Source organism: Streptomyces sp. NPDC088553, from assembly GCF_044752965.1.
Classification (GTDB): Bacteria; Actinomycetota; Actinomycetes; order Streptomycetales; family Streptomycetaceae; genus Streptomyces.
In genome coordinates this window covers 663,301-719,081 of the sequence record NZ_JBIVMG010000005.1, presented here as the reverse complement: position 1 = coordinate 719,081, position 55,781 = coordinate 663,301, and the positions used below count along the sequence as shown (strand labels likewise).

The 55,781-nt window shown below is 72.2% G+C and carries 54 protein-coding genes (1 of these 54 running past the window's edge); 26 read left to right on the top strand and 28 right to left on the bottom strand.

The window, feature by feature from the left end; all coding sequences use genetic code 11:
- Nucleotides 1–76: 76 nt before the first annotated feature.
- Entirely contained in the window at nucleotides 77–1,129 is a 1,053-nt protein-coding gene (locus ACIP8Z_RS20170) for an NAD(P)-dependent alcohol dehydrogenase (RefSeq protein WP_402085126.1), read from the bottom strand.
- 128 nt (nucleotides 1,130–1,257) lie between these two features.
- On the opposite strand from ACIP8Z_RS20170, the gene ACIP8Z_RS20165 reads away from it, so the two are divergent.
- Nucleotides 1,258–2,127: a helix-turn-helix transcriptional regulator gene (locus ACIP8Z_RS20165; protein WP_319310330.1), complete on the top strand. Its 870-nt coding sequence runs from the start codon at nucleotides 1,258–1,260 to the stop codon at nucleotides 2,125–2,127.
- A gap of 68 nt (nucleotides 2,128–2,195) precedes the next feature.
- Here ACIP8Z_RS20165 and ACIP8Z_RS20160 read toward each other — a convergent pair whose 3' ends face one another.
- Together ACIP8Z_RS20160 and ACIP8Z_RS20155 are read right to left on the bottom strand one after the other, a co-directional pair.
- On the bottom strand, nucleotides 2,196–3,467 hold the full coding sequence (locus tag ACIP8Z_RS20160; protein WP_402085123.1) for an Ig-like domain-containing protein: 1,272 nt from the start codon (nucleotides 3,465–3,467) through the stop codon (nucleotides 2,196–2,198).
- 217 nt (nucleotides 3,468–3,684) lie between these two features.
- Nucleotides 3,685–4,026 carry a hypothetical protein gene (locus ACIP8Z_RS20155; RefSeq protein WP_319310334.1) on the bottom strand — a complete coding sequence of 114 codons (342 nt, stop codon included), beginning with the start codon at nucleotides 4,024–4,026 and terminating at the stop codon, nucleotides 3,685–3,687.
- A gap of 111 nt (nucleotides 4,027–4,137) precedes the next feature.
- Here ACIP8Z_RS20155 and ACIP8Z_RS20150 point away from each other — a divergent pair, with 111 nt between their 5' ends.
- Complete coding sequence (locus tag ACIP8Z_RS20150; RefSeq protein ID WP_383871284.1) at nucleotides 4,138–4,407, top strand: hypothetical protein; 270 nt, start codon at nucleotides 4,138–4,140, stop codon at nucleotides 4,405–4,407.
- Nucleotides 4,408–4,505: 98 nt separating this feature from the next.
- On the opposite strand, the gene hutH is transcribed toward ACIP8Z_RS20150, so the two are convergent.
- Nucleotides 4,506–6,047, bottom strand: a complete 1,542-nt coding sequence (hutH, locus tag ACIP8Z_RS20145; protein WP_402085334.1) for a histidine ammonia-lyase — start codon at nucleotides 6,045–6,047, stop codon at nucleotides 4,506–4,508.
- Between the two features lie 239 nt (nucleotides 6,048–6,286).
- On the opposite strand from hutH, the gene ACIP8Z_RS20140 reads away from it, so the two are divergent.
- Nucleotides 6,287–7,312, top strand: coding sequence for a hypothetical protein (locus ACIP8Z_RS20140; protein ID WP_402085120.1), 1,026 nt, complete (start codon nucleotides 6,287–6,289; stop codon nucleotides 7,310–7,312).
- Nucleotide 7,313: 1 nt separating this feature from the next.
- Here ACIP8Z_RS20140 and ACIP8Z_RS20135 read toward each other — a convergent pair whose 3' ends face one another.
- Nucleotides 7,314–7,445, bottom strand: a complete 132-nt coding sequence (locus ACIP8Z_RS20135) for a DUF397 domain-containing protein (RefSeq protein WP_402085117.1) — start codon at nucleotides 7,443–7,445, stop codon at nucleotides 7,314–7,316.
- A gap of 3 nt (nucleotides 7,446–7,448) precedes the next feature.
- Between ACIP8Z_RS20135 and ACIP8Z_RS20130 the strand changes: the two genes are divergently transcribed.
- Nucleotides 7,449–7,700 carry a hypothetical protein gene (locus ACIP8Z_RS20130; protein ID WP_402085115.1) on the top strand — a complete coding sequence of 84 codons (252 nt, stop codon included), beginning with the start codon at nucleotides 7,449–7,451 and terminating at the stop codon, nucleotides 7,698–7,700.
- Nucleotides 7,701–7,841: 141 nt separating this feature from the next.
- Entirely contained in the window at nucleotides 7,842–8,624 is a 783-nt protein-coding gene (locus ACIP8Z_RS20125) for a hypothetical protein (RefSeq protein ID WP_402085113.1), read from the top strand.
- Nucleotides 8,625–9,491: 867 nt separating this feature from the next.
- Here ACIP8Z_RS20125 and ACIP8Z_RS20120 read toward each other — a convergent pair.
- The 4 genes from ACIP8Z_RS20120 to ACIP8Z_RS20105 form a co-directional block, all read right to left on the bottom strand.
- Nucleotides 9,492–10,634 (bottom strand): diguanylate cyclase domain-containing protein, encoded by a 1,143-nt coding sequence (locus tag ACIP8Z_RS20120; RefSeq protein WP_402085111.1) that lies wholly within the window; start codon nucleotides 10,632–10,634, stop codon nucleotides 9,492–9,494.
- Between the two features lie 80 nt (nucleotides 10,635–10,714).
- A complete protein-coding gene (locus ACIP8Z_RS20115; RefSeq protein ID WP_402085109.1) occupies nucleotides 10,715–11,509 on the bottom strand; it encodes an enoyl-CoA hydratase/isomerase family protein in 795 nt (264 codons plus the stop codon).
- Between the two features lie 60 nt (nucleotides 11,510–11,569).
- A complete protein-coding gene (locus ACIP8Z_RS20110) occupies nucleotides 11,570–12,712 on the bottom strand; it encodes an adenylate/guanylate cyclase domain-containing protein (RefSeq protein ID WP_402085106.1) in 1,143 nt (380 codons plus the stop codon).
- 220 nt (nucleotides 12,713–12,932) lie between these two features.
- Entirely contained in the window at nucleotides 12,933–13,778 is an 846-nt protein-coding gene (locus ACIP8Z_RS20105) for a biotin--[acetyl-CoA-carboxylase] ligase (protein WP_402085103.1), read from the bottom strand.
- A gap of 134 nt (nucleotides 13,779–13,912) precedes the next feature.
- Between ACIP8Z_RS20105 and ACIP8Z_RS20100 the strand changes: the two genes are divergently transcribed.
- Nucleotides 13,913–15,505 (top strand): acyl-CoA carboxylase subunit beta, encoded by a 1,593-nt coding sequence (locus tag ACIP8Z_RS20100; protein ID WP_402085101.1) that lies wholly within the window; start codon nucleotides 13,913–13,915, stop codon nucleotides 15,503–15,505.
- A gap of 33 nt (nucleotides 15,506–15,538) precedes the next feature.
- Nucleotides 15,539–15,751 carry an acyl-CoA carboxylase subunit epsilon gene (locus ACIP8Z_RS20095; RefSeq protein ID WP_150266697.1) on the top strand — a complete coding sequence of 71 codons (213 nt, stop codon included), beginning with the start codon at nucleotides 15,539–15,541 and terminating at the stop codon, nucleotides 15,749–15,751.
- Between the two features lie 88 nt (nucleotides 15,752–15,839).
- Here the strand turns inward: ACIP8Z_RS20095 and ACIP8Z_RS20090 are convergent, their stop codons facing one another.
- Nucleotides 15,840–17,258: an MFS transporter gene (locus ACIP8Z_RS20090; protein ID WP_402085098.1), complete on the bottom strand. Its 1,419-nt coding sequence runs from the start codon at nucleotides 17,256–17,258 to the stop codon at nucleotides 15,840–15,842.
- A 70-nt stretch (nucleotides 17,259–17,328) separates the two neighbouring features.
- Here ACIP8Z_RS20090 and ACIP8Z_RS20085 point away from each other — a divergent pair, with 70 nt between their 5' ends.
- The 3 genes from ACIP8Z_RS20085 to ACIP8Z_RS20075 all read left to right on the top strand — a co-directional run bounded on the left by ACIP8Z_RS20085 (nucleotide 17,329) and on the right by ACIP8Z_RS20075 (nucleotide 18,828).
- Nucleotides 17,329–17,964: a TetR/AcrR family transcriptional regulator gene (locus tag ACIP8Z_RS20085; protein ID WP_402085095.1), complete on the top strand. Its 636-nt coding sequence runs from the start codon at nucleotides 17,329–17,331 to the stop codon at nucleotides 17,962–17,964.
- Between the two features lie 104 nt (nucleotides 17,965–18,068).
- Nucleotides 18,069–18,197: a morphogenic membrane protein MmpB gene (mmpB, locus tag ACIP8Z_RS20080; protein WP_402085093.1), complete on the top strand. Its 129-nt coding sequence runs from the start codon at nucleotides 18,069–18,071 to the stop codon at nucleotides 18,195–18,197.
- Between the two features lie 25 nt (nucleotides 18,198–18,222).
- Complete coding sequence (locus ACIP8Z_RS20075; protein WP_383867126.1) at nucleotides 18,223–18,828, top strand: nucleoside triphosphate pyrophosphatase; 606 nt, start codon at nucleotides 18,223–18,225, stop codon at nucleotides 18,826–18,828.
- A 41-nt stretch (nucleotides 18,829–18,869) separates the two neighbouring features.
- Here ACIP8Z_RS20075 and ACIP8Z_RS20070 read toward each other — a convergent pair whose 3' ends face one another.
- The gene (locus tag ACIP8Z_RS20070) at nucleotides 18,870–19,307 is read right to left on the bottom strand and encodes a hypothetical protein (protein ID WP_402085091.1); all 438 of its coding nucleotides are present in this window, start codon (nucleotides 19,305–19,307) and stop codon (nucleotides 18,870–18,872) included.
- Nucleotides 19,308–19,680: 373 nt separating this feature from the next.
- Between ACIP8Z_RS20070 and ACIP8Z_RS20065 the strand changes: the two genes are divergently transcribed.
- Together ACIP8Z_RS20065 and ACIP8Z_RS20060 are read left to right on the top strand one after the other, a co-directional pair.
- Complete coding sequence (locus tag ACIP8Z_RS20065; protein ID WP_402085088.1) at nucleotides 19,681–21,435, top strand: acetyl/propionyl/methylcrotonyl-CoA carboxylase subunit alpha; 1,755 nt, start codon at nucleotides 19,681–19,683, stop codon at nucleotides 21,433–21,435.
- A gap of 101 nt (nucleotides 21,436–21,536) precedes the next feature.
- The gene (locus ACIP8Z_RS20060; RefSeq protein ID WP_402085086.1) at nucleotides 21,537–22,082 is read left to right on the top strand and encodes a TetR/AcrR family transcriptional regulator; all 546 of its coding nucleotides are present in this window, start codon (nucleotides 21,537–21,539) and stop codon (nucleotides 22,080–22,082) included.
- A gap of 82 nt (nucleotides 22,083–22,164) precedes the next feature.
- Here ACIP8Z_RS20060 and ACIP8Z_RS20055 read toward each other — a convergent pair whose 3' ends face one another.
- Together ACIP8Z_RS20055 and ACIP8Z_RS20050 are read right to left on the bottom strand one after the other, a co-directional pair.
- Entirely contained in the window at nucleotides 22,165–23,091 is a 927-nt protein-coding gene (locus ACIP8Z_RS20055) for a DeoR/GlpR family DNA-binding transcription regulator (RefSeq protein ID WP_402085332.1), read from the bottom strand.
- 249 nt (nucleotides 23,092–23,340) lie between these two features.
- Nucleotides 23,341–24,780, bottom strand: a complete 1,440-nt coding sequence (locus ACIP8Z_RS20050) for an NAD(P)H-quinone dehydrogenase (RefSeq protein WP_073910114.1) — start codon at nucleotides 24,778–24,780, stop codon at nucleotides 23,341–23,343.
- Between the two features lie 226 nt (nucleotides 24,781–25,006).
- Between ACIP8Z_RS20050 and ACIP8Z_RS20045 the strand changes: the two genes are divergently transcribed.
- The 3 genes from ACIP8Z_RS20045 (at nucleotide 25,007) to ACIP8Z_RS20035 (ending at nucleotide 28,395) form a co-directional block, all read left to right on the top strand.
- On the top strand, nucleotides 25,007–25,444 hold the full coding sequence (locus ACIP8Z_RS20045) for a gamma-glutamylcyclotransferase (protein WP_329282320.1): 438 nt from the start codon (nucleotides 25,007–25,009) through the stop codon (nucleotides 25,442–25,444).
- 209 nt (nucleotides 25,445–25,653) lie between these two features.
- Complete coding sequence (locus ACIP8Z_RS20040) at nucleotides 25,654–26,457, top strand: purine-nucleoside phosphorylase (protein ID WP_030323930.1); 804 nt, start codon at nucleotides 25,654–25,656, stop codon at nucleotides 26,455–26,457.
- 285 nt (nucleotides 26,458–26,742) lie between these two features.
- The gene (locus tag ACIP8Z_RS20035; RefSeq protein ID WP_402085083.1) at nucleotides 26,743–28,395 is read left to right on the top strand and encodes a phospho-sugar mutase; all 1,653 of its coding nucleotides are present in this window, start codon (nucleotides 26,743–26,745) and stop codon (nucleotides 28,393–28,395) included.
- Nucleotides 28,396–28,624: 229 nt separating this feature from the next.
- Here the strand turns inward: ACIP8Z_RS20035 and ACIP8Z_RS20030 are convergent, their stop codons facing one another.
- The 12 genes from ACIP8Z_RS20030 to ACIP8Z_RS19975 form a co-directional block, all read right to left on the bottom strand.
- Complete coding sequence (locus tag ACIP8Z_RS20030) at nucleotides 28,625–29,431, bottom strand: phosphate ABC transporter ATP-binding protein (protein WP_402085330.1); 807 nt, start codon at nucleotides 29,429–29,431, stop codon at nucleotides 28,625–28,627.
- 55 nt (nucleotides 29,432–29,486) lie between these two features.
- Entirely contained in the window at nucleotides 29,487–30,362 is an 876-nt protein-coding gene (locus tag ACIP8Z_RS20025) for a sortase (protein WP_402085080.1), read from the bottom strand.
- Nucleotides 30,359–31,726 carry a hypothetical protein gene (locus ACIP8Z_RS20020; protein ID WP_402085077.1) on the bottom strand — a complete coding sequence of 456 codons (1,368 nt, stop codon included), beginning with the start codon at nucleotides 31,724–31,726 and terminating at the stop codon, nucleotides 30,359–30,361. Before ACIP8Z_RS20020 ends, ACIP8Z_RS20025 begins: the two co-directional genes overlap by 4 nt.
- A gap of 72 nt (nucleotides 31,727–31,798) precedes the next feature.
- Nucleotides 31,799–32,773 carry a hypothetical protein gene (locus ACIP8Z_RS20015; RefSeq protein ID WP_402085074.1) on the bottom strand — a complete coding sequence of 325 codons (975 nt, stop codon included), beginning with the start codon at nucleotides 32,771–32,773 and terminating at the stop codon, nucleotides 31,799–31,801.
- Nucleotides 32,774–32,904: 131 nt separating this feature from the next.
- Entirely contained in the window at nucleotides 32,905–35,448 is a 2,544-nt protein-coding gene (locus tag ACIP8Z_RS20010; protein ID WP_402085071.1) for a hypothetical protein, read from the bottom strand.
- The gene (gene pstS / locus ACIP8Z_RS20005; RefSeq protein ID WP_402085069.1) at nucleotides 35,445–37,277 is read right to left on the bottom strand and encodes a phosphate ABC transporter substrate-binding protein PstS; all 1,833 of its coding nucleotides are present in this window, start codon (nucleotides 37,275–37,277) and stop codon (nucleotides 35,445–35,447) included. Before pstS ends, ACIP8Z_RS20010 begins: the two co-directional genes overlap by 4 nt.
- A complete protein-coding gene (gene pstA / locus ACIP8Z_RS20000; RefSeq protein ID WP_402085067.1) occupies nucleotides 37,274–38,635 on the bottom strand; it encodes a phosphate ABC transporter permease PstA in 1,362 nt (453 codons plus the stop codon). The genes pstS and pstA overlap by 4 nt, the downstream gene beginning before the upstream one ends.
- A gap of 32 nt (nucleotides 38,636–38,667) precedes the next feature.
- Complete coding sequence (pstC, locus tag ACIP8Z_RS19995; protein WP_402085065.1) at nucleotides 38,668–39,672, bottom strand: phosphate ABC transporter permease subunit PstC; 1,005 nt, start codon at nucleotides 39,670–39,672, stop codon at nucleotides 38,668–38,670.
- A 78-nt stretch (nucleotides 39,673–39,750) separates the two neighbouring features.
- Nucleotides 39,751–40,122 carry a hypothetical protein gene (locus tag ACIP8Z_RS19990; RefSeq protein ID WP_402085063.1) on the bottom strand — a complete coding sequence of 124 codons (372 nt, stop codon included), beginning with the start codon at nucleotides 40,120–40,122 and terminating at the stop codon, nucleotides 39,751–39,753.
- A gap of 243 nt (nucleotides 40,123–40,365) precedes the next feature.
- Complete coding sequence (locus tag ACIP8Z_RS19985; RefSeq protein WP_402085061.1) at nucleotides 40,366–41,112, bottom strand: PH domain-containing protein; 747 nt, start codon at nucleotides 41,110–41,112, stop codon at nucleotides 40,366–40,368.
- A 34-nt stretch (nucleotides 41,113–41,146) separates the two neighbouring features.
- Nucleotides 41,147–41,782, bottom strand: a complete 636-nt coding sequence (locus tag ACIP8Z_RS19980; protein WP_402085059.1) for a class F sortase — start codon at nucleotides 41,780–41,782, stop codon at nucleotides 41,147–41,149.
- A 190-nt stretch (nucleotides 41,783–41,972) separates the two neighbouring features.
- Nucleotides 41,973–43,310, bottom strand: coding sequence for a hypothetical protein (locus tag ACIP8Z_RS19975; protein WP_402085057.1), 1,338 nt, complete (start codon nucleotides 43,308–43,310; stop codon nucleotides 41,973–41,975).
- 275 nt (nucleotides 43,311–43,585) lie between these two features.
- Here ACIP8Z_RS19975 and deoC point away from each other — a divergent pair, with 275 nt between their 5' ends.
- From deoC to ACIP8Z_RS19960, 3 genes are read left to right on the top strand one after another with little or no spacing between them, the layout of a single operon-like run.
- Complete coding sequence (gene deoC, locus ACIP8Z_RS19970) at nucleotides 43,586–44,545, top strand: deoxyribose-phosphate aldolase (protein ID WP_402085055.1); 960 nt, start codon at nucleotides 43,586–43,588, stop codon at nucleotides 44,543–44,545.
- Between the two features lie 5 nt (nucleotides 44,546–44,550).
- Entirely contained in the window at nucleotides 44,551–45,987 is a 1,437-nt protein-coding gene (locus ACIP8Z_RS19965) for an aldehyde dehydrogenase family protein (protein WP_402085053.1), read from the top strand.
- Nucleotides 45,980–46,873, top strand: coding sequence for an aldehyde dehydrogenase family protein (locus ACIP8Z_RS19960; protein WP_402085050.1), 894 nt, complete (start codon nucleotides 45,980–45,982; stop codon nucleotides 46,871–46,873). The genes ACIP8Z_RS19965 and ACIP8Z_RS19960 overlap by 8 nt, the downstream gene beginning before the upstream one ends.
- A gap of 92 nt (nucleotides 46,874–46,965) precedes the next feature.
- Here the strand turns inward: ACIP8Z_RS19960 and ACIP8Z_RS19955 are convergent, their stop codons facing one another.
- On the bottom strand, nucleotides 46,966–47,700 hold the full coding sequence (locus ACIP8Z_RS19955) for a TetR/AcrR family transcriptional regulator (protein WP_402085048.1): 735 nt from the start codon (nucleotides 47,698–47,700) through the stop codon (nucleotides 46,966–46,968).
- A gap of 115 nt (nucleotides 47,701–47,815) precedes the next feature.
- Here ACIP8Z_RS19955 and ACIP8Z_RS19950 point away from each other — a divergent pair, with 115 nt between their 5' ends.
- Together ACIP8Z_RS19950 and ACIP8Z_RS19945 are read left to right on the top strand one after the other, a co-directional pair.
- Complete coding sequence (locus ACIP8Z_RS19950) at nucleotides 47,816–48,406, top strand: NADPH-dependent FMN reductase (protein ID WP_402085045.1); 591 nt, start codon at nucleotides 47,816–47,818, stop codon at nucleotides 48,404–48,406.
- 3 nt (nucleotides 48,407–48,409) lie between these two features.
- On the top strand, nucleotides 48,410–49,942 hold the full coding sequence (locus tag ACIP8Z_RS19945; protein ID WP_402085042.1) for an MDR family MFS transporter: 1,533 nt from the start codon (nucleotides 48,410–48,412) through the stop codon (nucleotides 49,940–49,942).
- On the opposite strand, the gene ACIP8Z_RS19940 is transcribed toward ACIP8Z_RS19945, so the two are convergent.
- Nucleotides 49,875–50,273, bottom strand: a complete 399-nt coding sequence (locus ACIP8Z_RS19940) for a hypothetical protein (RefSeq protein WP_402085039.1) — start codon at nucleotides 50,271–50,273, stop codon at nucleotides 49,875–49,877. The genes ACIP8Z_RS19945 and ACIP8Z_RS19940 overlap by 68 nt on opposite strands.
- Nucleotides 50,274–50,334: 61 nt before the next feature.
- Here ACIP8Z_RS19940 and ACIP8Z_RS19935 point away from each other — a divergent pair, with 61 nt between their 5' ends.
- A complete protein-coding gene (locus ACIP8Z_RS19935) occupies nucleotides 50,335–51,030 on the top strand; it encodes a uridine kinase (RefSeq protein WP_402085036.1) in 696 nt (231 codons plus the stop codon).
- A gap of 144 nt (nucleotides 51,031–51,174) precedes the next feature.
- On the opposite strand, the gene ACIP8Z_RS19930 is transcribed toward ACIP8Z_RS19935, so the two are convergent.
- Nucleotides 51,175–51,894, bottom strand: a complete 720-nt coding sequence (locus ACIP8Z_RS19930) for a SigE family RNA polymerase sigma factor (RefSeq protein WP_030318346.1) — start codon at nucleotides 51,892–51,894, stop codon at nucleotides 51,175–51,177.
- A gap of 170 nt (nucleotides 51,895–52,064) precedes the next feature.
- On the opposite strand from ACIP8Z_RS19930, the gene afsQ1 reads away from it, so the two are divergent.
- The 5 genes from afsQ1 to ACIP8Z_RS19905 all read left to right on the top strand — a co-directional run.
- A complete protein-coding gene (gene afsQ1, locus ACIP8Z_RS19925; protein WP_017239746.1) occupies nucleotides 52,065–52,742 on the top strand; it encodes a two-component system response regulator AfsQ1 in 678 nt (225 codons plus the stop codon).
- Nucleotides 52,739–54,268: a HAMP domain-containing sensor histidine kinase gene (locus ACIP8Z_RS19920; RefSeq protein ID WP_355969925.1), complete on the top strand. Its 1,530-nt coding sequence runs from the start codon at nucleotides 52,739–52,741 to the stop codon at nucleotides 54,266–54,268. The genes afsQ1 and ACIP8Z_RS19920 overlap by 4 nt, the downstream gene beginning before the upstream one ends.
- Nucleotides 54,265–54,873, top strand: coding sequence for a hypothetical protein (locus ACIP8Z_RS19915; protein WP_402085033.1), 609 nt, complete (start codon nucleotides 54,265–54,267; stop codon nucleotides 54,871–54,873). The genes ACIP8Z_RS19920 and ACIP8Z_RS19915 overlap by 4 nt, the downstream gene beginning before the upstream one ends.
- Nucleotides 54,874–55,120: 247 nt before the next feature.
- Entirely contained in the window at nucleotides 55,121–55,657 is a 537-nt protein-coding gene (locus ACIP8Z_RS19910; RefSeq protein ID WP_402085031.1) for a VanZ family protein, read from the top strand.
- A 90-nt stretch (nucleotides 55,658–55,747) separates the two neighbouring features.
- Nucleotides 55,748–55,781, top strand: partial view of a PspC domain-containing protein gene (locus tag ACIP8Z_RS19905; protein ID WP_319310396.1) — the 5' portion only. The gene runs 167 nt beyond the window's last position; the window shows 34 of its 201 coding nt (coding positions 1–34); its start codon is at nucleotides 55,748–55,750; its stop codon lies off the right edge, out of view.

Genomic DNA, 55,781 nt, shown 5'->3' with positions numbered 1-55,781 from the left:
TACCCCGCAGGTCATGCCCCGGCACCGTGCGCGGACGTCATGCGCGGACGTCATGCGCGAGCGTCGTGCGCGGGCGTCAGATCGTCGACGCGTCGATCACGAAGCGGTAGCGGACGTCGCTGGCGAGCACCCGCTCGTACGCCTCGTTGATCTGCTCGGCGCGGATCACCTCGATCTCCGCGCCGAGGCCGTGCTCCGCGCAGAAGTCGAGCATCTCCTGCGTCTCGGCGATGCTGCCGATCATCGAGCCCGCGAGGGTCTTGCGGCCGCCGATGAGGGAGAAGAGGTTGACGGAGACGGGCTCCTCGGGGGCGCCGACGTTGACCAGGGCCCCGTCGGTCTTGACCAGACTCAGGTAGGCGTTGAAGTCCAGCGGCGCCGAGACCGTGGAGATCACCAGGTCGAAGGTGCCGGCGAGCTCGGTGAAGGTCGCCGGGTCGCTGGTGGCGTAGTAGTGGTCGGCGCCCAGCTTCAGGCCGTCCTCCTGCTTCTTCAGGGACTGGCTGAGGACGGTCACCTCGGCGCCGAGCGCGTGGGCGATCTTGACGCCCATGTGGCCGAGGCCGCCGAGGCCGACGATCGCGACCTTCTTGCCGGGGCCGGCCTGCCAGTGGGCGAGCGGCGAGTAGAGGGTGATGCCGGCGCAGAGCAGCGGCGCGGCCTCGTCGAGGCCGATGCCCTCGGGGATGCGCAGGGTGTAGTTCTCGTCGACGACGATGTGGCTGGAGTAGCCGCCGTAGGTGGGCTCGCCGTTCGTGTCGAGGGCGTTGTACGTACCGGTCCCGCCCTTGACGCAGTACTGCTCAAGACCCTGGAGGCAGTACGCGCACTCCCGGCAGGAGTCGACGAAGCAGCCGACGCCGACCCGGTCGCCGACCTGGAACTTGCTGACCCCGGGGCCGACCTCCGCGACGATTCCGGCGATCTCGTGGCCCGGGACCATCGGGAAGATGCCCTCGCCCCAGCCGTCACGGGCCTGGTGGATGTCGGAGTGGCAGATGCCGGAGTACTTGATCTCGATGAGGACGTCGTGCTCGCCGACGGGCCGGCGCGGCACGGTGGTGCGCTCCAGCGGGGCGTTGGCGGCGGGTGCGGCGTACGCGGGGACGGTGGTCACGTTCGTGGTCATGACTCCAGCCTGCGCGAGGGCGCGGGCATCACCCAGCCCCCTGTTCTGCCTACGTCCAGCGTGCCTACCACTGGCAGGGACAGGAACAGCCGTCCGCCGGGACGTACGACCTGGGATAATCGGGACGCATGGATCTCAGTGCCGAACTCAGCGAATTCCTGCGCTCGCGCCGGGCCCGGCTGAAGCCGGAGGACGTGGGTCTGCCGTCGTTCGGGCGCCACCGCCGGGTCCCCGGGCTGCGCCGCGAGGAACTGGCACAGCTGGCCGGGGTGTCGGTGGCGTACTACACCCGGCTCGAACAGGGCAACGGCCGCAACGTGTCCATGGAGGTGCTGGACTCGATCGCGCGGGCCCTGCGGCTGAGCGACACGGAGCGGGCGCATCTGACGCATCTGGCGAAGCCGACGGCGAAGAAGAAGCAGCACCGGGCGGCGATCGCCCGCCCGCAGCAGGTGCGGCCGGGCCTGCGGCATCTGCTGGACGCGATGGAGGGAATCCCGGCGTTCGTCGTGGGCCGGCGGCTCGACGTCCTCGCCTGGAACCGGATGGCACGGGCCCTGATGGGGGACTTCGAGGCGATGGAGCCGGCCGACCGGAATGTGGCCAGGATGGTCTTCCTGGGGCCCAACTCGCGTGATCTGTACCGGGACTGGGAGTGCAAGGCGACCGAGGTGGTGAGCGTGCTGCGGCTGTACGCGGGCTGCTATCCGGAGGATCCGGCGCTGCTCGCGCTGGTCGGCGAACTGTCGATACGCAGCGAGGAGTTCCGCTCGCTGTGGGCGGCGCACACCGTCGCGGACAAGGGGCACGGGACGAAGGTGCTGCGGCATCCGCTGGTGGGCGAGATGACGCTGACGTACGAGAGCATGCAGGTGGCGGGCGGGGACCCGGACCTGGTGCTGATCACGTACCAGGCGGAGCCGGGGTCGGCGTCGGCGGACGCACTGCGGCTGCTGGCGCAGTGGGGTGTGGACGAGAGCGTGGACGTGCGGAAGTAGCGCGAACGAGAGCGGCCCCCTCCCGGTGCGGGAGGGGGCCGCTCTCATGTACGCGCGCGTCGGGGGGATCAGGCGGCGGAGCCGGCCTTCCAGTCCGCCCAGCTCATGTTCCAGCCGTTGAGGCCGTTGCTGGGGGCGATCGTCTTGTCCTTGGAGTTCTTGACGATCACGACGTCGCCGACGATCGAGTGGTCGTACAGCCAGGCGGCCTGCTGGTTCGGGTCGCCGGCGCCCTTGACGTCGTTCAGGCCGACGCAGCCGTGGCTGGTGTTGGCCGAGCCGAAGATCGAGTCCGGGCCCCAGTAGTTGCCGTGGATGAACGTGCCCGACGTGGACAGGCGCATGGCGTGCGGCACGTCCTTGATGTCGTACTCGCCCTTGCCGTCGTCGTCGGTGAAGCCGACGGTCGCGCCGTTCATCCGGGTCTCCTTGAACTTCTCGGAGATCACCATCTGACCGTTGTAGGTCGGGTTCTCCGGGGAGCCGGCGGAGATCGGGATGGTCTTGATCGTCTTGCCGTCCTGGGTGACCGTCATGGTCTTGGTGGCGACGTCGACGGTGGAGACCTGGTTGCGGCCGATCTTGAAGGTGACGGTCTTCTGCTGGACGCCGAAGACGCCTTCGGCGCCCTCGACGCCGTCGAGGTCGAGCTTGAGGGTGACGGTCGAGCCCTCGGTCCAGTAGTCGTCCGGACGGAAGTCGAGGCGCGTGCCGTCGAACCAGTGCCCGACGACCTCCTGGCCGCTGCTGGAGGTGACCGTGATGCCGCTCTGGACGGCCTTCTTGTCGGTGATCGCCTTGTTGAAGTTGATCGAGACCGGCATGCCGACGCCGACGGTCGAGCCGTCCTCCGGCGTGAAGTTGCCGATGAAGCTGTTGGCCTTGGAGACCGTGGTGAACGAGGAGTTCTCGTGCGCCTCCAGGCCCTCCGCGTCCGTGGCCGTGGCGGCGATCTTGTAGACCGTGGCGCGTTCGAGCTGGCCGGTCGGCTTCCAGCTCAGGCCGTCGGCGGCTATCTCGCCCTCGACGGCCTTGCCCTCGGCGGAGGTCATGACGACCTCGGTGAGCTTGCCCTCGGTGACGGAGACCTTGGCGTCCTTGTTGATGGAGGCGTTCTGCGCGCCGTTCTTCGGCGAGATCGTGATCTTCGCCTTGGAGGTCTTCTGCGCGGCCGCCTCGTCGACCTGGGCCTGTGACTGCGGCGTCGCGGAACCGGATGCGCCCGCGCCCTTGTCCTCGTCGCTGCACGCCGAGAGCACCAGCACACCGCTGAGCACGGCGGCCGCGGCGGCCAGGCTCCTGCGGCGGCGCTTGCCGTCCGTCATCACACGCTTCTCCATCGTCGCCGATCCCCTGCCAACTTCTTGATAAGAACGCCCATGACACCCCGTCCGGTTCCTGAAGCGGAGCGTTTGTGGGGAACACCACTGATCGACACGCTCGTACGGTCCCGTCCGGTTCCCGCCGCCGCAGTGGCCCCCGTCACCGGGCGCGCCCCGGCGCACCGCAGGCCCCGGGACGGCGTCCCGGGGCCTGCGAACAGGGCGGATACCAGTCCTACGACCGGTCGTCGTCGTCTTCCTCCGCCCCATCTTCCTCGCCGAGGTCCCACTCCAGCGCATCGGGGTCGTACTCGATCTCCTCACTGCTCCAGGAGGCCTGGACCATCTCGATGCCGGGGACGTCGCGGATCAGGTCGAACGGCTCGACGAGGTACGCGAGGGCCTCGGCGCTGTCCTCGTGCGCGGCGGCGCGGGCGGGCACCCGCTCCTCCTCGGGCATGAACTCGTCGGCGTCGATCCGGGCCTCGGCCGCCGCGGCCAGCTCGGCCGGTCCGTCGATCTCCAGGACCACATCGACCCGAAGGCGTACATAGCGCGGTGTCTCAGAAGTACTCATGGGTCGGAGCGTAGGCGCCCCGGGGCTCCCGGCTTTCCCACGACCCGCTGTGTTCATTAGCATCGGCGCACCGACCAATTCACGGTTTCCTCAAGGGGGATCGAAATTTCCGTGTCCGCCGCCCGACGCCCACTGCTGACCGCGACCGCCGCGGGCTCGCTGCTGTGCGCCCTGTGGTTCGTACCGTCAGCCAACGCCACCGACGAGCAGGGCGGGGTACGGATCGGGGTGACCCAGGACGCCCCCGCCGCGGACGACGGGCGTCTGGCGGAGACCGGCGGCCGGGACACCACGCCGTATCTGATCGGCGGGACGGGTTTCCTGGGGGTCGGGGCGGGATTCGTGGCGCTGGCGATGCGGCGCCGCGACCGGACGTCCTGAGCGGCCGTTTCCTCAGACGCGTGAGGCAGACGCGTGAGGCAGACGCGTGAGGCCCGCCCCGGAGGATCCGGGGCGGGCCCTTCGCGCTCTGTTCGCGCTTACGCCAGCGGGCCGGTGACCGGCTCCACCGCGGCGACCAGCTTCCCTTCGCGCACGAAGGTGTCGGCGGCCGCGAGGTCGGGGGCGAGGAACCGGTCCGGGCCGGGTCCCTGGACGCCGGCCGCGCGCAGCGCCTCGATGGCGGCGGCGGAGGCGGGCGCCGGGGACAGACCGTGGCGGAGCTCGATGCCGCGGGTGGCGGCGTACAGCTCGACGGCGATGATCCGGTTGAGGTTGCCGATCGCGGTGCGCAGCTTGCGGGCGGCGGACCAGCCCATGGAGACGTGGTCCTCCTGCATCGCCGAGGACGGGATGGAGTCGGCGGAGGCCGGGACGGCGAGCCGCTTCATCTCGCTGACCAGGGCGGCCTGCGTGTACTGGGCGATCATCAGGCCCGAGTCGACGCCGGCGTCGTCGGCGAGGAAGGGCGGCAGGCCGTGCGAGCGGTTCTTGTCGAGGAGCCGGTCGGTGCGGCGCTCGGCGATGGAGCCGAGGTCGGCGGCGGCGATGGCGAGGAAGTCGAGGACGTACGCGACGGGGGCGCCGTGGAAGTTGCCGTTGGAGCGGACCTGGCCGTCGGCGAGCACCACCGGGTTGTCGACGGCGGCGGCGAGCTCGCGCTCGGCGACGAGCAGGGCGTGGGCCATGGTGTCGCGGCCGGCGCCGGCGACCTGCGGGGCGCAGCGGACCGAGTAGGCGTCCTGGACGCGGGGGGCCTCGCCGCTCTGGAAGTGGCCGGTGAGCTCGGAGCCCTTGAGCACGGCCAGCATGTTGGCGGCGGAGGCCGTCTGGCCGGGGTGCGGGCGGATGGCGTGCAGCTCGGGTTCGAGGACCTTCTCGGTGCCGAGGAGGGCCTCGAGGGAGAGCGCGGCGGTGATGTCGGCCGACTTGTAGAGGGTGTCGAGGTCGGCGAGGGCCATGATCAGCATGCCGAGCATGCCGTCGGTGCCGTTGAGGAGGGCGAGGCCCTCCTTCTCCTTGAGCTCGACGGGGGTGATGCCGTGGGCGGCGAGCAGCTCGCCGGCGGGCCGGAGCTCACCGTCGGGGCCCTCGGCGTCGCCCTCGCCCATGAGCGCGAGGGCGCAGTGGGAGAGCGGGGCGAGGTCGCCGGAGCAGCCGAGGGAGCCGTACTCGTGCACGACCGGGGTGATGCCGGCGTTGAGGACGTCGGCCATGGTCTGGGCGACCTCGGGGCGGACGCCGGTGTGGCCTGAGGCGACGGTCTTGAGCCGCAGGAACATCAGGGCGCGGACGACCTCGCGCTCGACGCGCGGGCCCATGCCGGCGGCGTGCGAGCGGACGATGTTGCGCTGGAGCTGGGCGCGGAGCTCATGGCCGATGTGCCGGGTGGCGAGCGCGCCGAAGCCGGTGGAGACCCCGTAGACGGGCTCGGGCTTGGCGGCGAGCGCGTCGACGATGTTGCGGGCGGCGGCCAGGGCCTCCACGGCCTCGGGCGACAGCTCGACGCGGGCGCCGTGGCGGGCGACGTCGATGACGTCCTGCGGGGTCGTGCCGGACGTGCCGAGGACGACTGTCTGCATATCCATATTCAGCACCCTACGGATTGAAGACCAACCTGTCACTAGGTGAGGGGTCACCGGCTCGACAGGGGACGGCCCCTTACTGGACCGCGAGCGCCGGACCACCGGACCGCGGTCGCAGGACCGGTGATCACCGGCGGGGTCCCAGTCTGCCGCCCAGGGGCGCCGACGGCGCAGGAAGCGGCGCCGGAGGGACGCCGCGGAGGGGCCGGAGAGGGGCGGTGCCTAGAGTCGCCTCCATGACGAGAACCACGCCGCCGCGTCCGCTCGACGTCGAGGCGCTCTTCCCGGAACTGGCCTCCCACCGGGGCACGACCACCCGCCTGCATCCGCGACCGGGGCGGCCGGGCGTGTCGGAGAGCTCGGTCGGCGGGCCGATGCTGTGGCCCGCGGACGAACCGTGGCCGGTGTGCACGGAGGTCCACGGACGCGGGCGCGGGCGGCGGCCCGGCGACATCCGCCGCGCGCGCGAGGTCAGGGCCGCCGCGTACGCGCGGGAGCCGTACGAGGGCCTGACGGAAGAGGAACTGCGGCTCGTCGAGGAGCTGGAGCGAGCGCACCGGGTGCCGGGGGCGGGCGAGGACGATCCACTGCCGATGATCGGCCTGGCGCAGCTGTACGCGCGCGACGTCCCGGACCTTCCGGCGGGGCCGGACGGCGCCGACCTGCTCCAGGTCTTCTGGTGCCCGTTCGACGCCCACCGCCCCACCGGCTCCGGGATGTTGCTCCACGTGCGCTGGCGGAGGGCGTCGGAGGTGGCCGACGTACTGGCGTCGCCGCCGGAGCCGGAGGTCGTCGGTTACCAGGGATACGTCCCCGAGCCCTGCGTGCTGCACCCGGAGCAGGTGGTCACGTACCCCTTCGCGGGGCTGCTGCCCGAGGAGCTGTGCGCACGGATCGACGCATGGGAGGAGGCGCTGGAGGAGGAGGCGGAGGAGCGGGAGGACGAGGACGACCCGGTGGCCTACCAGTACGACCTGTCGATCCCGCCGGGCTGGCGGGCCGGCGGGTACGCGTCCTGGCACAAGACGGACCCGTACCCGATGGACTGCACGACCTGCGCGACGCCCATGGCCCTGCTGCTGACGGTCGACACGTCCGAGTGGGACGGCGGCACGGGAAGTTGGACGCCCCTGGAGGAGCGGGGCCTCCACCCCAGCTCGGCGGCCCTGCCGACCGGGGTCGTCGTCGGCAACCACGGCGAACTGAACGTCTTCGCGTGCCCCGCCGACCCGGGACACCCGGCGCGGTGGAGCGTGCAGTAGCTCAGACGGCGTGGGTCCGCGCGAAGGCGGTGAAGGCGGCCCAGGCGGCGGGGGCGGCGGTGAGCTCGCCCTTGGCGTGGTCCTTGGTGTCGCGGACGCGGACCCGGGAGAGGTTGTCGGCACGACGGACCACGCCGTGAGGTACCGCGTCGGGGACGTCGTGACCGACGCGCAGCGCGCGCTCACCGGGCAGGTGCGGTCCGTGCACGGGAATCTGCTGACACTGGTCCGCCCCAGTGGCTACCTCTGGGAGGCGGCGACGGACGAGTGCTGGACGGCGAGCCCCCAGGAAAGCGCGAGCCTGACCCCGCGCGGAGCCGTCCGCGTCATCAGCACGTCGGCACCGGCGCGCAGCGACGGCTCGGAGGCCCTCACCGCCGACCCGTAGTCGAGTCACCCATACGGGCGATCTTCACTCTGCGTGTCGGTGCGGGCATATGCCCGTGCGGTAAGTTCGCAGCAAATCGGCCCCCGTTGATGGCGGGAACCATCGACGAGGGCCTGAACCACTAGTGGACTGGACTCCACCGTGATCTACCGCAACTTTATCGCGCCCTCTCGCGCCTTCAGCCAGTTCTCGCACGAGATCATCCGGCACCCGCGCCTCGACTCCCACGCGGCGCGCCTCCTCACCTGGCAACTCTCCCTCCCCACGCATGCGCGGGAAACCCTGTCGGAGACCGCCAAACGCGCCCGGATCGGGGCGACTTCCTTCACCACCGCCAAGCGCCAGCTCAAGGCCGAGGGGTACGTGCACGAGCGGCGCACGCAGGTGAGCGGCGGACTGTGGGTCACTCAACAGCTCGTCTCCAGCGCCCCGTTACGCCCCGAGGAGGCGGCCAAGATCTTCGCCGGGATGCCCGCCCACAGCGGGGTCGAGCGGGTGTACGCGCAGGTGGCACCGGGTAGCCCGGTCCCGGCCGTCGGTCATCCGGAGACCCGGTCGACCGACGGTCATCCAGAGAAAGACCGCAGGGCAAACACCTCCGACCTTCCGCCGGGGGCCGCCGATTCGGGGCGAGGACCGGGGGACGACGAACACGTCCTGCACGGTCTGCCGGGCGCGGGGACGCCCGTGCAGCGACCCGGCGGGCTCGTGCGGTACCTGCTGCGCGAGGTACCACCTCGCGCCCTCCCCCGCCCCGAACCGTCCCCACCCCGGTCAGGCTCTCGCCTCTCGTCGCGCCTCGAAGGCGCGCGGGAGTGCGCGAGCGGCGCGCACACCCAGCCCATGCTCTTCCGGCCGGTCGCCGACGAGGTGCTCTGCTCCGAGTGCCTCGGGTTGGCCTCTCAGGGTGGGCCGGGTGTGTGAGTGTCGGGTGGGACCGCCCTCTTTCCGAGAGTCGCTCCTTCCGGTGGCGCGTCAAGGGCGCTCCTTCGTCGCGTCGGCTTCGCCGATTCCGCTGCGCTCCACCCTTGACCCACCACCTCCAGGAGCGAAAACACTCTCGGAGGGCGGTCCAGGGGGCGGGGTCCACGCCGGGCTTCGGGCAGTGGCCACCCGCCGCTTGCGGGTGCCGGTCGGTGGGTGGGGGCTGGGTGTATGGCGAGGGTGGGCGGGCTTCTGCGGGTGATTGGGGGTGCGCGGTCGTTGAATGGGGCAGTCGGGCTCCGGCTCAGCGGCGGACGGTGGTCCGGGGTGGGGCTTCAGGCCCCGCTGGTCACCCCCGGCGGGTGGGAAGCGTGGTAACTGCGCACTACTCCGAGTAACACGGGCCGACTTTAGACCTATTAGCGGCGAATCGCTCTTATCGGGCGATGAAAGTGCAGGAAACTCGCGCCGACCGCTCCTCACCACCCACCGGGAGTGACCGGCGGGGCCTGAATCCCAGCCAACCGGCTATCGCGACCCGCTAAGCCCAGCCGGGCCGCCCCATTCAACAACCGCGCACCCCCAACCCACCCGGACAAGCCCACCCCACCCCCGCCACAAACCAAGCCCCCGCCCAGCGGCCGACGGCCGCACACGACGCCCGGCCACTACCCGGCATCCGCGCGGCCCCGGCCCTCGGCCGCCCTCCGAGTGTGAAAAGGCGGCCTCCGCCGCCGCGTCAAGGGTGGGCGCAGCCCATCGCGCAGCGACGCCGAAGGCGCCCTTGACGCGGCGGCGGAGGACGCCACACTCGGAAAGAGGGCGGCCGCACCAGAAGCCCACCCGAAACCCCCGCCCCCAGACACCTCACCCCCGCCCCTCCGGCGCCGGCGGATCCACCGGCGGCGCATCCCTGAACCTCCGCCGGTCCCGGGCTCCCGGAGGCGCGTCCGCCAGGCGGACGACCGTCCCGTCGCGGCCCGCCACCACCGGCTTCGACGACCGGGCCGCCTTCGCCTGGTACTGGGCCGCGTCCGCGAGGCGGAAGAGGCGGCGGGCCGACCTGAGCGGGCCGATCGGATCACCCGTGGACGCCACCCCGCAGGCCACGCCCTCGCCGAGCTCCAGCTCCGCCGCCCGTACGCAGAGCTCCTCCGCCACCGCCACCACCTCGTCCGCCGTCGGGCCGACCGTCAGCAGGCAGAACTCGTCGCCGCCGAGGCGCGCCGCCAAGGCGCCCGGGAGCATGGCTCCGCAGCGCGACAGGACGGATCCGAAGCGTTCGAGCAGCCGGTCGCCGACCGCGTGTCCGTGGGTGTCGTTGACCCGCTTGAGGCCGTTCAGGTCGCAGACCATCAGGCTGACCACGGAGCCGTCCACCCGGTAGCGCTCGATCGCCTCGTCCAGGCGGGTGTCCACGGCCCGCCGGTTGGCCAGTCCCGTCAGGGGGTCGGTGAACGCGAGCTTGCGGACCTCCTCCAGGCGTTCGGCCTGCGCGATGCCCGCCGCGACGACCGCCGCCAGCACGGTGGCGAAGTCGGCGTCGGCGCGGGTGAAAGGTTTCTCCTCCGGTGGGCGGGCCACGTACAGCTCGCCCCACGCGCGCCCGTGCAGCACGATCGGGGCGACCACGCAGCAGCCGCGCCCCCGCCGCCGCAGGCCGGCCACCCGGCCGGTCGGGACCGGGTCCTCGGCGGTCTCCACCCAGGCGTCCGGCTCGCCGCCGCCCGCCCACTGCTCGTGCAGGAACTCGGTGATCTCGGGGAACTGGTGCACGGGATACGTCTCCGAGTCCGGGAACTCCTCCTCGCCCACGGCCCGCTCCCCCGCGTTCACGAGGACCTTGAGGCGTCCGTGGTCCCGCTGCCAGACGGAGAGGGCGGCGAAGGTGCCGTCGAGCCCGTCACAGGATCCGAGCGCCGCCGCCCGCCAGAACTCGCGTGGAGTGTGCGCCGCCGCCATCCCCTGCGCCAGCGCCACTACGGCCCGCAGCCGTCCGTCCTCACCCATTCATCCAGCTTAGGGAGGTTTGACATCTTTTCACCTTCGAGACGTCACCGTAAGTGACATTTGGTGCAAAACAGTAAAACTCACTCGCCCGGCCAGTTCGGCTTCCGCTTCTCGTTGAAGGCCGCCACGCCCTCCGCCCGATCCCCCGAGAACGCCACCGAACGCCAGGCCGCGTCCTCGACCTCCAGGCCCGCCCGCAGGTCCAGGCCCTGACCCAGCCGCATCGCCTTCTTCGCGGCCCGCAGCCCGACCGGCGAGTTCGCCGCGATCCGGCCCGCGAGCTCCAGGGCCGCCGTCCGCGCGTCCTCCTCCAGGAGGTCGACCAGGCCCAGCTGACGGGCCTCCGCGGCCTCCACCCGGCGGGCCGTGAAGACCAGCTCGGCGGCGCGCGCCGCGCCCACCCGGCGCGGCAGCAGCTGCGTACCGCCGCCGCCCGGGATGACACCCACGGACACCTCGGGGAGACCGACCACGGCGGTCGCGTCGGCCACGATCACGTCGCAGGCGAGCGCCAGCTCGAAGCCGCCTCCGAGGGCGAAGCCGTGCACGGCGGCGACGGTCGGCATGGGCAGCTCCAGGACGCCGGTGTAGGCGGCGCGGGCGGTCGGCCGCTGGCGGACCAGCTCGGCGTCGGTGAAGGAGTTCCGCTCCTTGAGGTCGGCGCCGACGCAGAAGGCGCGGTCGTTCGAGGAGGTCAGCACCGTGACGCGGACCGAGGGGTCGGCGGCGAGCGCGTCGCAGGCGGCGCCGAGGGAGCGGGCCATCTCGGAGGAGACGGCGTTCATCGCCTTGGGCCGGTCGAGGACCAGCTCGGCGACGTGCCCGTTCTCGTCCTTCCGGACCACCACGAACTCACCGAAGCGCTGCTCGGACATGACCGCACCCTCCCGATTCAGAGCCCGTTAACGGCTGTTAACAGGCGTTCACGGGAGATCCTAGGTCGGGCGGCGGGTCAGGAGCCAGGGTTCGACGACGCCGAGGCCGCGGACGGGCCGCTGCCACATCGGCTGGAGCGCGAAGCGGTACGTGGCGGCCTGGCGGCCCTCCTTCTCCGCGCGGGCGGCCTCCTCGGCGGCCTCCGTCTCCGAGACGGGCGCCTCGCCGGTCCTGGACAGCTCCTCCGCGAGCGCGCCGTCGACGAGGACGGCGTCCTTCGGCGCTATCGAGGTGAGCCGGCTCGCCAGGTTCACGGTCGTGCCGAAGACGTCGCCCATCCTGGTCGTCACCGTGCCGAAGGCGATGCCGACCCGCAGCGCGGGCATCGTCTCGTCGTGGCTGAGGGTCTCGATCAGGCGCAGCGCGATCTCGGCGGCCGTACCGGCGTCGTCCGCCGCGTACAGCACCTCGTCGCCGAGGGTCTTGATGAGCCGGCCGCCGTGCGCGGCGACCAGGTCGGCGCAGGTCGTCTCGAAGGCCTCGACCAGCTCGCCGAGCTCCTCCTCCTCCAGCCGGCGGGTCAGCCGGGTGAAGCCGACCAGGTCCGCGAAGCCGACGGCGAGCCGCCGGTCGACCATCTCCTCGTCGTCGGCGGCCTGCACGAGCACCCGGCCGGTGGCGGCGGCGAGCTGCCGTCGCCAGACGTAGATGAGGAACTCCTCCAGTTCGGGCAGGAGCAGCTCGACCAGCGGATACGTGACCTCGGTGCGGGTCATGCCGGGCTCGGGCGGCTCGGTGAGGCCCTCCAGGAAGGAGTCGATCTGCCACTCGGCGAGCCGGGCGGTGGTCTGTCCGGTGGAACGGGCGACCTGCACGGCCATCGGCTCGCTGAGCAGTCCGGCCTCGACGAGACCGGCGAGGCGGCGCAGCGCGAGGACGTCGGCCTCGGTGAGCGCCTTGGCCTGGCCGATGTCGGCGAAGCCCATGGCGCGCCAGAAACGGGAGGCGAGCTCCATGGAGACGCCGGCCGTGCGGGCGGCCTGGAAGGGGGTGTAGCGACGTTCCGCGCCGAGGATGAGCTGTTCGAGGCGGATGGCGAGCGGATCGTCGCTCGGCTCGGCCGTGTGGTCGACCTCGTGATGGGGGGTGGGGTACGTGGGAGGCTCGGGCGCGCCGCCCTCGTTCTCGTCGTCGACGGTCACCGGCCGCCTCCTGCCCGTTCCCTGCCCACTTGCCCTGCCGATCTGTCGCCCTGGATCGCGGTCCACGATACGACAGCTGTGGCTTGGCTCACGCCTTAACGGCTGCCGCCCGTGTTCCTGGGCCTGTCGTGCGGGCCCTCCGGTCGTGCGGGCCCCCTTGGGCGCGGGGCCCTCAGGGTGGCCGGACGGGAGGGCGCCGCGCCCGTGTGGGGTGTGCCGTCTACGTCCGCAGGTGGACGATGTCGCCCGCTCCGACCGCTTCCGTGCCGCCGCCCTCCGTGGCCACGACCAGGCGGCCGTCGCCGTCCAGGGCCACCGCTTCGCCCTCCAGCATCCGCTCGCCCGGCAGCTCGGCCCTGACGCGGCGGCCCAGGGTCGCGCAGCCGGCCGCGTAGGCCGCCTGGAGGCCGGATTCGGCGGGGTCGCCGTCGGCCCGTACCCAGACGCCGTACCAGTCGTCGAGGGAGCGCAGGACGGCCCGCAGGAGGGTGTCGCGGTCGGTGGAGACCGCGCCCGCGAGGAGCAGCGAACCGGCCGCCGGGACGGGGAGTTCGTCCTCACCGAGGGTGACGTTGATGCCGAGTCCGACGACGATGGCGTCCGCGCCGGCCCGCTCGGCGAGGATGCCGCCGGTCTTGCGCTCCTCGCCTCCGACGGAAACCAGCAGGTCGTTGGGCCACTTGAGGGACATGTCGACGCCGGCGGCCTTCGCGAGGCCGGTCGCCGCGGCGACGCCGGTGAGCAGCGGGAGCCAGCCCCAGCGGTGGACCGGCACTTCCGGCTTGAGGAGGACGGAGAGGAAGAGCCCGGAGCGGGCGGGGGCCGACCAGCTGCGGTCGAGGCGGCCGCGGCCTGAGGTCTGTTCCTCGGCGACGAGCACGGCGCCCTCGGGCAGCTCGTCGGCGCGGGCGGTGAGGTCGCTGTTGGTGGATCCGGTGCTCGTGACCACGTCGAGCGAGGTCCACAGGCCGTCGGGAAGGACGAGGGCGCGGCGCAGCGCGGGGGCGTTCAGTGGGGGCCGGTCGAGGTCGGACCAGGGTCCGCCGGAGCCTTGGGAGGACGTCATGCAAGCCAGACTAGGTGTGGCAAAGACCGCAGTGCCGAACCGTATCGGCGTCGATACGCTACGGCTCAGTAGCTGAGCAGTAGCCCATTCGTAGTCAACGAACCCCCCGTGACCAGGCAGGGAGCCGCATCCCGATGTCCGAGCCGGCAGAGCAGTACGAGATTGACATTCACACGACCGCAGGCAAGATCGCGGACCTCAAGCGCCGTATCGACGAGGCCACCCATGCCGGCTCGGAGCGTGCGGTGGAGAAGCAGCACGCGAAGGGCAAGCTGACCGCGCGCGAACGGATCGGTCTGCTGCTCGACGAGGGATCGTTCGTCGAGCTGGACGAGCTGGCCCGGCACCGGTCGACCAACTTCGGTCTGGAGAAGAACCGTCCGTACGGAGACGGTGTCGTCACCGGCTACGGCACGGTCGACGGGCGCCCGGTGGCGGTGTTCTCGCAGGACTTCACGGTCTTCGGCGGGGCGCTCGGCGAGACGTACGGCCAGAAGATCATCAAGGTGATGGACTTCGCGCTGAAGACGGGCTGCCCCGTCATCGGCATCAACGACTCCGGCGGCGCCCGTATCCAGGAGGGTGTGAGCGCGCTCGGGATGTACGGCGAGATCTTCCGCCGCAACACCCACGCGTCCGGGGTGATCCCGCAGATCTCGCTGGTCGTCGGCCCGTGCGCGGGCGGCGCGGTGTACTCGCCCGCGATCACCGACTTCACGGTGATGGTGGACCAGACCTCGCACATGTTCATCACGGGCCCCGACGTCATCAAGACGGTGACCGGTGAGGACGTGGGCTTCGAGGAGCTGGGCGGTGCCCGGACGCACAACGCGACCTCGGGCGTGGCGCACCACATGGCGGGGGACGAGAAGGACGCCATCGAGTACGTGAAGTCCCTGCTGTCCTATCTTCCGTCGAACAACCTGTCGGAGCCGCCGACCTTCCCCGAGGTCGCGGAGACCGAGGTGACGGACGAGGACCGGGAGCTGGACACGCTGATCCCGGACTCGGCGAACCAGCCGTACGACATGCACAAGGTCATCGAGCACGTCCTGGACGACGGTGAGTTCCTGGAGACGCAGTCTCTGTTCGCGCCGAACATCCTGACCGGTTTCGGCCGGGTGGAGGGCTTCCCGGTCGGTGTGGTCGCGAACCAGCCGATGCAGTTCGCGGGGTGTCTGGACATCGACGCGTCGGAGAAGGCCGCGCGGTTCGTCCGCACCTGCGACGCGTTCAACATCCCGGTCCTGACCTTCGTGGACGTGCCGGGCTTCCTGCCGGGCGTGGACCAGGAGTACGGCGGCATCATCCGGCGCGGCGCGAAGCTGATCTACGCGTACGCGGAGGCCACGGTCCCGCTGATCACGGTCATCACGCGGAAGGCGTTCGGCGGCGCGTACGACGTCATGGGCTCCAAGCACCTGGGCGCGGACCTGAACCTGGCGTGGCCGACGGCGCAGATCGCGGTCATGGGCGCGCAGGGCGCGGTGAACATCCTGCACCGCAGGACGATCGCCGCCGCCGAGGACCAGGACGCCGAGCGGGCGCGGCTGATGCAGGAGTACGAGGACGCCCTGCTCAACCCGTACACGGCGGCCGAGCGCGGGTACATCGACGGTGTGGTCATGCCGTCGGACACGCGCCCGCAGATCGTGAAGGGGCTGCGTCAGCTGCGGACGAAGCGGGAATCCCTGCCTCCGAAGAAGCACGGCAACATCCCGCTCTAGGCCTCCCCGGACCTGACCCTTCAAGGAGTCGACATGATCAAGGTCGTACGAGGAAACCCGACCCCGGAGGAGTTGGCCGCCGCACTGGCGGTGGTTCAGGCGCGGGCCGCGGCGACGGCGGCGGCGTCCGCCGAGGGCGGCGGCCCGGCGGTGCCGGAGGGCTGGTCGGACCCGTCGCGGATCGCGCGTTCGGTACGTCACCGGCCGGGCCCGCGGGCCTGGGCACGGTCGTACTGGCCGGTGTAGCCGGAGACGGAACGGCGAGAAGGGCCGGACTCCCCCCGTGGGGGTCCGGCCCTTCTCGCGTCCTGCTGGTGTGCCGTCCCGCCACCTGTCACGTGCGGCGCAGGAAGAGGCCGGCCAGGACGGCTCCGGCGGCGACGATCGCCGCGTTCACGAGGACCGCGAGGCCGATGCCGTCGAGGAGCACGGGTGCGGTGACGACGACGGCGCTCATGATCGGGGTGCCCATGGTGATGCCGATCTGCTGGGTCATGGTGGCGAGCACGGTCGCGGTGCCCTGCTCGTGGTCGGGGATGCCGGAGGTGGCGGTGACCATGAAGCCGACGATGGCGAGCATGTTGCCGACGCCGCCGGCGAAGGTCGCGGCGAGGAGCAGCCAGAGGCTTCCGGGGCCTTCGCCGAGTCCGTACAGGGAGAGGGTCGCGACGGCCTGGAGGAGGCCGCCGGAGACCAGGGCCGTACGGGCGCCGAAGCGGCCGATGAAGCGGGAGGCGAACACTCCGCCGAGGACCGTGCCCGCGCCGAGGACGCCGAAGGAGAGGCCGGCGGCGAGCGGGGAGAAGTCGAGGACGTCCTGGAGGTAGAGCGTCATCAGGAAGACGAGTGAGGTCTCGGTGACGAAGGCGACGAGTCCGGCGAGGTTGCCCCAGACGACGGTGCGGCGCTTGAGGATGTGGAGCGGTACGAGGGGGGCGGCGGCCCGGCGTTCGACGAGGACGAAGGCGACCAGGAGCGCGGCGCCGGCCGCGAGGGCGGTGAGCGCGGTCGGGTCGGTCCAGCCGTGTTCGCCGCTGACGGTCAGGCCGTAGACGAGGGCGAGGAGTCCGCCGGTGACGGTGATGGCGCCGGGCACGTCGAGGCGGGGGCGGACGGCCGGGCGGCTCTCGGTGAGGACGGCGGGGGCGACGAGGAGGACGGCGAGGGCCACCGGCACGTTGACGAGGAACGCCCAGCGCCAGGAGAGCAGGTCGGTGAGGACGCCGCCGAGGATCGCGCCGGTGGTGAAGCCCGCGGACATGAGGGCGCCGTTGAGTCCGAGGGCGCGGGCGCGCAGCGGGCCCTCGGGGAAGGAGGCGGTGAGGAGGGAGAGTCCGGCGGGGGTGACGGCGGCGGTGGCGAGGCCCTGGGCGACGCGGGCGGCCATCAGCATCTCGGGGCCGGTGGCGAGGCCGCCGACGAGGGAGGAGACGCCGAGGAGCGCCATGCCGCCGAGGAAGAGCCGGCGGCGGCCGACGAGGTCGGCGACGCGCCCGAAGAGCAGGGTGAATCCGGCCGCCGCGAGGGCGAAGGCGGTGGCGATCCACTGGAGGCCGCCGAGGCTGAAGCCGAGTCCCTGCCCGATGACGGGCAGGGCGACGTTCAGGATCGAGAAGTCGACGGCGAGCATGAACTGGGCGACGAGGAGGACGACGAGGACGAGCCGCATCCGTCCGGTCATACGGGTGTCCGCCGGGCCTGCGGCGGGGGCCGCGGGCTGTTCGACGGGTGTGGGGTGATCCAGGGCAACCATGCGTACGACCCCTTAATGGGAGACTGGTTCCGTTAAGATGTCCCGTACCGTAGCAGAGTCGATGGCGTTAATGGAACAGGAGACCCATTTGACTGAGAGCCGACCGGCCTCGCCCGGCACCCTGCGCCCTGGTGGCCGTACCGCGAAGGTCCGCAGGGCTGTCCTCGACGCCACCCAGGACGCACTCGCCGACGCCGGCTTCCATGCCCTGAACATGGACCGGATCGCCGCGACCGCGGGCGTCGGAAAGACCACCGTCTACCGCCGCTGGGGCTCCCCCGTCGGCCTGGTCACCGACCTCCTGCACGACATGGCCGAGCAGTCCCTGCCCGCCTCCGACACCGGCAGCCTCGCGGGCGACCTGCGGACCAACGCCGAACTCGTCCGCGCCACCCTCACCGACGCGCGGATGGGCGCCGTCTTCCGCGCGGTCATCGCGGCGGCCGCCTGCGACGAGGACTGCGCCCGCGCGCTCGCCGGCTTCTACCGGACCCGGCTCGGCGAATGGGCCCCCGTCGTCGCCAAGGGCGCGGCCCGCGGAGAGATCCCGGCGGGGACGGACCCGACCGAGCTGCTCCGCGCCGTCTCCGCGCCGCTGTACTACCGCTTCGCGGTCACCCGCGAGGAGGTCACCGCGGAGGTGGCGGAACGGGCGGTCACGGCGGCGCTCGCGGCGGCGCGGGACGGCGTGTTCATCCGGACGTAGCCGTCAGGCGATCTTCCGTTCGCCCGCGAATAGTCCCTCGGCACCGGGGCGCCTGAGTATCCGTACTCAGGCGCCCCGCCCGCCCCGCCCCCAGGATCGGAGGCATGCTGTGGTCCGACCCGAAGAATCAGCCGCCGAAGTTCATGCGCGACATGCAGGCGAGGCTCCGTCGCGCGGGCGTGCTGCTGGCCCTGGCGATGGTGGTGGCGATGTTCGTGGTCAGCGCCCGCTGAGGCCGTGACTGGCTACGCTGCCCCCATGACTGCTGAACCGCGCCGTGTCGTGCTCGCCTCCGCCTCCCCCGCCCGCCTCAACCTGCTCCGTCAGGCCGGGCTCGCCCCCGAGGTGATCGTGAGCGGCGTCGACGAGGACAAGATGCACGCCCCGACGCCGGCCGAGCTCGCGCTCGCCCTCGCGGAGGCGAAGGCCGCCCATGTCGCCGCCCGCCCCGAGGCGTTCGGCGCACTGGTCATCGGCTGCGACTCGGTCCTGGAGCTCGACAAGCAGGCCCTCGGCAAGCCGGCGGACGCGGAGGAGGCCACCGCGCGCTGGAAGGCGATGCGCGGCCGGGTCGGCATCCTCCAGACGGGTCACTGCGTGTACGACACGGCCGCCAAGCGCTACGAGTCGGCGACGGCCTCCACCGTGGTCCGCTTCGGCGAGCCGACGGACGCCGAGATCGCGGCGTACGTGGCGAGCGGCGAACCGCTGCACGTGGCGGGCGCGTTCACCCTGGACGGGCGCTCGGCGCCGTTCATCGACGGCATCGACGGCGACCCGGGCAATGTGATCGGCCTGTCGCTGCCGCTGCTGCGCACGCTGCTCGGGAAGCTGGGCGTGCAGATCACCGACCTCTGGACCTGACGGACCGTCGTGCGGGCGCTTCTCCCTGGACGCGTGTGCCCCTACGCGGGTGCCGGTGCCCCTTCGTGGGGCTCGGCGCCCTTCTCGTACCCCTTTCCGTACGCCACGAGGGTGAGCACGATCAGGCCGAGCACGAGCATCATGAAGGCGAACGCGCCCCAGCCGATCAGGCCGACGGTGACGGCGCCGAGGATGCCGTGGACGACCGCGCAGCCGATGAGCAGGCCCCGGCCGGCGCGGCCGGGCCGGCGGTCGCGGAGGCCGGCGACGAGGGCGACGAGGCCGCACAGGGCGAGCGCGACGCCGGAGGCGATGCCGAGCGCCCAGGTGCCGGTGTACATCGCGTCGGGGTCCATACCGTCGAGCGACATCGTCTGGATCTTGACGAAGCGTGCCATCACGGCGTTGATCGCGACGATCCCGGGCGCTTCGAGGAACAGCACCGCCGCCGTCACGAGAGCTATCGGTCTGCGGGCCACCTCGGCCACCCCCTGGATACGACTGTTACCGACAGTACGATCGACAGCGCGAAGGCTACTGGCCGGTAAACCCCTGGACAAGAGTGTGCGCACGACCGGCGGCGGCCGACGGCAGGGCAAAGAATCGTTGGGCCATTCGTAGGGACTCGACAAAGAAACCCGAATGGCGACTGGCCGCACGAACAGAGACCTGCGCCACACCTCGGAGCTACTGTGCCGTAAAGGAACCCTGCGTACCGTGGTGCGACAAGGGAATTCACGACCCGAGCAGGCCCGGGGTCACGCTCCGTGTGGGCAAGCTCACCACTGGGGACGGGTCGAAAGGCCGTGTCGGCAGTCCCTAAACTCAGCTTGTTTCAAGGAGGGAGCCATCGTGCGCAAGGTGCTCATCGCCAACCGTGGCGAAATCGCTGTCCGTGTGGCCCGGGCGTGCCGGGACGCGGGTATCGGCAGCGTGGCCGTGTACGCCGAGCCGGACCGGGATGCCCTGCATGTCCGGGCGGCTGACGAGGCGTTCGCTCTGGGCGGTGACACTCCGGCGACCAGTTATCTGGACATGGCGAAGGTGTTGCAGGCCGCGAAGGACTCGGGCGCGGACGCGATCCACCCCGGCTACGGGTTCCTCTCCGAGAACGCGGAGTTCGCGCAGGCCGTCCTGGACGCCGGTCTGACGTGGATCGGCCCGCCGCCGCAGGCGATCCGCGACCTGGGTGACAAGGTGGCGGCGCGTCACATCGCGCAGCGCGCCGGAGCCCCGCTCGTCGCCGGTACGCCCGACCCGGTCTCCGGCGCCGACGAGGTCGTCGCGTTCGCCGAGCAGCACGGGCTGCCGATCGCGATCAAGGCCGCCTTCGGCGGTGGCGGTCGCGGTCTGAAGGTCGCCCGGACGCTGGAAGAGGTCCCGGAGCTGTACGACTCCGCCGTCCGCGAGGCCGTCGCCGCGTTCGGCCGGGGCGAGTGCTTCGTGGAGCGCTACCTGGACAAGCCGCGGCACGTGGAGACGCAGTGCCTGGCCGACTCCCACGGCAACGTGGTCGTGGTCTCGACGCGTGACTGCTCGCTGCAGCGCCGCCACCAGAAGCTCGTCGAGGAGGCGCCCGCGCCGTTCCTCACCGAGGCGCAGAACGCCGAGCTGTACGCGGCGTCGAAGGCGATCCTGAAGGAGGCCGGCTACGTCGGCGCCGGCACGGTCGAGTTCCTCGTCGGCACCGACGGCACGATCTCCTTCCTGGAGGTCAACACCCGTCTGCAGGTCGAGCACCCGGTGACCGAGGAGGTCGCGGGCATCGACCTGGTCCGGGAGATGTTCCGGATCGCCGACGGCGAGGAGCTGGGCTACGGCGACCCGGCCATAAGGGGTCACTCCTTCGAGTTCCGTATCAACGGCGAGGACCCGGGCCGCGGCTTCCTGCCCGCACCCGGCACCGTCACCCTCTTCGACGCGCCGACCGGCCCCGGTGTCCGCCTGGACGCGGGCGTGGAGTCCGGCAGCGTCATCGGCCCGGCCTGGGACTCGCTCCTGGCCAAGCTGATCGTCACCGGCGCCACCCGCGAGCAGGCCCTGCAGCGCGCCGCGCGTGCGCTCGCCGAGTTCAAGGTGGAGGGCATGGCCACCGCCATCCCGTTCCACCAGGCCGTCGTGGTGGACCCCGCGTTCACGTCCGACCCGTTCCGGGTCCACACCCGGTGGATCGAGACGGAGTTCGTCAACGAGATCAAGCCGTTCGCCCCGGCCGGCGCCGACGCCGACGAGGACGAGTCCGGCCGCGAGACGATCGTGGTCGAGGTCGGCGGCAAGCGCCTGGAGGTCTCGCTGCCCTCCTCGCTCGGCATGACGCTGGCCCGCACGGGCCTCGCGGCCGGTGCGAAGCCGAAGCGCCGCGCGGCCAAGAAGTCCGGCCCCGCCGCCTCCGGTGACACCCTCGCCTCCCCGATGCAGGGCACGATCGTGAAGATCGCGGTCGAGGAGGGCCAGGAGGTCAAGGAGGGCGACCTGATCGTCGTCCTGGAGGCCATGAAGATGGAGCAGCCGCTCAACGCGCACCGTTCCGGCACCATCAAGGGCCTGAACGCCGAGGTCGGCGCGTCGGTCACCTCCGGCGCCGCGATCTGCGACATCAAGGACTGACCGACGGCACCGGGACCGGTCACGGTCACCGAGTACGGTACGAAGGGCCCGCAGGCAGCCGCCTGCGGGCCCTTCGTCGAGGGGAGGGCGATCCACCAGCCATGCGAGCCGACGCACGACGCAACCATGAGCGGCTGCTCATCGAAGCCCGCGCCACCTTCGCCGAACAGGGCGCCGACGCTCCCCTGGAGGAGATCGCGCGGCGCGCGGGCGTGGGCATCGGCACCCTCTACCGCCACTTCCCCACCCGGGCCGAGTTGCTCAGCTCGGTCTTCCAGGAGGCCCTCGCGGAGCTCCTGCACCGTTCGGGAGAGCTGGCCGAGGCCGAGGAACCGTGCCGGGCGCTCGTGGAGTGGCTGCGGGCGCTGATCGCCCACGCGGGCGAGTACCGGGGGCTCGCACACGCGCTGATGTCCGCCTCGTACGACCGGAGTTCGGCGCTCGCCCAGTGCAGCGAGCCGCTGCGCGCGGCGGGTGAGCGGCTGCTCGGGCGCGCCAGGGAGGCCGGTCTGGTGCGTGCCGACGTGTCGATCGGCGATCTGATGCAGCTGACCAACGCGATCGCGCTGGCGGCGGAACAGTGCCCGGAGGACGCGGAGTTGGCGGACCGCCTGCTCGCGCTGACCCTTCGGGGCATCAAGGACTGAGAAAGACCGGGGCGGCAACTGCCGCTGCGGCAGGGAAGGTTCGACGGCGGCGCGCGGGACCCCTGGGGGAGGGCCCCCCGGCTCAGCGGCGCCGCATGTCGGCGACCCGCGCCGTGCGCTCCAGCGTCTCGGCGGCCATCCCTCCGCCCGGTCCCCGGAACTGACCCGCCGCCATCCGGCCGCGCTGCACCGGGAGCGGCATGTCACGGCGGGGCCGGGCGCCCGGGGGGACCTGGTCACCGCCCGTGGGGCCGCCCGCGGAGCCCGTACCGGCGACGGCGATCTGCACGCCCTGGTCGGCGAGGGCCTGGAGCTCGGTGGCGGCCCGGTCGTCGTGGGCGGGCGGTTCGTCGGTCACCAGGCGGGTGATGACGTCCGTCGGCACCGTCTGGAACATGGTGTCGGAGCCGAGCTTGGTGTGGTCGGCGAGGACCACGACCTCGGCCGCCGCCTGGACCAGCGCCCGGTCCACGCTCGCGGAGAGCATGTTGGACGTGGAGAGGCCGCGCTCGGCGGTGAGCCCGCTCCCGGAGAGGAAGGCGCGGGAGACCCGGAGCCCCTGGAGCGACTGCTCGGCACCGCTGCCCACCAGGGCATAGTTGGAGCCGCGCAGGGTGCCGCCGGTCATCACGACCTCGACCCGGTTGGCGTGGGCGAGGGCCTGGGCGACCAGGAGCGAGTTGGTGACCACGGTCAGTCCGGGCACGCGGGCGAGCCGGCGGGCCAGCTCCTGCGTGGTCGTCCCGGCGCCGACGACGATGGCCTCGCCTTCTTCGACGAGGCTCGCGGCGACGTCGGCGATGGCCGTCTTCTCCGCGGTCGCGAGATGGGATTTCTGCGGGAAGCCGGATTCTCGCGTGAATCCGCCCGGCAACACCGCACCGCCGTGCCGGCGGTCGAGGAGTCCTTCTGCCTCAAGGGCCCGTACGTCTCTCCGTACGGTCACCTCAGAGGTCTGGACGACGCGGGCGAGCTCGCGGAGCGACACGGCCCCATTGGCTCGCACCATTTCGAGGATCAACTGGCGACGTTCTGCAGCGAACACGAAACTGACAGTAACGTGACCGGCCGATACTTTTCAGCACTATGCGCCGAATTGCAGAAGATGCACACAGACGGGGCCTCCAAGTGGTATGGGAGACCCCGCCGTTGATCCGTCGTGCGCCAGGACTATGCCCCGCCTTGCCGGGGGTTGTCCAAGTCGGCGAACCGTTCCCGCAGGCGGGAGCCGTGCGCCGGAGGGCCGCCCGGAGGGATGTCAGACCTCGCCCGCGGACTTCCGGGTGTGCAACTGCCGTGCCACTTCCGCGATCGAACCCGACAGGGAGGGGTACACGGTGAAAGCATTTGCGATCTGTTCGACGGTCAGATTGTTGTCGACCGCGATCGAGATCGGATGGATCAGTTCGCTCGCCTTCGGCGCGACGACACAGCCGCCGACCACGATCCCGGTGCCCGGACGGCAGAAGATCTTGACGAAGCCGTCCCGGATGCCCTGCATCTTCGCGCGCGGGTTGCGCAGCAGCGGCAGCTTGACGACCTTGGCGTCGATCTTGCCCGCGTCCACGTCGGCCTGCGTGTAGCCGACGGTGGCGATCTCGGGGTCGGTGAAGACGTTCGACGAGACCGTCTTCAGGTTGAGCGGGGCCACCGCGTCGCCGAGGAAGTGGTACATCGCGATACGGCCCTGCATCGCGGCCACCGAGGCGAGCGCGAAGACACCGGTCACGTCACCCGCCGCGTACACGCCGGGGGCGGTCGTACGGGAGACCTTGTCGGTCCAGATGTGACCGGAGTCCTTCAGTTTGACGCCCGCCTCCTCCAGACCCATTCCGGCCGAGTTCGGGATCGCGCCGACCGCCATCAGACAGTGCGTGCCGGAGATGACCCGGCCGTCCGCGAGGGTGACCTCGACCCGGTCGCCGACCCGCTTGGCGGACTCGGCGCGGGAGCGGGCCATGACGTTCATGCCGCGGCGGCGGAACACGTCCTCCAGGACGGCGGCGGCGTCCGGGTCCTCGCCGGGCAGCACGCGGTCGCGGGAGGAGACCAGGGTGACCCGGGAGCCGAGGGCCTGGTAGGCGCCGGCGAACTCGGCACCCGTCACACCGGAACCGACCACGATGAGCTCCTCCGGGAGCTCCTTGAGGTCGTAGACCTGCGTCCAGTTCAGGATGCGCTCGCCGTCCGGCTTGGCGTCCGGCACCTCGCGCGGGTGGCCACCGGTCGCGATCAGCACGGCGTCCGCGGTCAGCGTCTCCTCGGTGCCGTCGGCGGCCGTGACGACCACCTGGCGGGAGCCGTCCATCGCCTGCCGGCCGGAGAGCCGGCCGCGGCCGCGCAGCACCCGGGCGCCGGCCCGGGTGACGGAGGCGGTGATGTCGTGCGACTGGGCGAGCGCGAGGCGCTTCACCCGTCGGTTGACCTTGCCGAGGTCCACGCCCACGACACGGGCGGCCTGCTCCACGTGCGGGGTGTCGTCCGCGACGATGATGCCGAGCTCCTCGTACGAGGAGTCGAAGGTGGTCATCACCTCGGCGGTGGCGATCAGGGTCTTGGAGGGGACGCAGTCGGTCAGGACGGACGCGCCGCCGAGGCCGTCGCAGTCGACGACGGTCACCTCCGCGCCGAGTTGGGCGCCCACCAGGGCCGCCTCGTATCCGCCGGGTCCGCCGCCGATGATCACGATCCGGGTCACTGGGATCTACGCCTCGCGCTCTCGTTCTGCCGGGGGGTCCCCCCGCTGGGATGCAGTGCGTACGCCATTGTCCCGCACGCTTCAAGTGCGTACCCCATTCTCCCGCACGCCCGGCGCGGCCTCACGCCGGGGCCTCCGAAGGGGTACGCGCGTCCCCCGGGCGTACCCCGCGGCCGCCACCTCGGAGTTCTCCGGACACCCCGCCCCCTCCCGTACCCTCGGTCCCATGTCGCTCTACGCCGCTTTCGCCGGCAACCTCGACGCGCGGCTGATGAGCCGCCGCGCACCGCACTCCCCACTGCGCGGCACCGGCTGGCTCAGCGGCTGGCGGCTCACCTTCGGCGGCGAGCAGATGGGCTGGGACGGCGCGCTGGCCACGATCGTGGAGGCCCCGCGCTCCCAGGTCTTCGTGGCGCTGTACGACATCGCGCCGATGGACGAGGAGTCCATGGACCGCTGGGAGGGCGTCGGGCTCGACATCTACCGCCGGATGCGGGTCCGGGTGCACACCCTGGACGGCGAGGAGCCGGCCTGGGTGTACGTCCTCAACGCGTACGAGGGCGGGCTGCCCTCGGCGCGGTACCTGGGCGAGGTCGCCGACGCGGCCGAGTCGGCGGGCGCGCCGCACGACTACGTGATGGAGTTGCGCAAGCGTCCCTGCTGACGCCGGCGGGAAGCCGGCCGGGGGTGTGGGAACCACCGAGGGCGAAGGCGACTCCTCCCCAGTGCCATTCGTCGGAAACGACAAGACAACGATCGCATGTCCGTCGGCATCGTCATCTACGCGCGTAGGCAAACTCCGGCTACGCTTCTGCGCGTATCAAATCCGTCCGGGGCCAGCCTCGGACCCCCCTCCCCGAGGCGAGAGAGTCAGTGAACGCAACTGCCACCCCGTACGAGGCCGCCGAGGCCGCTGCCGCACGTCTTCGCGAGCTGACCGGAGTCGAGAACCACGACGTCGCCCTGGTCATGGGCTCGGGCTGGGCGCCCGCCGTCGACGCCCTCGGTGCCCCCGAGGCCGAGTTCCCGGTGACCGACCTGCCCGGCTTCCCGCCGCCCGCCGTCGAGGGCCACGGCGGAAAGGTCCGCTCGTACAAGATCGGTGAGAAGCGCGCCCTCGTCTTCCTCGGCCGCACCCACTTCTACGAGGGCCGCGGTGTCGCCTCCGTCGCCCACGGCGTCCGCACCGCCGTCGCCGCAGGCTGCAAGACGGTCATCCTGACCAACGGCTGCGGCGGCCTGCGCGAGGGCATGCGCCCCGGCCAGCCGGTCCTCATCAGCGACCACCTCAACCTTACGGCCGCCTCGCCGATCGTCGGCGCGAACTTCGTCGACCTCACCGACCTGTACTCGCCGCGGCTGCGCGCGCTGTGCAAGGAGGTCGACGAGACCCTCGAAGAGGGCGTCTACGTGCAGTTCCCCGGCCCGCACTACGAGACCCCGGCCGAGATCAACATGGTCCGCGTGCTCGGCGGCGACCTGGTCGGCATGTCCACCGTCCTCGAGGCCATCGCCGCGCGCGAGGCGGGCGCGGAGGTCCTCGGCATCTCGCTGGTCACCAACCTGGCGGCGGGGCTCTCGGGCGAGCCGCTGAACCACGAGGAGGTCCTCCAGGCGGGGCGCGACTCGGCCGCCCGCATGGGCGAGCTCCTGACGCGCGTCCTCGACCGGATCTGAGCCTCCCGGCTCGCTGGGGCCGCTGCGCGGGGCCTCTTTCCCCACCCCGCCCCTTCCCGAACCAGGGGGCTCCGCCCCCGGACCCCGTACGGCCCGTCGCCGTGCCCTCGATCGCCTGCGGGCCGGATTCTCCGCCCCGCAGGCGGAGAATCCGGCCCCGCCGGCGTGTGAGGCGCGAGGTCCGGGGCGGAGCCCCGGTTACGGGAAGGGGCGGGGCGGGGAAAAGCTCCGCGCAGCGGCCCACCCCGCACCCACCCGCCGCCCGCCTCCCCCGAAAGGCACACCGTGACGCAGGACGATCTCCTCGCCCAGGCCCAGGCATGGCTCGCCGAGGACCCCGACCCGGAGACCCGGGAGGAGCTCGCCGCGCTCCTCGACCGCGGCGCGAGCGACGAGCTCGCCGCCCGTTTCGCCGGCACGCTGCAGTTCGGCACCGCCGGCCTCCGCGGTGAGATCGGCGCCGGGCCCATGCGGATGAACCGCTCGGTCGTCATCCGCGCCGCCGCCGGCCTCGCCGCGTACCTCAGGGCGAAGGGCCAGGAGGGCGGTCTCGTCGTCATCGGCTACGACGCCCGCTACAAGTCGGCCGACTTCGCGCGCGACACCGCCGCCGTGATGACCGGCGCCGGGCTGCGCGCCGCGCTCCTCCCCCGCCCGCTGCCGACGCCCGTCCTCGCGTACGCCATAAGGCATCTGGGCGCCGTCGCCGGCGTCGAGGTGACCGCGAGCCACAACCCGCCGCGCGACAACGGCTACAAGGTCTACCTGGGCGACGGCTCGCAGATCGTGCCGCCGGCCGACGCGGAGATCGCCGCCGAGATCGACGCGATCCGCTCGCTGCACGACGTGCCCCGCCCGGAGGCCGGCTGGGAGACCCTCGGCGACGAGGTCCTGAACGCCTACCTGGAGCGTACGGACGCGGTCCTGACCTCCGGGTCCCCCCGCACCGCGCGGACCGTCTACACGGCCATGCACGGCGTCGGCAAGGACGTCCTGACGGCCGCCTTCGCCCGGGCCGGCTTCCCGCCGCCCGCGCTCGTCGCCGCGCAGGCCGAGCCCGACCCGGCGTTCCCGACGGTCGCGTTCCCGAACCCGGAGGAGCCGGGTGCCATGGACCTCGCCTTCGAGGCGGCCCGGGCCGTGGACCCCGACCTGATCATCGCCAACGACCCGGACGCCGACCGCTGCGCCGTCGCCGTGCCCGACGCGACCGTCGTGGGCGGCTGGCGGATGCTCCGCGGCGACGAGGTGGGCGCGCTGCTCGCCGCGCACCTGGTGCACAAGGGCGCGACGGGCGTGTTCGCCGAGTCGATCGTGTCGTCCTCGCTGCTCGGCCGGATCGCGGAGGCCGCGGGCGTCGGCTACGAGGAGACGCTGACCGGCTTCAAGTGGATCGCCCGCGTCGAGGGCCTGCGGTACGGCTACGAGGAGGCGCTCGGCTACTGCGTCGACCCGGAGGGCGTCCGCGACAAGGACGGCATCACGGCGGCGCTGCTCGTGACCGAGCTGGCGTCGGTGCTCAAGGAGCAGGGCCGCACGCTGACCGACCTGCTCGACGACCTGGCGATCGCGCACGGGCTGCACGCCACGGACCAGCTGTCGGTGCGGGTCGAGGACCTGAGCGTCATCGCGAACGCCATGGCGGCGCTGCGCGAGCGGCCGCCGGTCTCGCTCGCCGGTCTGACGGTCGTGTCGGCGGAGGACCTGACGAAGGGCACGGAGTCGCTGCCCCCGACGGACGGGCTGCGCTACCACCTGGAGGGCGACTACAAGGCCCGGGTGATCGTCCGCCCGAGCGGCACGGAGCCCAAGCTCAAGTGCTACCTGGAGGTCGTGGTGCCGGTCGCCGCGGCGGTCGACCTGGTCCCGGCGCGGGCGACGGCCAACGAGGTGCTGGTGGCGATCAAGCGGGATCTGTCGGCCGCGGCCGGACTCTGATCCGCCGCGAAGACCGCCGGGCAGGACCGCGGACAGGACCGCCGCGCAGGACACGGTGGAAGGGCCGGTACGGAGTCTCCGTACCGGCCCTTCGGCCGTCCGGGTGAACCCCGTACGGCAGCTGATGCCGGACGACTCCCGCACGCCGGGGGCGTACGCCGGGGGCGGGCCCTCCCGGCCCGTCAAGCTCGCCGCCCGTCGGCCCGCCGCCCCGCCGGCCCCCGGCCCGTCAGCCGAAGCGGCCGTTGACGTAGTCGGCGGTGCGCGGGTCGGTCGGGGAGTCGAACACCGTCCCGGTGGGTCCCTGCTCGACGATCACGCCGGGGGTGCCCTGTTCGGCGAGGAAGAAGGCGCAGGAGTCGGAGACGCGGGCCGCCTGCTGCATGTTGTGGGTGACGATGACGACGGTGACCTCGGACTTCAGCTCGGCGATGGTCTCCTCGACGCGCCGGGTGGAGGTCGGGTCGAGCGCCGAGCAGGGCTCGTCCATCAGCAGGACGCGGGGGCGGACGGCGAGCGAGCGGGCGATGCACAGGCGCTGCTGCTGGCCGCCGGAGAGCGCCCCGCCGGGCTGCCGCAGCCGGTCCCTGACCTCGTTCCAGAGGCCGGCTCGGGTCAGGCACTCCTCGACGAGGTCGTCCTTGGCCTCCTTGCCGGCCCGGATGCCGCCGAGCTTCAGTCCGGCGAGGACGTTCTCGTACAGGGACATCGCGGGGAACGGGTTGGGCTTCTGGAAGACCATGCCGATCTCGCGGCGGGCGTGGGTGATGCGGCGGCCCCGGTCGTAGATGTCGGCGCCGTCGAGGAGGACCCGGCCTGCGAGCGAGGCGGTGCCGGTGAGCTCGTGCATCCGGTTGAGGATGCGCAGGAAGGTCGACTTGCCGCAGCCGGAGGGGCCGATGAGGGCGGTGACCTCACGGGCGGGCATGGCGAGCGAGACCCGGTCGAGGACCTTGCGGTCGCCGAACCAGGCGGAGACGGAGTCGGCTTCGAGGGCGGCGGCCCGGGACGGGGCCGTGGTGCCGCCGTCCGGCACGGGCGGCAGGGTGACGGTGTCGACGAGATCGGTCACGGTGTGAACTCCACAGCTCTCAGAGGAGGTTGGGCAGGAGCCGGGTCAGCTCGCCGGAGACGAGGACCCCGAGGGCGACGAGGACCGGGACGGCGGTGACCCAGGTCTGGCGGTTTCCCCAGCGGCGGCGGGCGAGGACGGTGAGCAGGGCGGCGACCAGCAGCGCCTGGGCGCCGAGGAAGATCCCGGGCCAGGCGTCGGGGTCGCCCGCGAGGGGCTTCTCGGCGGCGGTGATCCAGCCGGGGCGCAGCGGCCTGGGCGGGCTGGGCTGGGCCGCGCCGATGAGCCGGGCGTCGATCCGGACGACGTCCTCGGGGGTGTACGCGCCACCGCTCGCGGTCATGAGGGTGAGCCGTCCCTGGCCCTGGCCCAGAGCCGCGGGGTTGGGGTCGCCGGGGTGCCGGACGCCCGTGACCTCGTACACGGCCTTGCCCTGACCGGTGGTCACCTCGACGCGGGCGCCGTTCGGCAGCCGGTGCACGTCGTTGAAGGGGCTGCCGTAACCCCACTTGCGACCCATGATCACGCTGGTGCCGGCCTGGCCGGGCAGGGCGGTGTCGCGGCGGTGTCCGGGGCCCGACATGAGGACCTCGGAGGTGGTGCCCTCGGCGACGACCTCGCGGAGTCCGAGCGCGGGGATGCGGAGCAGGGCGACGGGCGCGCCCGGTGCGAGCGGTCTCCCGTCGAAGGTGAGCTGTCCCACCGGGGCGGTGCCGAGGGCGAGTTGCTCGCGCAGGTCGTCGTAGGCGGTGGACTGCTCGCGGGCGTGCTGGAGGTGTCCGACGACGGTGAGGTTGGCGGCGAAGCCGATGAGCAGCGCGGCGAGAACGCACAGCGCCGCCCCGGCCAGGGCGAGCCCGGCGCGGGGGGCGGTGGGTGGCGGTGCGGTGGTCACGGGCGGGCGCCCGCCTTGCGGCGGCGGGTCTGGATCACGGCCGCCGCGCCGAGGAGGCAGAGCGCGAGGGAGCCGAGGGCCGCGGAGGCGGCGGAGGCTCCGGTGGAGGCCAGGCTGCCGCCGTTGCCGCCGTCGGTGTCGGTACCGCCGGAGCCGCCGCTGCCGGAGTCGCCGGATCCGCCGTTCGTACCGGTGCCGCCGGAGTCGCCTCCGGAGCCGCCGCTCGTACCGGTGCCGCCCGTGGTGTCGGCGTCACCGCTCGCGGTCGGCGAGGGCGTGCCGGTCGGGCTCGGGGTGTCGCTCGGCGTCTCGCTGGGCGGGTCGGTCGGCGTGTCCGTCGGCGTGGGCGTGTCGGTGGCGGTGGGGTCGACGGTCGGGGTGGGGGTGCCGGTGCCGGTCGGCGTCGGAGTGGTGCCGGTGGGGGTGGGCGTGGGCCGGGTCACGTACAGCGAGTAGACGAAGGACGCCGGGGTGTGGGCCTCCGGGTCGGTGGGGGTGAAGGTGGCGACCACGGGCAGTCCGTCGTTGTTGACGGCGGACTCGGTGACGGTGACCTCCGCCTTCCCGGCGGTGACGTCGACGGTGCCGATGTCGACGAGTTCCTCGTTCACGAACTTCTGGAAGTTCACCGTTCCGGCGGCCTCCTCGGGCTGTACGTTCGCGATGATCCTGGCCGGTTCGCCCACGACGGCGGTGCCGGGTTCGGACACGACCTCAAGGAGGGTCGCCTTCTGTGTGATCGGGGCCCAGGCGTCACCGGTGACCTGGACCATCGTGGAGAAGAAGTTCTCCGTCTCGGCCCCGATCGCGGTCCGGCAGTAGAGGCGGAGCTCGTACCGGCCGTCCAGCGGGCCTTCGGGGATGAAGCGCTTCAGACCGTCCTGGAGCGACAGCGAGTCGGCCTCGACGTCGACGGGCCGGGTGAAGGCGCCACCGCTCAGGGGCTCCCCCGCGACGGTGACCGCGAGGTCGTGGAAGGTGCCGCTGAGGCCGGGCTCGACCACGCCGAGCCGGACCTTGACGTAGGGCCGCGCGGGGTCGGCCGGCGCGGGGCAGGCGGCGGAGGTGCTGACCCCCGTGCCGATGGGCTTGTCGGTGAGGGATCCCGAACCGCCCTGGAGCGTGAAGGCACCGTGCAGCGTGGCGGCCTTGGCGGGGGCGGCCATGGCCAGGACGACGGCGAGGGTGCCGCAGAGGACGGCGAGCGCCATGAGCAGCGCGACGGGTGATCTGAGTGGTGCGGGGCGGTTCATGCGAGTCCCCCAGGATCGGTTGCGGGAGTGGGTGGGCCGGCGGGCCGTCGCCTGCTCGGGCGGGGCGCCCGGCCGGCGGGAGGCCGGGAAGCGGTGGTGGTCGGCGCGCATGCGCCACGGGTACGCCCGGGGGCCGGGCACCCGAAGGTGCCCGGCCGGTGTGCGGTCAGGGAGCGGTGGTGATCAGCGCTCGCCCTTGACGGTCGTGGCGCCGCAGGCGGTGCCGAGGGAGCCGAAGCCGTAGTTGGTGATGGTCGTGGTGGCGGCGCAGACCTTGGAGGTCGAGCCGACGAAGGTGGAGGAGACCGTGGCGTTGGTCAGCTTCGCCGTCGGGACGACGTTGTAGACGTCGCGCAGGAAGGGGAAGGCCAGGTTCAGCGTCTTGTCGGCGTTGCGCGGGGCGACGGTGCCGACGGAGCCGAGGACGGCAGCGCCGCGGCGGTTGGTGACGACACCCTTCTCCTGCGCCGTGTAGGAGGCGACGGAGTACGGGGCGACGTCACCGGCGCTGTCGAGGACGGTGCCGTCGTTCTCCTGGACACCCTGCTGGACGCAGGCGCCGGGGGTGGTCACGCCGATGGAGGAGAGGAAGAACTGCCGCGTTCCGGAGTTGCTCTGCGGCAGGATCGGGGTGAGCGCCACGCCGTTGAGGGTCGTGAGGTTGCACTCGTAGATGTCCTTGAGCTGCGTCGACGTCAGGTCGGAGGGCAGCGTGCTGTCGGAGCGCTTGGCCCAGGAGACCGCGTCCTTGGCGAACGGGATCCAGGTCAGGTCCGTGGTGCTGGTGTCGGCCGGGCCACGCGAGGAGCGGGCGAAGTCGAGGCAGCCGGAGTTGGTGTCCACGGCGTTGCGCAGGGCGTCGATGCCGGCCGAGGAGCCGTTCGGACGGTTGATCACACAGCCGGTCGCCTTGGTCTTGATGGTGGCGGAGCCGGTGGCGTCCCAGGACGCGATGATCTTCTGGCCGAGGGCGTTGACGACGACGTTGCCGAGGCCGTTGAGGACGTCCTGGGTCGTGTCCGAACCGACGCCGGCAAGGGTGCGGTACTGGGTGATCGGGTTGGGGTCGGCCTGCGCGGCGGGGGCGAGGGCGACACCGAGACCGAGGGCGGCCACACCGAGGGCGGCACCGATACGAGCGCGGGACTTGACGTTCACTTCTGATCTCCTCCGTGGAAACGGATGTCATGGAATGGACGCACAAGCAAAATCCGGATTCTTCAACCGGCCGGTCCGTCGACCGGCCGGGAACAACAATTCCGTACGGGTGACAGGGGCGGCCACCACGTTCAGCCGCTCTTCAGGTTACGAATTCCTGTCCTAGGTGAATCCGAGGGAATTCGGCGGCGGCCGGCCGCGGCGAGCACCGCTGGGCCCGCGATACCGGCGAGACCGCCGACGACCAGGACCGAGAGAAGGACCCAGCGGATGACGCCGAGCACCTGCGACGGGGTGCTGCCGGTGTCGGCGAGCTTCTCCCCGGATGCGCCGCCGGAGCCGTTCGTGCCTCCGCCGGAGGGCGGCGGGGCGGCGGAGGACGGCGCCCCGGAGGACCCGCCGGCGTCCGCGCCGCCCGCGGACCCGCCGCCGGGACCCGAACCACCGGAGGTGGCGGAGCCGGTGCCCGCGGAACCGCTCGTCCCCTGCCCGCCGCCGGAGTCCGAGCCTCCGCTCGCACCTCCGGCACCGCCGGGCGAACCGCCGGCCGCGCCGCCCGTGGTGGAGCCCGGTCCGGTCGGCGCCCCGCGCTCCAGGCGGTCGGCCGCGGCGGCGGCCCGGGCCTTCAGCTTCGCGGGCATCGGCGCGTAGCCGAGGGGCAGCTCACCGGGGGCGGTGCCCTGCTTCTGGCCTGGTCCGGCCGCGTACCGCAGCACGCGCGCGTAGTCCCTGCGGGCGTCGGCAGGAAGGCCGGTGGAGGCGGCGGCGTACGTCACCACCGTCAGCGGGTAGGCGCCGTTCCTGGCCCGGGCCGGGTCGGCCGTCAGGACCCCCGGCACGGCCGAGTCCTCGAACTGGTCGACCGCCTTGAGCATGGCGGTGGTGGTGGGGTGGACGTAGGTGCCGTCGGCGTTCGGCAGGGCCGCGATCTGGAGCTGGTAGCGGGCCGCCGAGGCCACGTCGGTGATGCCGTAGGCGCGGCGGGAGCCCGGGGGGACGTCGCCGCTCGTGAGCTTCAGCCCGCCGGTCGCCGTGTCGGGCGCCGCACGGTCCTTGGCGCCGTTGGTGCCCCGCCGGACCGCGCGTGCGGCGTCGTGCAGGTCGATGGCGTACGGGGAGCGGTCGACCATGCCGTACGTGATGTCCAGCTCCCCCTCGACCAGCTTCGTCTCCGTGGGGTCGGCCTTCGGGAACTCGTAGGAGCCGGCCGAGGCGAGCCCGAGATCCTTGAAGTAGCGGTTGATCTTCATTCCCCAGGGGTCCGCATTTCCTTCGAGGAAGGCGCGCGCATCGCGGTCGGAACGAAGATAGTTCCAGACGATCCTGGTGCTGTCCGAGCGGTCGGCGGCAAGCAGAATTCCACCCGGGTAGTTCATCACCGACTGCTGGAACTCCTTGAATTCAGGATTCAGCTTCAGGAATTCCGGGTCCCGGAGGATCGATTCCGGGTTGCCCTTGAGGTGGTCGGGGACGGGCGCTTTGTCGCTGAGGAGCCGTACGTCGTACGGGTACGAGCCGGTGAGCAGCTTCGCCAGGAGCCGGGGGTTCAGCTTCAGGTCCTTGACGAGTCCGATCTTGTCGGCCTCCCAGTAGAGGCCCACGGTGAGACCGTTGACGGCGACGGGCGCGTGCACGAAGCCGGCCTTCTCCCCGCCCTCCACGGGTTCGACGGTGAAGGCGAGACCGGGCGAGGTGGAGGTCGGGTTCAGCAGGTTGCCCCGGGCCAGGTCCTCACCGCGCTGGGTGAAGGTGAAGCGGGTGCTGCCGTCGGCGCAGAGCGAGGACTGCCATGAGGTGAGCGCGTCCGTGACCAGCTCGGATCCGGTCATGCGGCGCTCGGCCTTGTCCGTGGGGCAGGGCTCGCGGACGGGCAGGAAGTCGAGCGGGAAGACGATGCGCTGGTTCCAATTGGTGGTGGAGAACGCGGAGGTGACGGGGCGCCCGGTGGTCCCGTTCGGGTCGTGGGAGCCGCGGGGCACGACGACGAGCCAGCAGCCTCGGCCGCGCACGTGCGCGCCCGAACCGATGGGGTCGCCGCAGCCCAGGTGCGGGGCCTCCCGGGTGGACTGGAGGTTGAAGCCCATCTCCCCCGTGCCGTCGGGCTGCGTGGTGGCGAAGAACTCCTCGTTGCTGTCGCCGGGGCTGAAGTAGGTCCAGTCGGTGGGCTTGGTCGTGGCCGGGCCGGAGACCGGGGCGAAGGGCACGAACGGGTCGGTCATCTGCCCCGGGTACTCCGGGTCGGGGATCCGCTCGCCGTACTGCTTCTCCAGCGGGTCGGAGCCGACCGGGAGGAGCCGGCTGCCGATGAAGGCGCCGAAGTCGGAGCCCTTGGCGCCGGCGCCGAGCTGGCACTGCTCGCGCCTCGGCCCTGCCGGGTCGTCGCCCCAGCACTGCATGATCTGGAGGTAGTCGGTGTTCCGGCCCTGCGTCGGCTTCCCGCCCTTCCAGGTCACGCTCAGCCCCTGCGAGCGCAGGTTCCTCGTCTGGTGGACCGTCACTTCGAGCTTCGAGAAGTCGTCGTACGGTCCCCTGGTGCCCCGTTTCGTCACCGCCGAGTTCTGCGACGGGCCGGTCGCGGCCGCCGCGGGCGTGTCCCGCGGCAGCGGTGCGAGGGCGAGTACGACGGCGGTGAGGAGCGCCCCGAGTCCGGCCCTCCGGGTGAGCGTCGGCCTCACTGTCCGCCTCCGTGGCGTTCGGCCCGGGCCGCGAGCGCGCGGCCGACGAGCGGCGGCGCGATGACGGTGGCGAGGAGCAGGAAGGCGGAGAGGGCCATGAGGATGCCGCGCAGACCGCCGCCCGTGTCGGCGGCGAGGGTGACCGGGGTGCCGACGATCTGGTTGCCGCCGGAGTCCTGGCCGCCGCCGGTGCCACCGCCCGTACCGCCGCCGTCGCCGATGACCTCGCCGGTGTCGGGGTCCACGGCTCCGCCGCCCGTGGCGCCGCCGTCGGCGCCGCCGGATGCCGCGCCCCCGCCCGTACCGCCGTTCGCGGAACCTCCGTTGCCCGTGCCGGAGTTGGCGCCGGAGCCGGTGGCCCCGCCCGTACCGCCGCCACCCGGACCGCCGGTGGAGCCCGATCCGTCGGAGCCGGTGCCGGTCGAGCCGCCGGAGCCGCCCGAGCCCGAGCCGTTCCCGTTGTCGGCGGTCGAGCCGCCCGTGGCGGATCCGCCGGTCGAACCGCCGTTGTTCACCTGGGTGTTCGTGCCCTTCGCGCCGCCCGTGCCGTCACCGCACTGCGCCGGACCGCGCTTGTCGCAGGCCTTCGGCCGCGGCGCGTTCTTGGCGAGGGTGTTCGTTCCGTCGGCCGAGAAGGTGGGGTTGCGGCAGTCGGACAGGTCGACCGCGCCGGTCGGCGCGCCGGGGATCCGGCGGACCTGGTCGAAGCCGGCCTGCACGAGGTTCCTGGGGAGCGGCGAGTAGCCGAGCTCCTCGGCCTGCTGCTGGCCCTCGCAGAGGAAGTAGCGGGCGAAGGTGCCGAGCGAGCGGCCCTTCTCGGTGGTGTGCGGGGCGGTCTCCGAGGTGGGGACGACCATGTAGCTGTAGCTGGAGAGCGGGTAGCTGCGCTCGTCCCGGGAGCGGTAGACGTCGTCGAGGATCTGCGTCAGGTAGTTCGTCGAGTTCCGGTCGGAGTTGATCCGGGCCTTGAGCAGGGCGACGGCGACGGCCTGGGCGGTCGGCTCGACGTAGTAGCCGGAGGCATTGAGCACCTTGACGACCGGGAAGTGCGCGTTGATCGCGTACGAGTACTCGACGTACGTGATGGCGCCCTCGCCCTGCGGCTGGCGGACGTGCGCGGAGACGCCGAGCGAGCCGGACTTGGCGACGGTGGTGGTGCCGGGCACGACCGGGAAGTACGAGGTCATGCCGCAGGGGGTGGAGCGGCCGGCTCGACGGCAGTAGTCGTCCCAGACGGAGCCGTTCTCCTTGGCGAGCCAGGTGGTGAACTGGGCCGTGGTGCCCGAGCCGTCGGAGCGCACGACGGGGACGACGCGACGGGCGGGGAGGTTCAGGCCGGGGTTGTCGGCCTTGATCTCCGGCGCGTTCCACATGGTCAGCCGACCGGTGAAGATCTTCGCGAGGACGGGTCCCGAGAGGCGGAGGTTGGTGACCTGGCGGCCGCCGATCCGCAGGTTGTACATGAAGGCGGTGCCGCCGGCGACGATCGGCATGTACGCGTAGCCCCGGCGCGGCGGCACGTCGGTGGCGCCGCCGTCGTTGAGGCCGTACGGGATCTCGGAGACGGCGAAGTCGACGGTGCCGTTCTTGAACTGCTCGCGGCCCTGCGAGGATCCGTTGGCGTTGAAGTTGACCGTGAGGCCGACGTTGGCGCCGATGTTGCGGCGCCACTGCTCGACGGCGTTGGAGCTCCAGGTGGAGCCGGAGCCGGTGATCTTGGTGTATCCCGCGGCCTGCGCGGCGGGCGGATGGACGAGCAGGGCGAGCACCGCGCACAGGGCTGCGGCGAGCCCCAGGGCGGTGCGGGCGAGCGGGGCGGCGGATCTCACGGCGTGCTCCTCGGAGGTACGGATCGGTCGGCGGGCGCGGCGGAGGACCTGGAGGCGGCGGCGGAGGCCGTCCCGGGGGCGGAACCGGTCCCGGGGGCCGGGGCCGTCCCGGCGGCGGAAGCGGTGCCGGGGTGCGTGGCCGTCCCGGCGGTGGAAGCGGTGCCGGGGTGCGGGGCAGTGCCGGCGGTGGAGATCCACCGGGCCGCGTCCTGCCGCGACGCGAGGGCCCTGCGCCGCTCCTGGCGCTTCGTCAGCTGCCCCGGTCCGCGCCCGCCCGCGATCCGCGCGAGGACGAAGAGGAGCAGGACGAGCAGCATGAGGACGGCGGCGGTGCCGAAGCCGCGGGCGATCATGTTCGGTTCGGGCGACTTGACGAGCTCGAAGGTGGCGAGCGGCAGGGAGACCTGCGCGCCGGAGGTCGGCAGGGCGTTCAGCTCGGCGGTGAACCCGGCGGTCAGCAGCACGGGCGAGGTCTCCCCCACCCCGCGCGCGGTGCCGAGGATCACGGCCGTGGTCAGCCCCGAGCGGGCGGTCGGCAGGACGACGTGCCAGACCGTGCGCCAGCGCGAGGACCCCATGGCGTACGAGGCCTCCCGCAGCGTGCCCGGGACGAGCCGGATGACGACGTCGGAGGCGCGGATGATGATCGGGAGCATCATCACGGAGAGGGCGAGCGAGGCCGCGAGGCCGGAACGTTCGGTGCCCAGGGCCAGGATGACGGTCGCGTAGACGAAGAGTCCCGCGACGATCGACGGCAGCGCCGTCATGGCCTCGACGATCGTGCGGACGAGGCGCGCGAAGGGCCCGGGCACCTCGGTGAGGAAGATGGCGCAGACGATGCCGGTGGGGACGGTGATCGCGAGCGCGATGCCGACCTGTTCGAGGGTGCCGACGACGGCGTGCAGGATGCCGCCGACGTCGAGCGGTTCGAGGGGCCCCGCCAGGCTCATGTCCTCGGTGAAGAAGTTGAGGTGGACGAGGGCCTTACGGCCCTCCCACAGCGTGAAGGCGACGACGAAGACGAGGACGGCGAGGAGCAGCAGACCGAGGCTCCGGACGACGACTCCGGCGATCCGGTCCCGTACGGCGGGCCCGTCCTCGTCGAAGGAGACGAGCAGCGCGTACAGCCCGAGGAAGAGGACGTACGCGACGATCACGAAGCCGACGGCGCCGCTGAAGGGCAGCAGGCGGGCGAAGAGGAGCCAGGTGAGGGCGAGCGAGGCGGCCGCGGCGCCGAGCAGCGCGTACGCGTCGGAGGCGCGCGTGGTGCCGGTGGTGCGACGGCGTTCGGGTCCGGGGGGCGGCGGGGCCTGCTCGGCGGGCGGTCGCAGCCTCGGCCGCTCCGGGGCGATGGTCATCGGGTTCGGGTCCCCCTTGAGGAGCGCACGGGCTAGGCGTCGCTGGTGGCGCCGGAGCGACTGCGCGCGACGATGGACGAAGCGGCGAAGTTGACGATCAGGGTCATGACGAAGAGGGCGAAGCCGGCCGCCATCAGGGCGGACATGCCGAAGGGCGTGGCCTCGCCGTAGCGCAGGGCGATGAGCGAGGACACCGAGCTGGTGCCGGTCTGCAGGACGTGCCACTGGATGGTGAAGACCTGCGAGATGACCATGTAGACGGCGATGGTCTCGCCGAGGGCGCGGCCGAGGCCGAGCATGGTGCCGCCGATCATGCCGCCCTTGCCGAAGGGCAGGACGACGCTGCGGATCATGCCCCAGCGGGTGGCGCCGAGCGCGTACGCGCCCTCGCGCTCGCCCGCAGGGGCCTGGGAGAAGACCTCGCGCATGATCGAGCAGATGATCGGCGCGACCATCATCGCGACGACGAGACCGGCGACGAAGGTCGACGAGGTGTAGACGGTGGGCGGGGCCAGTGGATCGTCGGGGTCGGCGCCGTCGACGCGCAGGAACGGGATCCAGCCGAAGTACGTGGCGATCCAGCGGGCGATCGGGAGGATCGACTCCTCCAGCCAGAAGACGCCCCACAGGCCGTAGACGACGGAGGGGACGGCGGCCATCAGGTCGACGGTGGAGATCAGGGTGCGGCGCAGCCGGGGCGCCGCGTACTCGGAGATGTAGAGCGCGGCTCCGGTGGCCAGCGGCACGGCCACGACGATCGCGACGAGGGCGATCAGGACGGTGCCGAGCAGGACGGCCGCGATGCCGAACCGTCCGGCGTCGGGCTCCCAGCTCTCGGTGGTGAGGAAGGAGAGGCCGGCGCGGTCGAGGGCCTGCCAGGCGCGGAGGAGCAGGAAGCCGCCGACGAGGAGCATGACCGCGAGGACGAGGCCGCCGCCGGTGCGGGCGACGGCGCGGAACACCCGGTCGGGAAGGCCGGGGTCGGCGTGGAGCCGTCGCGGCGGGTCGGGCGGCGGGTCAAGGGTCTCGGTCGTCACGGGAAGGACGTAAGTCCCGCCCGGTGGACATGCGTTCCCCTCGATGTGAACGAGGGGCGTGCGCGGGGCAACTTCCGTTCACCGTAAGACAGTTGAGGCCCATCTGGGGCCCTCGGCGGTGATCAGCGCACGGAACCGCGCATAGGCGGTGCGACAGGTGGAATGGCGCTCGTAGGAGCGCCCCGAGAGGGCGGCGGTACGCCCCTCGGCGTCACGCAGCAGCCACACCCAGCCATTGCCGCCGGCGGTGTGCTGCACACCGCCGGCCATGTCCGCGTGTCCGGTGCAGAGGGCCGCGAAGGCCTCCCGGCACAGGGCGTGGTCGTCGTAACAGACCCCCGAACGCGCGACGACCCTCCCGTTCTGCGCGACGAGTCGCCATCCGTAACGTCCGTCGGCCCCCATGTCGACCAGACAACGCGTCCCGGACACACCGGTGTCCTTGGTCATCGCCCCCACCCCCACAGTCTCGGCAAGCGCAATCTATTGAGACCGGGGTGACTGTTGGGTGCTAAACCAATTGCGGGGTCGCACGCTTCACCAGGAGGTTGCCCCTAGGACACCGGCAGCGCGTACGACCCATGCGGAACAGGACAGTCTGACCAGATCAGGGCCCCGCGCCGCCGGTGGACGTGCCGATTCTGCGAAGGATCAGCGCCTCGCGAGGCAGGGTCGGGCCCGTGGCCAGAGAGCTCAGCGCGTCGCGAGCAGGATCACCAGGAGCAGCAGCCCGGCCGCCGCGGGGCCGACGATCTCGTACGCCCAGCGCACCCGCGCCTCGCCCCGCGCGCCCGGGGTGCCGGCGCGGCGCTCGGCGAGCTCGCGCAGATCGGCGACGGTCTGGTCGGTGGGCGCGGTGCGCGAGGCGCTGTCCCGGACGTCGGCGGTGACCGAGGTACGGCCGTGCGGGTCGTCCTGGGAGGCGCGGGAGGCGCGGCGGGCCGCCTTCTTGCGCTGGCGCAGCGAGACCGGGATGGCCCACAGCTGGTACTTGGCGCCGTCCTGGGTGAAGACCTCGCTGGAGTAGCCGGCGCGGACGTCGGCGACCGTCGACCAGGGCAGCGTGATCGACCGGAACGGGTTGCGGATCCGGAGCCGGTCGTCGTTGGCGTAGACGGCGGGCCGGATCGTGAAGGCGACGATCAGCGGCACGGCGAGGAGGAGGCCCGCGAGCGCGAGCCAGGGCGACCGGCCCTCGCCGCGGAACAGCACGTCACCGGCGAACAGGGCCGCGAGGATCAGCAGGAACACCCCGCTCGCGATCCCGAGCGGCGACCGGAAGACGCGGTCGGGGGACTCCTGCCCCGTGGACTCCTGCCCTGCGGACTTCTGCCCGGCGGGCTTCCGCCCCGCGGGCTTCTTCCCGGCGGACGGCTGCTCGGGGGTCGACTCGCGGCTCGGCTCGTGGCTGGGCTCGGGGGTCGGCTCGGGGGTCGTCATGGGGCCGATTCTGCCTCAGTGGGCCGGTGGGGGCTCAGGCGGCCCGCGTGGCCACGAGATCCGCGTACAGAATGATGTTGTCGGGGCGGTGGCCGTCGACCAGCTCGCCGCCACAGGTGATGAGGCGCAGCTCGGGGCGGTCGGTGTCGCCGTACACCTTGGCCGTCGGGAAGGCGTCCTTGCCGACCTGCTCCAGCTCCCTGACCCGGAAGACCGCGGTGGTGCCGTCGGCGCGGGTCACGGTGATCTCGTCGCCGACCGCGACCTTCGAGACGTTCTTCAGCACGGCGGGGCCGCGGGCGGTGTCGAAGTGCCCGATGAGGACGGCGGGGCCCTTCTGCCCGGGTGTGACGCCCTTGTCGTACCAGCCGATCCGGTCGGCGTCCGCGACCGAGGGCACCTCGACGGTGCCGTCGGCGGCGAGCCCGAGTTCCAGGACGGGCCCCGTGGGGCCGGTGTCGACCCCGGCGGCGGGGACCCGGACCCGCACGGGCAGGGAGCGGGCGAGCGGCTTCACGGGCGCCGCGGTGGGTGCGGGGGCGGCGGCTTCGGAGATCCGCGCGGGCGGGGTGACGGCCCGCTGCCCGTCACCGGCCGAGCAGCCGGTGAGCGCGGCGAGGACGGCGCACAGGAGGACGGGGGCGATACGGGCGGGGTGACGGCGGTTCACGGGCGGACTCCGGACGGACGGCGGACGGCGGACGGGTCCGGCCGGCCACCGCGCGGGACGCGGCGACCGGCCGGGGTGGGGTGTCGCTCCCGCTCGGGTCAAGGGGCAGGGAGTCGGGGCGCTGCGGGGTGCGGGTGGTCCTTGGTACGGATGGTGCGAGGCAGGGAGTACGTGTGTCCCCGCGTACGGGTCAGACGCGGGCGGCGGCGGACCGGCGACGCAGGACCACGAAGCCCAGACCGGCGGCGGCGAGCGAGGCCCCGGCACCGGCCGCGAGCAGCGCGGTGCCGTCGCCCTCGGTGCCGAGCTCGGCACCGGCGGCGACCGCGCCCTTCGGGATGACGGAGGTCTGACCGGTGTTGGTGGTGACGCCGGTTCCGCTGCCCGATCCCGTGTTCGTGCCCGCGTCCGTGGTGCCGTTCGACGTACCGCCCGGGGCCTTCTCGAACGTGCAGCCCTTCGGCAGCCTCGGGAAGGCGTGCGTCGCGCCCTTGGCACCCGGGCCGCCCTCGACCTGGGTGAAGAGCGATGGCGTGGCGCTCTTCGGGTCGATGATCCGGCCGACGATGCCGACGCTCTTCGGCAGCGACGGGTGCGCCCGGTCGACCATCGCGAAGACCTGGTCCTCGCCGTTGTCGTCGGCGGTGCTGAACTCGGCCAGCGGACCCTGCCGGGTCATGAACAGCTCGGCCTTGGTGCCCGCGCCGATGTCGACGGTCCGGCTGACCGTGCACGCGCCGAGGACCACGACGGACCCGCCGGTGGTCGGCTCGGTCTGCGCGCCGCCCGTGGCGACCGGTCGCGGGGCGCCCTGCTTCGACGCACCCGGGATGTACGCGGCGAACTGGCCGTCCTGCTCCAGGACGACGACGGCCCTGCCGAAGGTCCAGACGGAGCGGGCACCGGTCACGTAGGTGTAGCCGCGGCCCTTGCCGTTCTCGATCAGCTGGAGGCCGAAGCGGCCGTCCTTCTTGCCGAGCTGGAGCACGGTCCCGTCGGCGAGCTTGTAGGTGCCGGTCTCGGGGCCCGCGATGTTGCCGGTCCAGTTGTGGGTGGTGCCGTCCGGGTTGAGGACGAAGAACTCGCCGTTGTCCTGGCCGGCGACGGAGCGGGTGATCGCCTCCAGGACGCCGACCGGGTGGCCCTCGCGGAACAGCTCGGCGCGGTGGTTCTGCTCGTTGACCTGGTAGATCTTGGCGACGGTGCCGGTCATGAGGGTCTCGGTACGGACGAGGGTGCCCTTCGCGGAAACCGCGGCGGTCCCGGCCTCCGGGGTCTGCGCGCCCTTCTCGGACTTCACCGCGTCCGAAGCGTCCGAGGCGTCCGTGCCGCCCTCGGCCGGGACCTCGTCGGACGGCTTGACGTCGGCGGACCGCACGCCGGACGACGCCGGCGAGGTGGCGGCCGGAGCAGCCGGGGCGGCGACCGGTCCGTCGGCGGCGAAGGCGGTACCCGCCGCCACGGCGGGGGTGAGGGCGACGCCCGCGACGAGGGCGGTGGTGATGGCGGTGCGAAGGGCGGTGCGCATAACGACTCCTGGAGATCAGGCAGGTGGATACGTGAGTCGCATGCCGCTTTTTCTCAGTCCGTTCGGGGGGTTCGGCGAGGTCTGGCCGGCTGCTGGGAAAAATCTATTGATCTTGTATTCAGGAGTCGTCCGCTCCATGTCACGGGCCAGTGACAGCGCTCGCCCCGCCCGCCCGGCACCCGCCACCACGCCGACGCCCGCCTGTGACCTCGGGCTCTGCGAAGCCCGTCCCCTGTACAGGTCGCTACGCGCGTAGATATGCTCGACTGGTGACCATGCCCACCACTGCATCCGCAGCATCCGCATTCGCCGACGTGACCGCGTCCGACGGTGCGCTGCGCCGCTTCCTCCACGGGCTGCCCGGCGTCGACGCCGTCGGCCTGGAGGCGCGCGCCGCGGCCCTCGGCACCCGCTCGATCAAGACCACGTCCAAGGCGTACGCCATCGACCTGGCCATTTCCATGATCGACCTGACGACGCTCGAAGGCGCGGACACCCCGGGCAAGGTCCGGGCGCTCGCCGCCAAGGCCGTCCGTCCCGATCCGACCGACCGCACGACCCCGACGACCGCCGCCGTCTGTGTCTATCCGGACATGGTGGCCACCGCCAAGGCAGCCCTCGCGGGCTCCGGCGTCAAGGTCGCCTCGGTCGCCACCGCCTTCCCGGCCGGCCGCGCCGCGCTCCCCGTCAAGCTCGCCGACACGGCGGACGCCATCGCCGCGGGCGCCGACGAGATCGACATGGTCATCGACCGTGGCGCCTTCCTCGCCGGCCACTACCTGCAGGTCTTCGAGCAGATCGCCGCGATCAAGGCGGAGTGCGGCGACCGCGCCCGCCTGAAGGTGATCTTCGAGACCGGCGAGCTGTCCACGTACGACAACATCCGCCGCGCCTCCTGGCTCGGCATGATGGCCGGCGCGGACTTCATCAAGACCTCGACCGGCAAGGTCGCGGTCAACGCCACCCCGGCCAACACCCTGCTCATGCTGGAGGCGGTGCGCGACTTCCGTGCCCAGACCGGCGTGCAGATCGGCGTGAAGCCGGCCGGCGGCATCCGCAACACCAAGGAAGCGATCAAGTTCCTGGTTCTCGTCAACGAGACCGTGGGTGAGGACTGGCTGGACAACCACTGGTTCCGCTTCGGCGCCTCCAGCCTGCTCAACGACCTGCTGATGCAGCGCCAGAAGCTGGCGACCGGCCGTTACTCCGGCCCCGATTACGTGACGGTGGACTGATCAACATGGCATCTGCATTCGAGTACGCACCGGCGCCCGAGTCCCGGTCCGTCGTCGACATCGCCCCCAACTACGGCCTGTTCATCGACGGCGAGTTCGTCGAGGCGGCCGAAGGCAAGGTCTTCAAGACCGTCTCCCCCGCCACCGAGGAGGTCCTCTCCGAGATCGCCCAGGCGGGCGCCGAGGACGTCGACCGTGCGGTGAAGGCGGCCCGCAAGGCCTTCGAGAAGTGGTCGGCGCTGCCCGGCTCCGAGCGCGCCAAGTACCTCTTCCGCATCGCCCGGATCATCCAGGAGCGCAGCCGTGAGCTGGCCGTCCTGGAGACCCTGGACAACGGCAAGCCGATCAGGGAGACGCGCGACGCGGACCTCCCGCTGGTCGCCGCGCACTTCTTCTACTACGCGGGCTGGGCCGACAAGCTCGACCACGCGGGCTACGGGGCGAACCCGAGGCCGCTGGGCGTGGCCGGTCAGGTCATCCCGTGGAACTTCCCGCTGCTCATGCTGGCGTGGAAGATCGCCCCGGCGCTCGCGACCGGCAACACGGTCGTCCTGAAGCCGGCCGAGACGACCCCGCTGACCGCACTGTTCTTCGCGGACATCTGCCGCCAGGCCGGGCTGCCGAAGGGCGTCGTCAACATCCTTCCCGGGTACGGGGACACGGGCGCGGCCCTGGTCGAGCACCCGGACGTGAACAAGGTCGCCTTCACCGGTTCGACCGCAGTCGGCAAGGCCATCGCGCGGTCGATCGCCGGCACCGACAAGAAGGTCACCCTGGAGCTGGGCGGCAAGGGCGCGAACATCGTCTTCGACGACGCCCCCATCGACCAGGCCGTCGAGGGCATCGTCAACGGCATCTTCTTCAACCAGGGCCAGGTCTGCTGCGCGGGCTCGCGCCTCCTCGTCCAGGAGTCGATCCAGGACGAGCTGCTCGACAGCCTGAAGCGCCGTCTGAGCACGCTCCGCCTCGGCGACCCGCTGGACAAGAACACCGACATCGGCGCCATCAACTCCTCGGAGCAGCTGGCGCGGATCACCTCGCTGGTGGAGCAGGGCGAGGCGGAGGGCGCCGAGCGCTGGACCGCCGCCTGCGACATCCCCGAGGCCGGCTACTGGTTCGCCCCGACGCTCTTCACGAACGTCACGCAGGCGCACACGGTCGCCCGCGACGAGATCTTCGGCCCGGTCCTGTCGGTGCTGACCTTCCGTACGCCCGACGAGGCCGTCGCGAAGGCCAACAACAGCCAGTACGGCCTGTCCGCCGGCATCTGGTCGGAGAAGGGCTCCCGCATCCTCGCGGTCGCCAACAAGCTCCGCGCCGGTGTCGTCTGGGCCAACACGTTCAACAAGTTCGACCCGACCTCGCCGTTCGGCGGATACAAGGAGTCGGGCTTCGGCCGCGAGGGCGGCCGTCACGGTCTGGAGGCCTACCTCGATGTCTGACGTGACCCGTCTTGGCGTCTTCAAGACCTACAAGCTGTACGTCGGGGGCAAGTTCCCCCGCTCCGAGAGCGGCCGGGTGTACGAGGTGACCGACTCCAAGGGCAAGTGGCTGGCGAACGCCCCGCTCTCCTCCCGCAAGGACGCCCGTGACGCGGTCGTCGCCGCCCGCAAGGCCTTCGGCGGCTGGGCGGGCGCGACCGCGTACAACCGCGGCCAGATCCTCTACCGCGTCGCCGAGATGCTGGAGGGCCGCCGGGACCAGTTCGTCCGCGAGGTCGCGGACGCGGAGGGCCTGTCGAAGTCGAAGGCCGCCGTGGTCGTCGACGCGGCGATCGACCGCTGGGTCTGGTACGCGGGCTGGACGGACAAGATCGCCCAGGTCGTGGGCGGTGCGAACCCGGTCGCGGGCCCGTACTTCAACCTCTCCACGCCCGAGCCGACCGGTGTCGTCACGGTCGTGGCCCCGCAGGAATCGTCCTTCCTGGGCCTGGTCTCGGTGATCGCCCCGGTGATCGCCACGGGCAACACGGCGGTCGTCATCGCCTCGGAGAAGTCCCCGCTCCCCGCCCTCTCCCTGGGCGAGGTGCTCGCCACCTCCGACCTGCCGGGCGGTGTCGTCAACATCCTCTCCGGCAAGGCCGCGGAGATGGGCCCGCACCTGGCGGCCCACCAGGACGTCAACGCGATCGACCTGACGGGCGCGACCGGGGCCGACCTGGCCCGCGACCTGGAGATCGCGGCGGCGGACAACCTGAAGCGCGTCCTGCGCCCGCGCACGGAGGACTTCGCGGAGTCCCCGGGCACGGACCGCATGACGGCGTTCCTCGAGACGAAGACGGTCTGGCACCCGACGGGTTCGCTGGGCGCGAGCGGCTCCTCGTACTAGGTCGCGAGCGGGTCCTCGTACGAGGTACGACCGCTCCGACCGGCTGACCGGTCCGGTCCGACAGGCCCCTGGGTGATCCCGGGGGCCTGTCGTCATGCCCGACCGCGTTCGACGAGCCCCGCCACCCCGTCGAGCACGCAGTCGAGTCCCGTCTCGAACTGCCAGGCCGCGTCGTCCTTGCGCGCGGCCCCCTGGGTGTACCGCCGGTAGGTCGGGTAGCGCCCGGTCTCCATCAGGTACGACATCTGCGGGGCGAGCCCCCGCCGCGTGTCGTCGGCGCTCTGCCAGCCCTGCTCCTCCATGTACCGGCGCAGCGCGGCCTCGGACTGCGTGGCCCCGTGGACGTACGCGTTGACCGCGCGGAACGCGGCCATCATCGTGTCGACGTCGAGCCCGAGCCCGTCGAGCGAGGCCAGCTGGCGCTCGGCCGCCGCCATCCGGGCCGGGGTGAGGGCGAAGAGCGGCGCCGGCATGTGGGCGAGCCAGGGGTGGCGCAGCATCATCTCCCGGGTCCGCAGGGCGTACGCGCGGAGCGTCTCGCGCCAGCCGGAGACCTCGTCCACCGGCGCCAGCTCGCCGGAGACCCGGTCGATCATGAGCGCCCACAGCTCGTCCTTGCCGTTGACGTGCCGGTAGGCGGCCATGGGCGCGACGCCGAGTTCGGTGGCGACCTTCCGCATCGTCACGGCGGCGAATCCCTCGCGGTCCGCGATGCCGATCGCGACCTCGGCGATCCTCCCCGCGCTGAGGGACGCCCGCGGCGCCGCCGCGGGCCGGTCCAGGCGCTCCCACAGCGAGACGTCGTCCGTCTCTTCCTTCTTCGCCACTGGGGCCTCCCTCTCTCGCGTACAGCGTATGCCTTGTGGACGATGTACACATCGAGGTGTACGTTGTACACCGATCGGTATACGCCGTACACATCGACGTTTCCAGGGGGAACCCGTGACCGCTCCGCTCCACCTCGCCGTGATCCAGGGCTCGACCCGCGACGGCCGCCTCGGCCCCGTCGTCGCGAACTGGCTGCTCACCCACGCCGCCGACCGCCCGGATCTGACCACCGACCTGATCGACCTGGCCGAGACCCCGCTGCCGACCGTCTTCCCGCACCTCGGCCAGGCCCCCGAGCGCGCCGAGGACCTCGCCCTGCTCGCCGCGGTGTCACCGCGACTGGCCGCCGCCGACGCCTTCGTCGTGGTGACCCCCGAGTACAACCACAGCTACCCGGCCTCCCTGAAGAACGCGATCGACTGGCACAACCGGGAATGGCACGCGAAGCCCGTCGGCTTCGTCGCCTACGGCGGCTTCTCCGCCGGCCTGCGCGCCGTCGAGCACCTGCGGGCCGTCTTCGCCGAGCTGCACGCCGTCACCATCCGCGAGACGGTCGGACTCCAGGGCGTCTGGGGGCAGTTCGACGAGAACGGCCGGGCCGTCGACCCCGCCACCGACACCGCGGCGAAGGCGATGCTCGACCAACTCGCCTGGTGGGGCGAAGCGCTGCGCGATGCCCGCGCGAACAAGCCCTACGCGGCCTGAGCCATGACGACCGCCCAGACACCCACACAGGACACCCGCATCCCCTACCTGGGCGTCACCGGACTCATGCTCGGCGTCGTCCTCGCGACCCTCGACGGCACGATCGTCGGCACCGCCCTCCCCACCATCGCGGGCGAACTCGGCGGCCTCGACCGGCTGTCCTGGGTCGTCACCGCCTATCTCCTCACCGCCGCCGTCGCCACCCCGCTCTGGGGCAAGCTCGGCGACCTCCGCGGCCGCAAGGGCGCCTACCTCTCCGCCGTCGGCGTCTTCCTCACCGGATCGGTCCTCTCCGGCCTCGCGCAGAGCATGGGCCAGCTCATCGCCTTCCGCGCCCTCCAGGGCATCGGCGCGGGCGGCCTGATGGTCGGCGCCTTCGCCCTCATCGGCACCCTGGTGGCCCCGAAGGACAGCGCCCGGGTCCAGGGAGTCACCGGGGCGATGCTGCCGGTGGCCTTCGCCGGCGGCCCGCTCCTCGGCGGCCTCCTCACCGACCACCTGAACTGGCGCTGGGCGTTCTACGTCAACCTGCCCGTCGGCCTCGCCGCCCTGCTGATCGTCTCTCTCTCCCTGCGCGTACGGACCCCGCGCGTCCGAGCCCGCGTCGACTGGGCGGGAGCGCTGCTGCTGACCACCGGGGTCCTCGCACTGACCCTGCTCGCGGGCTGGGCCGGCACCGCCCACGCCTGGACCTCACCCCGGATCCTGGCCCTGGGCGCGCTCGCGGTCGTGGCGCTCGGCTGGTTCGTCCGGGTCGAGCGGCGGGCCGAGGAGCCCGTCATCCCGCCCCGGCTCTTCCGCACCCGCAACTTCACCCTGGCGCAGATCCTGAGCTTCCTGGTCGGCGCGGGCATGATCGCCGCCCTGAACCATCTGCCGCAGTACCTGCAGTTCGCCCGCGGACAGTCGTCCACGGCGAGCGGACTGCTGCTGCTCCCGCTGATGCTCGCCATGGTCGCCGCACAGCTGGCCTCGGGCCGGATCATCGCCCGTACCGGCCGCTACCGGATGTACCCGATCCTCGGCGGTGCGCTGATGACGGCGGGCGCGCTCGTCCTGCTGCTGCTCGACGTGGACACCCCCGTCGCCGTCGCCTCCGGGCTCACCGTGGTCATCGGCGCGGGCATGGGTCTCCTCATGCAGGCCACGCTGCTCGTCACGATGTACGGCGCCGAGCCGCGCGACATGGGCGCGGCGAGCGGCACCGTCACCCTCGTGCGGACGCTCGGCGGCTCGCTCGGCGTGGCCGCCCTCGGCGCGGTGTTCACCGCGCGCCTCGACGGGGCCGACACCCGTCTGACCCCGGCGCAGGCCCTGCGGCTGCCGGAGCCGGTACGGGAGGGCCTGGGGACGGCGGTGACGAGCGGGGTGCACGGGGTGCTGCTCGGCACGGCGCTGCTCGCCGCCCTGGGCTTCGCCGTGGCCTGGCTCGTACGGGACACCTCGCTGCGGCCCGAAGGCGGCTCCGCTACGGAAGCAGCCCCTTCGTCAGCGGACCGGCCACCGGCAGATCGGCGACTGCCCCGCCCTTCGTGACGTGGTCGGTCACCAGGTTGGTGCCCACCGGCTTGAAGTCGGCGACCTGGGTGCCGAGGCCGTTGTCGAGCGGGTCGACGCCGGTGTTCGCCAGCGGGTCGAGCTGGAGCCGGGTCAGCGGGCCGATCCCGTGGGTGACGCCGGACAGCGCACCCGCACCGGCCGCGGTGGCGTCCGTCCTGGTCAGCGAGTCGACGGGCAGCGGCACGGGGGCCAGGGCCTGCGCCGCCGCACCGGCGCCGAGCACCGCCGCGCCCGCCGCCGTGACGGTGAGACCTGCCGCGAGCAGGGGGCTGCGACGGGGGCTCCGGGGTTCTGCGTGACGCGCCATGATGATCCTTCCGAGATGTCCACGGGGTGACCGAGCGGACACCGACAGTAGTTGAGGTGTGATGCTCGATACCAACGGGCTTCCTCGGGGGTCCCCTGCACGGGGGAATGCTTCACACTGGTGTCCCGTGAGTTCCCAACCGATCCCGACCCGCGTCGTCCTGCTCGCGGGCCCCTCAGGCTCCGGCAAGTCGTCCCTCGCCGCCGTCACCGGTCTGCCGGTCCTGCGCCTCGACGACTTCTACAAGGAGGCCGACGACCCGACCCTCCCTCTCGTGGAGGGCAGCGCGGACATCGACTGGGACTCCCCGGCGTCCTGGGACGCGGACACGGCCGTCGCCGCCATCGTCGAACTGTGCCGCACGGGACGGACCGACGTCCCCGTGTACGACCTCGCCACCAGCTCCCGGGTGGACCGCGAGCTGCTGGACATCGGACGCACGCCGCTGTTCGTGGCGGAGGGGATCTTCGCGGCCGAGATCGTGGCCCGCTGCCGTGAGCTCGACGTCCTCGCCGACGCGCTCTGCCTGCGCGGCCGCCCCTCGACGACCTTCCGCCGCCGGCTCGCCCGCGACCTGCGCGAGGGCCGCAAGTCGGTCCCGTTCCTGCTGCGTCGCGGCTGGCGCCTGATGCGCGCGGAGCGGGCGATCGTCGCCCGCCAGTCGGAACTGGGCGCCCACCCCTGCGCCAAGCCGGAGGCCCTGGGCCGCCTGGCGGCGGCGGCAGCGGGCCGCCACCGCACGCCCGCGGCGAGCTGAGAGCAGAAAACACGACGCGGGTCGTACGAGCCCCCCAGCTCGTACGACCCGCGTCGCCATTCCCCGTACCCCCGTACGGTTCCCCCGTGCTCCCCCGACGGCTCCGTTTCCCCCGTAGCCCCCGTGGGTCTTTCCCCCCAGCCTTCAGGCCACCAGCTCGCCGAAGGACTCCTCCTCGTCACGGCCGAAGCTGAGCACCTCGTCCTCGCGCAGTCGCCGCAGCGACCGCCAGATGCTCGACTTCACCGTGCCGACACTGATGTCCAGGATCTCCGCGATCTCCGGATCGGTACGGCCCTCGTAGTAGCGCAGCACCAGCATCGTCCGCTGGAGCTCGGGCAGTCGGGCCAGCGCCTGCCACAGCACCGCGCGCAGCTCCGTGCCGCGCATCGCGTCCGTCTCGCCCACCGTCTCCGGGAGCTCCTCGGTCGGGTACTCGTTGAGCTTGCGCCGACGCCAGGCGCTGATGTGCAGATTGGTCATGGTGCGGCGGAGGTATCCGCCGACCGCGGCCTTGTCGCTGATCCGCTCCCAGGCGCGGTACGTGGAGAACAGCGCGCTCTGGAGCAGGTCCTCGGCCTCGAACCGGTCACCGGTGAGGTGGTAGGCGGTGGCGTACAGGGAGGCACGACGCTCCTGGACGTAAGCCGTGAACTCGGCTTCCGAGCAGTTGCGCTCCCCCGTGACCTCCCCGTACGCCGCTCCCCCGTCAGCAATGGCCACCATGTACGGCGCCTTGCGCTGACGCCCGACGCTGCGAACGCACCCCCGCCCGTTCACCGCGCCGGACTTCTCCGTGCTCCGTACGACGTCGTGGAGACGCGTGACTACTGCGCTTGAGGTGGTGCTGTGCAGTGCGTTCATCCGGCGCCCCCCGTCGGTTGGAGTGTGTTTCGGTCCGTGTGCAATGAAGCTTGCCCATCGGACTTCATGGCGTTGTCCGCCGACTGTCACAGGCGTGTCACAGGGGCCCGGCCAGAAGCGTGCCGCCCAGCGGTCGAACTCGGACGGCCGAATGCGACAGAATGTTGCCCGTGCCTTTTCTGTTGCTGATCGAGGACGACGACGCCATCCGCACGGCCCTCGAACTCTCCCTGTCGCGGCAGGGCCACCGGGTGGCCACCGCCGCGACCGGTGAGGACGGCCTCCAGCTGTTGCGCGAGCAGCGGCCGGACCTGGTCGTGCTCGACGTCATGCTGCCCGGCATCGACGGCTTCGAGGTCTGCCGGCGCATCCGCCGCACGGACCAGTTGCCGATCATCCTGCTGACCGCGCGCAGCGACGACATCGACGTGGTCGTGGGCCTGGAGTCCGGTGCCGACGACTATGTCGTCAAGCCGGTGCAGGGCCGCGTCCTCGACGCCCGGATCCGGGCCGTACTGCGGCGCGGGGAGCGGGAGTCGACGGACTCGGCGACCTACGGCTCGCTGGTGATCGACCGCTCCGCGATGACGGTCACCAAGAACGGCGAGGACCTCCAGCTCACCCCGACCGAGCTGCGGCTGCTCCTGGAACTGAGCCGCCGGCCCGGACAGGCGCTCTCCCGGCAGCAGTTGCTGCGGCTCGTGTGGGAGCACGACTACCTGGGCGACTCGCGGCTCGTCGACGCCTGTGTGCAGCGGCTGCGCGCCAAGGTGGAGGACGTGCCGTCCTCGCCGACGCTCATCCGCACCGTGCGCGGGGTCGGCTACCGGCTGGACGTTCCTGCGTGAGCAAGGGGATCGTCACGCGGCTGCGTCTCTCCAGCCTGCGGCTGCGTCTTGTCGTCGTCTTCGCCCTGGTCGCGCTCACCGCGGCCGTCGCCGCCTCCGGCATCGCGTACTGGCTGAACCGCGAGGCGGTGCTGACGCGCACCCAGGACGGGGCGCTCAACGACTTCCGGCAGGAGATGCAGAACCGGGCGGCGACGCTGCCGCTGCGGCCCACGCAGGAGGACCTGCGGCGAACGGCCGAGCTGATGGCGACGGGCAGCGCCAACTACCAGGTGCTGCTGCTCGGCGAGCGGGACGCGGGCAAGCCGATCGTCGGCGCCTCGGACCCGGACGACTTCACCCTGGCCGACGTGCCGCGCCCGCTGCGCGAGGCCGTGGACACCGAGCGGCCGGTGACGGAGGCCAACCCGTACCCCTACCACCTGTTCTGGCAGCGTACGGAGCGGAACGGGACGCCGTATCTGGTCGGCGGAACGCGGATCGACGGCGGCGGGCCCGCCGGCTACATGTTCAAGTCGCTGGCCGCCGAGAAGGCCGATCTGAACTCGCTCGCCTGGTCGCTCGGGATCGCGACCGCGCTCGCGGTGGCCGGCTCCGTGCTGCTCGCGCAGGTCGCGGCGACGACCGTGCTGCGTCCCGTGCACCGGCTCGGCGAGGCGGCCAAGCAGCTCGGCGAGGGCAAGCTCGACACCCGGCTCCGGGTCACCGGCGCCGACGAACTGGCCGACCTCACCAGGACGTTCAACAGCGCCGCCGAGTCCCTCCAGAAGAAGGTCGCGGACATGAGCGCCCGCGAGGAGTCCTCCCGGCGCTTCGTCGCCGACATGTCGCACGAGCTGCGGACCCCGCTGACCGCGCTCACCGCCGTCACGGAGGTCCTGGAGGACGAGCAGGACTCCCTCGACCCGATGATCGCCCCGGCCGTCGCCCTGGTGGTCAGCGAGACCCGGCGGCTCAACGACCTGGTCGAGAACCTGATGGAGGTGACCCGCTTCGACGCGGGCACCGCCCGGCTCGTCCTCGACGAGGTGGACATCGCCGACCAGATCACCGCGTGCATCGACGCGCGCGCGTGGCTCGACGCGGTCGACCTGGACGCCGAGCGCGGCATCGTGGCGCCGCTCGACCCGCGCCGGCTCGACGTGATCCTGGCGAACCTGATCGGCAACGCGCTGAAGCACGGCGGTTCGCCGGTCCGGGTCTCGGTGCGCACCGAGGACGACGAACTGGTCATCGCCGTACGCGACCACGGCCCCGGCATCCCCGAAGAGGTGCTGCCGCACGTCTTCGACCGCTTCTACAAGGCGAGCGCGTCCCGGCCCCGGTCCGAAGGCAGCGGGCTCGGCCTGTCGATCGCCATGGAGAACGCGCTGATCCACGGCGGTTCGATCACCGCCGCCAACTCGGTCGGCGAGGACGGTGCGGTGGACGGCGCGGTGTTCGTGCTGCGGCTGCCGCTCGACGCGTCGGGGATCACCCGCGAGGTGCAGACCCGCAGCAGCCAGGGCGAGGTGGAGGAAGCGTGAGACGCCGCACCGTGGGGCGTACGGCCGTGCTGGCCGGGCTCGTCGCACTCACCGCGCTGGCCACCGGCTGCGGGATCAGGACCACGTCGGTCCCGGTGGACGCCGGCGCGGCCCCGTCCCGGGTCCCGTGCAGCGTGACCCAGGAGGGGACGACGGGCGCGGCGGTGCAGGGCGTGCCGATCCGGGTGTTCCTGGTCTGCGGCTCGCAGCTGGAGGCGGTGGACCGGCGCTCGCTCCCGGAGGAGAAGGCGGGCGGCGACCCGGTGCGCACGGCGTCGGGGCTGCTCTCGCAGCTGCTGGCCGAGCCGTCGGAGAGCGAGCAGAGGGCCGGGTTCACGACGGCGGTCCGCGGCCCGCTGGCGGTGAGCGGCGGCCGCAAGGGCGACCCGGCGGGCACGCTGCGGCTGAGCCGCCAGCCGGAGGACCTGGCGCCGACGGCCCTGTCGCAGCTGGTCTGCACGTTCGCGGCGAGCTCGGCGGGGGCGGGGGAGCAGACGGTGCTGCTGGGCGGCCCGGGCGGGTACCCCCCGAAGCGGTACCGCTGCACGACAGAACTCCGCGAACGCCCGGAATCCACCCCACCAACGGCCCCGACCTCCAACTGACGCCCACCCGCGGAGGACCACCCGCTCCACCGGGGCGGCGCCCACCCCGTCGTGGGCATTCGTTCCGCTGGAGCGTGGGGGTCCCCCCGGACGGAGTCTGGGGGAGGGACGATCGCCCACACGGAGGTGGGCGGGCGGCGGCGGACGCAGCTCGCGTGGGGTTCGGGGAACCGGAGGCCTTGTTCGGGGCGTCTTGGGGGGCGTGCAGCGTCAAGGTTCGGGCGGCAGTGCCGCCGTGGTCGTCCGCGTGGCAGGGTTCGCCCTCGTCCTCGCGCATCTGCTGCTCGTCGCCTGGATCAGCCTGCGCCCACGGGACGTCGCCTGGGTGACCGCGCCGAACATCGTCCCCCTCGACGGCCTCCGCGCCGACCTCGCCCTCGGCACCGCCGAGGCCGCCCGGCTGATCGGCGAGGGGCTGCTGCTCCTCGCCCCGCTCGGGATCCTGCTCCCGCTGGCCGACGGCCGGCTCCATGTCTCCGGGTGGGCCTCCCTCACCCGTACCACCGCCGCCGGCGCGCTGGTGTCCCTCGCCGTGGAGCTCCTGCAGACCGCCGTGCCCGGTCAGGTCGTGGACGTGGACTCGGTCCTCCTGAACACCGCCGGGGTGGCGCTCGCGCATCTTCTCTTCGTCCCGGCCGGCCGCACCTGGCTGCGCCGCAGGTCGGACGGGGGGCGGGTGGGCTCCTCCGCGGGGAGCACGCCGGGCCGGGGTTCCGCCCTGCTGCGGAACGAGGGGTCTCAGGGTGCGACCCCGACGATTCCCAGGGTCCCGATCGCCCGGTAGACCGACGCGCCGGAGGGCCCTCCGGCGGCACCATGGAGTCATCGGGAGCCCGACGGAGCGGCTCCCGGACCGACTCCGAAGGAGCCCACCATGGCCGCACTGACCCGCCCTCGTGACGGACGCG

Coding starts and splice junctions, on each gene's coding strand:
- ACIP8Z_RS19945 (WP_402085042.1), top strand. CDS start 48,410: ATGACGACCGCCCAGACACCCACACAGGACACCCGCATCCCCTACCTG.
- ACIP8Z_RS19990 (WP_402085063.1), bottom strand. CDS start 40,122: ATGACCAAGGACACCGGTGTGTCCGGGACGCGTTGTCTGGTCGACATG.
- ACIP8Z_RS20115 (WP_402085109.1), bottom strand. CDS start 11,509: ATGTCCGAGCAGCGCTTCGGTGAGTTCGTGGTGGTCCGGAAGGACGAG.
- hutH (WP_402085334.1), bottom strand. CDS start 6,047: ATGCAGACAGTCGTCCTCGGCACGTCCGGCACGACCCCGCAGGACGTC.
- ACIP8Z_RS20055 (WP_402085332.1), bottom strand. CDS start 23,091: ATGGTGCGAGCCAATGGGGCCGTGTCGCTCCGCGAGCTCGCCCGCGTC.
- ACIP8Z_RS20095 (WP_150266697.1), top strand. CDS start 15,539: ATGATCAAGGTCGTACGAGGAAACCCGACCCCGGAGGAGTTGGCCGCC.
- ACIP8Z_RS20160 (WP_402085123.1), bottom strand. CDS start 3,467: ATGGAGAAGCGTGTGATGACGGACGGCAAGCGCCGCCGCAGGAGCCTG.
- ACIP8Z_RS20075 (WP_383867126.1), top strand. CDS start 18,223: ATGACTGCTGAACCGCGCCGTGTCGTGCTCGCCTCCGCCTCCCCCGCC.
- ACIP8Z_RS20090 (WP_402085098.1), bottom strand. CDS start 17,258: ATGGTTGCCCTGGATCACCCCACACCCGTCGAACAGCCCGCGGCCCCC.
- ACIP8Z_RS19965 (WP_402085053.1), top strand. CDS start 44,551: ATGGCATCTGCATTCGAGTACGCACCGGCGCCCGAGTCCCGGTCCGTC.
- ACIP8Z_RS19975 (WP_402085057.1), bottom strand. CDS start 43,310: ATGCGCACCGCCCTTCGCACCGCCATCACCACCGCCCTCGTCGCGGGC.
- ACIP8Z_RS19940 (WP_402085039.1), bottom strand. CDS start 50,273: ATGGCGCGTCACGCAGAACCCCGGAGCCCCCGTCGCAGCCCCCTGCTC.
- deoC (WP_402085055.1), top strand. CDS start 43,586: ATGCCCACCACTGCATCCGCAGCATCCGCATTCGCCGACGTGACCGCG.
- ACIP8Z_RS20170 (WP_402085126.1), bottom strand. CDS start 1,129: ATGACCACGAACGTGACCACCGTCCCCGCGTACGCCGCACCCGCCGCC.
- ACIP8Z_RS19935 (WP_402085036.1), top strand. CDS start 50,335: ATGCTCGATACCAACGGGCTTCCTCGGGGGTCCCCTGCACGGGGGAAT.
- ACIP8Z_RS20100 (WP_402085101.1), top strand. CDS start 13,913: ATGTCCGAGCCGGCAGAGCAGTACGAGATTGACATTCACACGACCGCA.
- ACIP8Z_RS19960 (WP_402085050.1), top strand. CDS start 45,980: ATGTCTGACGTGACCCGTCTTGGCGTCTTCAAGACCTACAAGCTGTAC.
- mmpB (WP_402085093.1), top strand. CDS start 18,069: ATGCTGTGGTCCGACCCGAAGAATCAGCCGCCGAAGTTCATGCGCGAC.
- ACIP8Z_RS20165 (WP_319310330.1), top strand. CDS start 1,258: ATGGATCTCAGTGCCGAACTCAGCGAATTCCTGCGCTCGCGCCGGGCC.
- ACIP8Z_RS20140 (WP_402085120.1), top strand. CDS start 6,287: ATGACGAGAACCACGCCGCCGCGTCCGCTCGACGTCGAGGCGCTCTTC.
- ACIP8Z_RS20120 (WP_402085111.1), bottom strand. CDS start 10,634: ATGGGTGAGGACGGACGGCTGCGGGCCGTAGTGGCGCTGGCGCAGGGG.
- ACIP8Z_RS20155 (WP_319310334.1), bottom strand. CDS start 4,026: ATGAGTACTTCTGAGACACCGCGCTATGTACGCCTTCGGGTCGATGTG.
- ACIP8Z_RS19985 (WP_402085061.1), bottom strand. CDS start 41,112: ATGACGACCCCCGAGCCGACCCCCGAGCCCAGCCACGAGCCGAGCCGC.
- ACIP8Z_RS20045 (WP_329282320.1), top strand. CDS start 25,007: ATGTCGCTCTACGCCGCTTTCGCCGGCAACCTCGACGCGCGGCTGATG.
- ACIP8Z_RS20105 (WP_402085103.1), bottom strand. CDS start 13,778: ATGACGTCCTCCCAAGGCTCCGGCGGACCCTGGTCCGACCTCGACCGG.
- ACIP8Z_RS20020 (WP_402085077.1), bottom strand. CDS start 31,726: ATGCGCGCCGACCACCACCGCTTCCCGGCCTCCCGCCGGCCGGGCGCC.
- ACIP8Z_RS20085 (WP_402085095.1), top strand. CDS start 17,329: ATGGAACAGGAGACCCATTTGACTGAGAGCCGACCGGCCTCGCCCGGC.
- pstA (WP_402085067.1), bottom strand. CDS start 38,635: ATGACCATCGCCCCGGAGCGGCCGAGGCTGCGACCGCCCGCCGAGCAG.
- ACIP8Z_RS20060 (WP_402085086.1), top strand. CDS start 21,537: ATGCGAGCCGACGCACGACGCAACCATGAGCGGCTGCTCATCGAAGCC.
- ACIP8Z_RS19930 (WP_030318346.1), bottom strand. CDS start 51,894: ATGAACGCACTGCACAGCACCACCTCAAGCGCAGTAGTCACGCGTCTC.